Source organism: Frondihabitans sp. GW821-FHT04F02, from assembly GCF_059420045.1.
On sequence record NZ_JBWKSZ010000006.1, the window covers coordinates 1 to 54,944 of the forward strand.

Sequence of the window (54,944 nt, forward strand, 5' to 3'; positions counted from 1 at the left end):
GGAACGCCACACACACCTACAACCTCATCTTCGACCAGGTCGCAAAGGACGGCAAGACCGACAGCGTCACCTACGGCACCTGGACCGCCACCACCCCCACCAAGTAGCACCCGCACCACCCGGGCGGCGGGCCCACCGGCCCGCCGCCCCCTCACACTCTCCTGCCCCGACTCGCCAGAAAGCACGAACGCCATGAAGAAGACCCCGATTCTCACGCTCGCCCTCGGCGCCGGCCTCGTCGCTGTCCTCGCCGGCTGCACCTCGACTGACACCACCGCCGACTCGACCTCGGCCCCCACGCCCACGGCCTCGCTCCCGACGCCGGCCGATCCGGTAGTCAACAAGTGCGTCGACGGCGTCGCCGTCCTCACCCCCACGGCGAAGAAACCGAAGATCGACCTGGCCGGAAGCTGCGACGTCGTCAGCGTCGTCGGCACGAATGGCACCATCACCCTCGACGCCGTGAAGCACCTCGTGTTCGAGGGCAGCGACAACAAGGTCACCGTCGCCAGCGTCGAGAAGGTCGACTTCGGCGGCAACGACAACGCGCTCACTCACGGCGGGGCAGCACCGACCGTCACGACCGGAACGACGGCGGGCAACACCGTCACGGCACGCTGATGCGCCGCCCCACCGCACGACTGTCCGCCGTCGCCCTCCTGATCGGCGCAAGCGCCGCCCTGACCGGCTGCACAGTCGCCAGCGAGGTCACGGAGCCCGAACCGACCGGGCCGACCGCAACGCGAGTGCCGTCGGCAGTCACGCTGAAGTGCATCGACGGCTTCATGCTGATCGACGCCGACGCCCTCAAGGCAGCGAAGAAGCCGAAGACCGTCGACGTGAAGTGCGATCTGACCAGCGTCGTCGGAACCGGCGCCTCTATCGCGCTGAAGGGCACCACCGACCTCGTGGTCGAGGGCAACCGCAACGCCATCACGGTCGACGACGCCACGACTCGTGTCCGCCTGTCAGGCAACGAGAACGCCGTGAAGTACACCGGCGCCTCGAAGCCGGAAGTGGACGACAAGGGAGCCGCGAACACGATCACGGCAGCGACGAAGTAAGCCGAGCACGCGGAATGGGCGCCTTCCTGTGGGAGGCGCCCATTCCGCGTTCCTGCGCCCCTGCCGTGAGCACCCCGGCCGGACGAGCAGGCAGGAGCCGCGTCGGGCAGGATGGCGGCATGATCGATGTCGCTCTCGCCCGAAACCTCCACGACGCCGGACTCCGCTGGCGACCCGCAACCGGAGACCGCTTTCTCATCGACAGCGAGGCCTTCGACCCGGGCGAGGGCGACCCCGAGATCTTCACCATCAGTGAGATGACCATCGAGGCGCACACCTACCCGACCGGCACGGAGCTCGGCTTCAACGGCACCACCGAGTGGGCTCTCGACTCGGTGTCGACCGACGACTCGCTCTGGCTGCCGCGCGAGGACCAGCTTCGAGACCTGCTGGGCCCGACGTTCCATGCGCTGACCCGCACCGAGGCCGGCGACTTCGAGGTGAGCACCACGATCGGCGCTGAGATCCAGGTGTTCGCGGCGCCGGACGCCGAGAACGCGTACGGGAGCGCGCTACTCGCCTACATCGAGGCGTCGCTCACGATCGAGGAACGGCTCGACTAGACGAGTCGCAGGAATTCACGGTCTCTCCTATCGACGATTGCAACGAGGTGCAACCTGTCCTTGGGCAAGCTGGGGTCCGGGCCGACTGTATGAGAACGGCCGATTAATTTCACCTGGGAGCCGGACGCGGACCTCGTGGTCGGGGCAAGACTGATCCCACCTCGATCTGCGGACGACGGGGATAACCGATATACGCCAACGGGAGGTGACCATGTCGGAATCGAGTACAGGCGATCCCCTTCGTCACGAGCGCGAAGAGCAGGAAGTCCGCGAAGCCCTTCTGGGCGACGCAGCCGAACGGAGCACGGCCTGGCTGTTCGAGCAGGTCGGCGACATCGGAACGGCACGGCACCGGGAACCACTGGCTTGACGCGGGTGCCCGTCAGCGTCGGACGGAGGCCGTGACGGTGAACTTCGGGTTGCGCGCGACCTGACGCGTCTGACCCACGACGGACTCCAGGGTGTCTCTGTGCTTGAGGTGCGAGTTGTACACCGTCCACAGCTCTCCGCCCGGCCGCAGCACCCGAGCCGCCGCCTCGAACAGCTTGAGCGCTATGCCGGGCTCGACCGCGGCGTCGACGTGGAAGGGCGGGTTCAGCAGCACCAGATCGCACGACCCTTCGGCCTGCGATGAGAGAGCATCGTCGCGCACGACCGTCACGCGGTCGGCGACGCCATTCAGCTCTGCTGTCGCCCGAGCGGACGCGACAGCCGAGGCGCTCTGGTCGGACGCGATGACGCGGGCCTCGGGCCGCGTCAGGGCGGCTGTGACCGCGAGCACACCCGACCCGCACCCCAGGTCGACGATCACATCGGCCGACGGAAGGGCCTCCGGCAGCACGTCGAGCAGGGCGCGCGTGCCGATGTCGATCTTCGCGCCGGCGAACGTGGCGCCGAACGCGGCGACGGCGAGGCCGAGATCATCGTGCCGTTGAGAGCGTGGCCAGGCCGACTCCACCGGCGGGTCGACCGGCTCGGACGCTGTCAGCACGCGCGACTTCTGCCGCGCCAGACCCGCGTAGAGCACCTCGAAGTGCTCGCGGAGCACGTCGTTCATCGCGGTCGTCATGTGCTTGAGCCTTCCGCCGGCGTAGACGACGACCTCGGGATGGGCGTGGCGCGCGACGAGGCCGGCGATCTCGTCGAGCGCGGCGAGCGAGCGGGGCAGCTGGAGCAGGATGGCCCTGGCCCCGTCGACCAGCGCCCCGTCGAGGGAGTGGTGCGCATACGTGCCCTCGAGACCGACCTCGGCCGCGTTGGCATCGAGTGCGAGCTCGGACACGAGCGGATCTTGGAACACGCGGATGCCGGTCAGCCCGTGCGCCGACGCGGCGCCGAGGGTGAGCGCGCCGTAGTGATCGCCGATGACGGCGAGCTGTCCGGAGCCGAGTGCCGAGAGCGTCGCGGTCGCCTCATCGAGGAGCAGCCGATCGGTGGCATCGACCGCGACCAGGTTCGGCGCCTCGAAGTCGGGACGGCGGCGGAGGGCGGCGAGGTCGAGGGGCATGAGCCAAGCGTAGTGATGTGCACAGCCCGGTCGGTAGATCCCGAACGTAATATGTGCATAAAACATTTGACAAACGGCAACTGTTGCGAAACGCTGTGTCTATGCCCATCCCCGAGACCCAACGCTCGAGTCCACGCACGCTCATGCGCGACCGGATCCGCGAAGAGATCCTCAAGGCGATCCTGTCCGGCATCCTCGAACCAGGAGAGCGCCTGGCCGACGACGACCTCATCTCGTGGCTGGGCTGCTCGCGGACACCTGTGCGGGAGGCGCTGAGCGATCTCGCGCACGCGGGCTTCGTCGAGATCGTGCCGAACAAGCACACCCGCGTCGCCGTCCCCCGGGCGGAGGAGGCCGTCCAGGTCATCCAGACGCTGGGGGTCCTGTTCGGAGGCGCGGTTCGGCTGGCGACGCCGGTCCTGCCCGATCCGGTGAGGAGGCAGATCGTCGCCACCCTCGACACCTGCCTGGCGGATCTCCAGAACGATGACGGCCTGGCCCTCAACGTCCACACGTATGCAGCCTTCGACCTCTTCGTCGACTACTGCGGCAATCCGCATCTGCAGCGAGTCTGCCACGACACCACGGCGGGTCTCGCCTACAAGCTGCGTCTGCCCAACATCACTGAGATCTTCGGCCAGCCGCGGCTCACGCGGTCATACAGCGCTCTGCGGCAGGCCACTCTCGCCTGCGACGCGATCGCAGCAGAACTCGCCGCGGAGACTCTGCACCAGCTCCCCGCTCCCTGCTCCGAGAGCCTCCTCGACGCGCACACCACCTGACGGCTAGGGCACTACCTCGAGAAGACCTCCGACCGACGTCAACCGGAACCGCGGCGCTCCCGCCTCGACTGTCGCCTCCGGGTCAAGAGGCCCAAGCAGACCGAGCGCCGTCAGCAGCCGTCCCTGAATGGTCGAGCCCGCCATGGCCCAGACCTCCCCGTCGTTGCGAGCGATGCGGCCGTTCAGCGTGCCTGCGATCTCGAGCAACCCGCCGGAGTGGATCGCGACCGTCGCGTCGCAGGTGCCGCTGAGGAGCACGTACCCGCCCGGCTCGATCGTCAGCCGGTCGCCGACGACGCCGCGGAGGTCGAGCGAACCACCTTCGCAGACCAGCGCTCCCCTCGGAGCGACCCCGGTGAGCACGATCGGCTCCTCGACGGTGAGCGGATGAGAGATGGTCCCTGACACCTTCTTCATGGCCCGACCCTAGCCCGGTCTCAGGTGCGGTTCCAGAGCGACCGGTAGAACCCGATGCGCGCGGGGTCGTCGTCGACGCCGTACGCCTCGAGAAAAGGTGCGTCCCATCCGGGGCCGTAGTTCCAGGCCAGGCTCATCGTCGCGACCGCGATGTCGGCCCAGCGGTCGGCGGTTCCGAGCGCGTCGAGGTCGACCATGCCCGACCACGAGCCGTCGTCGTTCAGGATCGTGTTGGGCACGCAGGGGTCGCCGTGGCAGACGACGAGCCGGTCGATCGGCGGGGCGTCGCGGGTGTCGAACGTGGAGCCTGCGGCCCGCTCCTCGATCGACCAGTCGAACGGGCAGCCGTCGACGGGCACGGTGTCGTGGAACGCCCTCAGCGCCCGACCGCACGCCGACACAGCCCGCGCAGGATCAGCGAGCCACCGATCGTCCACCGCGCTCCGGCCCGGCAGCCCCGCCGTCACCAGCCACTCGGCGTCAGCGTCGCGCCCCTCGTCGAGCACTCGCGGCACCGGCGCGTGGTCGACGGCCCAGCGCAGTCGCTCCAATTCGCCGGCCAGGTCGAGGCCGCGTCCGTGCGGGGCCCACTTGGCGAACCGCCGGGTGTCGCCCTCGCCGAGCTGGAACGTCAGACCGCCCACCTCGTTCACCCAGACCGGCATGATCGCGTCTCCTGCCGCCAGCTCGACGACCCGAGGGGGCGCAGGAACGGGGCCTCGCGGCACCTGCGCCGGCCGGACGAAGCTCACCGCCGCCTCACCGCCCCTCGGGCCGCCACAGCACCACCTGCGTCGGGCGCTCCGGCCGCCGCCCGGCCCGAAGCGGCACCACGCCGCCGCCGGACGACGCCGCGAACACCCGCGACCCCGGTCGGTTCAGCAGCTCGTCGGCGAGCGCAGACTCGAGCTCGCGTACCCGCGACTGCAGGGCGGTCACGTGGTTCTCCAGCTCGAGGATCCGCTTGATGCCCTCCAGGCTGACGCCCTCGCCGCTGAGGCGGGAGATCTCGCGCAGCTGATTGACGTCGCGCATCGAGTAGCGCCGCGACTTGCCAGCCGTCCGCGTCGGGATGACGAGTCCGAGGCGGTCGTACTGGCGGAGCGTCTGCGGGTGCATCTCAGCGAGCTCGGCAGCGACCGCGATCGCGAAGATCGGCGAGTACTCGTCCATGGTCGGCCTCCTCACCGGCTCGGGATAGTCGTCAGACTACGAGGATCGGGGCTACGAGTTCTGCTTGGCCCGGTCGAGCAGGTCGCCGCGCGGGTTCTCGACGGGCAGCGCCGCGACGAGGGCCTCGACAGCCGCCTTGGCCTTGTCGCTGAGGTGCGAAGGCACGGCCACCTGGACGGTGGCGAGCAGGTCGCCCTTTCCGTCTTTCGCATCGACCCCGCGGCCCTTGACCCGCAGGACGCGGCCGCTGGGCGTCCCGGGCGCGACGCGCAGGCGGACGTTCTCGCCGCTGAGCGTGGGCACCTCGATGGTGGCGCCGAGGGCAGCCTCGGCGAAGGTCACCGGGACATCGAGTCGCAGATTGAGCCCGTCGCGCTCGAACACGGGGTGCGGGCGGACGGCGATCGTCAGGACGATGTCGCCCGACTCGCCACCGTCGAGGCTGGGCTCGCCGCGGCCGCGCAGACGGATCTTCTGGCCGTCGTGGACGCCAGCGGGCACGCGCACCTTGATGGGCTTGCCCTGGGACTGCGTCAGCGTGATGGTGTCGCCGGTGATGGCCGTGCGGAAGTCGAGGGTGGTCGAGGCGACGATGTCGCGACCCTTGCTCGGGCCGCCGTATCCCCGGTAGCCGCCGCTGGTCTGGCCGAAGCCGCCGCCGCCGAACATGCCGGAGAAGATGTCCTCGAAGCCGCCGCCCCGCGCTCCTGAAGGATACTGCCCGGCGCCCGCGCCCTGTCGGCCGCCCTGGCCGAACATGCCGCCGAAGACGTCCTCGAAGCCTCCCCCGCCACCCTGGCCGCCGGCACCCGCCGTGAAGCGCGCGCCCGAGCCCATGGCGCGGATCTGGTCGTACTCCTTGCGCTGCGCGGCGTCGGAGAGCACCGAGTTGGCCTCGGAGATCTCCTTGAACTTGGCCTCGGCCTTGGCATCGCCGGGGTTCGAGTCGGGGTGGTACTGGCGGGCGAGCTTGCGGTAGACCTTCTTGAGCTCCGCGGGGGTCACGTCTTTGGACACGCCGAGCACGGCGTAGAAGTCCTTGTCGAACCAATCCTGGCTGGCCACTCGTGCCGCCCTTCTGTGTGTCACTCGCGCCCCTCGAAGGACGCGGAAGTATCAGTATGGCGGCGGGCCCCTGGAGGGAGCCCGCCGCCGGTGGAGCTGTAGCGCCTAGGCCGGGACCGAGACGGCGACTTTGGCCGCCCGGAGCACTCTCTCGCCGAGCACATAGCCCGGCTCGATGACATCGGCCACGGTGTTGACCGTGACGTCGGCCGTGGGGAGCTGGACGATCGCCTCGTGGAACTTCGGGTCGAACACGTCGCCCTTGGCTCCGATCTGCGTGAGTCCGAAGCGATCGAATCCGCTGCGGAGCTTCTGCGCGATGACCACCATCGGGCCCTCGGTGAGGTCGCCGTGCTGCTCAGCGCGGCTGAGATCGTCGAGAGCCGGGAGGATCGCTCGGATCACCTCGGCCACAACGGCGTCCCGGTTCGCCTCCCGGTCGCGCTCGACGCGCTTTCGGAAGTTGACCAGCTCGGCCTGCGCACGGAGCATGTCCTGGCGCATGTCGGCCACGAGGTCGACGGAGGCCTGATCCAGGATCGCCTCGTCTTCGACCGACAGCTCGACATCGGGGCCCTCGGCCTCGACGAGCTCTTCCGCGCCCTCGACGTCGGCCGTGCCGCCGTCTTCGCTGGGCGACTCCGGGGTCGGCTGGAGCGGCTCTTCTTCGGGGGTGCCGTTCTTGTCGTCGGTCACGGGCTACTTCTTGTCGTCTTCGTCGTCCACGACCTCGGCGTCGACGATGTCCTCGTCGTCGGCCGGGGTCTCGGAGGCGGGCTCGTCGGTCGGAGCCGAAGCGGAGGCCTGGTCGGATGCGTAGAGCGCCTGGCCGATCTTCTGCTGCGACTCGGTCAGCTTGTCGACGGCTGGCTTGATGGCCGCCTCGTCGTCGCCGGCGAGCGCGGTCTTCAGCGCATCGACGTCGCCCTGGACCTCGGTCTTGACGTCGGCGGGGAGCTTCTCGTCGTTCTCCTTCAGGAGCTTCTCGATCGAGTAGACCAGCTGCTCGCCCGAGTTGCGGAGCTCGTTGGCCTCGCGGCGCGCCTTGTCTTCGGCGGCGTGCTCCTCCGCCTCGCGGACCATGCGCTCGATGTCGTCCTTCGAGAGCGACGAGCCGCCCGAGATGACCATCGACTGCTCCTTGCCGGTGCCCTTGTCTTTCGCGGAGACGTGCACGATGCCGTTGGCGTCGATGTCGAAAGTGACCTCGATCTGCGGGATGCCGCGCGGAGCCGGAGCGATGCCGGTCAGCTCGAACGTGCCGAGGTTCTTGTTGTCGCGGGTGAACTCGCGCTCGCCCTGGAAGACCTGGATCGCGACGGACGGCTGGTTGTCGTCGGCCGTCGTGAAGGTCTCGCTGCGCTTGGTCGGGATGGCCGTGTTGCGCTCGATGAGCTTGGTCATCGCGCCGCCCTTGGTCTCGATACCGAGCGACAGGGGGGTGACGTCGATGAGCAGGACGTCCTTGCGCTCGCCCTTGAGGACACCGGCCTGGAGGGCCGCACCCACGGCGACGACCTCGTCGGGGTTCACGCCCTTGTTCGGGTCCTGGCCACCGGTCAGCTGCTTAACGACCTCCCAGACGGCGGGCATGCGGGTCGAGCCGCCGACGAGGACGACGTGCGCGATGTCGCCGACCTTGACACCGGCCTCCTTGATGACGTCGTTGAACGGCTTCTTGGTGCGGTCGAGGAGGTCGGAGGTCCACTGCTCGAACTGCGAACGCGAGATGGTCTCGTCGAGGTTGAGGGGGCCATCGGCGGTGAGCGTGAGGTAGGGGAGCTGGATGCTGGTCGACGACGAGGAGCTGAGCTCCTTCTTAGCCTGCTCGGCGGCCTCCTTGAGGCGCTGCTTGGCGATCTTGTCAGTCGAGAGGTCGACGCCGTTGGCATCCTTGAACTTCTTGATGAGGTGCTCGACGATGCGATTGTCCCAGTCGTCGCCGCCGAGGCGGTTGTCGCCCGAGGTGGAGCGCACCTGAATGGTGGAGAAGTCGTCGTCCTTACCCACCTCGAGCAGCGAGACGTCGAACGTGCCGCCACCGAGGTCGAAGACCAGGATGAGCTCGTCCTCCTTGCCCTTGTCGAGGCCGTAGGCCAGAGCGGCCGCGGTCGGCTCGTTGATGATGCGGAGCACGTTGAGGCCCGCGATCTCGCCGGCCTCCTTGGTGGCCTGGCGCTCGGAGTCGTTGAAGTAGGCCGGAACGGTGATGACCGCGTCAGTCACGTCTTCGCCGAGGTACTGCTCGGCGTCGCGCTTGAGCTTGCCCAGGATGCGGGCCGAGATCTCCTGCGGCGTGTACTTCTTGTCGTCGATCTCGACCTTCCAGTCGGTGCCGATGTGACGCTTCACCGACGCGATGGTGCGGTCGACGTTGGTGACGGCCTGGCGCTTCGCGGTCTCGCCGACGAGCACCTCGCCGTCTTTCGTGAACGCGACGACCGACGGGGTCGTTCGAAGACCCTCGGCGTTGGCGATGACGGTGGGCTCGCCGCCTTCGAGGACGGCGACCACCGAGTTGGTGGTTCCGAGGTCGATTCCTACTGCACGTGCCATGTGGCTGTTCTCCTTCGTCGTGCTTGGTGTACCTAAAACCTGTGAGTCGGAGTTGAGTCCGACGCGCTCAAGTTTACTCGACCTTCGACTCGAGTCAAGTCTTCCCCCGGAAGACTTGAGCGCCCGAGGCTCAACTTCGAATGCCAATCATCTCGTAAGGACTTTGACCAGGACAATAGATGCATGTGACATATCATGTGAATAATCCCATTGATGAAAGCAGCTTCATGAAGTCATTCCGTACCCTGGGCCTCGCCTCGACCTGCCTCCTGGCCGTCGGTGTCAGCGCCATCGCCGCCACCCCGGCAGTAGCCGCAACCACCCGCATCGCCGGCCCGTTCGTCCTCGCCGACGGCGCCGGCTCCTTCGTGCCCATCACCACACCCACGACCGGGCCTCGAGGGATCGCCGCGGGCGCGCCTTCGGCATCCGTCTCGGAGGCTACGGCCGCGGCGGCGCGATTCTCCCTGCCCAGGGTCGGCGAGACAGGCCTGGTCCGGGCGGCCGACAGGTGCCTCACCCACGTCCCGGATGTTCGGTTCGTCTCGTGCAACGCAGATGACCCGCGACAGGCTTACGAGACGTTCCAGACGGGTGGCGAGCTGAACATCCGGCTGGCCGGCTTCCCCGACGCCGTCCTGGGAGCCTCCTCGCAGGGGCTCTCCTTCGTCGAGAAGGGCACCGCCGGTTTCGCCCAGGCCGGCGTCGCCGACAACTTCCAGCCCGACGAGGCCATCGAGCCTCCGGAGGCTGGACCGCGGCTCGAGGACGTCTTCGCCTTCGATACAGCGGGCGCCGCCATCGTCGGCGGCAAGGCCGGTGCCGGCACCACGGTCACGGTGCAGCTCGACGGCACGACCGTCGCGACGACGACGATCGGCTCGCGAGACACCCGCGGTCTCTTCGGCCTGATCGCACGAGGAGTCGCGCCCCTCGACGAGCTCGTCGTGACAGCCACGTCGAAAGACGGACGGGTGTCGTCTACGAAGACCGTGGTGCAGCGGCACGACTCAGGACCCGTCTCCACCGAGAGCGCGAAGCTCGACGACGGATCTGTCGCAATCACCGGCCGGGGCACCCCGGGGGCCGAGATCGTCGTCTCGGGGCTCATCGAGCCCGAAGCGGTGAAGGGCGACGCGGTCGTCGCGCCGGACGGAACCTACTCCGTCAAGGCGACCCTCTCGACCCGGACTGCCCGCGCGATGGCCGAGGTGCTCGTGAAGGTCACGGAGACCAGTGCCTCCGGCACCTTCGACGCGTACGTGCAGGTCGCGGGGTCGGACGACCTCGTCTACGCGGTGCCCTCGGTCTTCGCCGCGCCGTCTCTCGACGGCGACGACCGACTGCTCGGCTTCGTCGCCGACGCCGACGGCTACCTCTCGGCGACGCCCTCCGGCGACTACGACGATGCCGCACGCGGAGCGACGACTCTCGTCTACTCGTTCGGCACGCCCAACGCGGCGATCACCGACGAAGCCGGCGAGAAGTGCCTCACCCTGCCCCTGCGCTCGGCGGCGGATCAGCGCCCCCGTCTCCTCGACTGCACCGGTGAGTCCGACCAGGAGTGGACGATGACGGAGGACGGCACCATCCAGGACGTCAATGCGGATCGTGGCCTCGTACCGGTCGCCGGCGCGACGCCGGGCTCCTGGACGTTGCAGGTCTCCGGAGCCGCGGGGCGCTGGATGACCATCGTCGCCCCTCAGGTCTTCTCCGAGCCGCTCCGAGCGACAGCCGATCTCTCCGACGGCTCACTCCACCTCTCCGGCACCGCGACGCCGTTGAGCGAGATCGTCGTGACGGCCACGATCAACGGGCTCACGCAAGAGCTCACCGGGCGGAGCGTCGACGAGACGGGCGCATGGAGCGCAGTCGTCCCGGGCGCCGTCCTGCGCCAGGTACCCGACGCCCGGGTCACCGTGACCGATCGCTACCTCTCGCAGACCCAGGTCCTCGAGTTCGATCTCGATGCCAAGAACGTCGTCACCATCGCGGACCTCGCCGACGGCGACGTCATCGTCGGCGGGTCCACCTCCATCTCGGGTACTGCTCTCAAGGGCCTGGAAGTACGCGTTCTCGAGGGCGACGAGGTTCTCGGCGAGGTCGAAGCCGAGCCTGCCGCGGCACGCGCCGCAGGCGATGAGGGCACCTTCGCGGTCCCCGTGTCGGGCCTCACCCCCGGCGAGCACACGCTGACCGTCGAACAGCGTCAGAACGACAACGCCACGACCCGGTCCAGCGTGACCGTCGAAGTCCAGGACGGTATCGCCCCTCCCGTCGTCGACTCCCCCGCCGCGGATTCCACCGTCACCGTCTCGCGTCCTGTCTTCACGGGCACGGGCGAGCCGAAATCGACCGTCGCCATCAGCTACGGCCCCAAGTCGAAGATCGGCAGCGCGACGGTGAAGGAGGACGGCACCTGGTCCGCCAGCCTGACTGCCGGACTCAGCCTCGGCACGTCGACTCTGACCGTCACGCAGACCGCTGGCGCGGACAAGCAGACCGTCACCCACGCGGTGACCCGCGTGCTCCAAGCGGCTGATCTCGCAGTCACCAGCCACACCACCGGCGACACGTACGCCGACGGGATCGCCACATTCTCCGGCACCGGCGCGGAAGGCGCGACGGTGACGGCGAAGAACCAGTGGGGGACGCCGATGGGCTCGGCCACGGTGAAGAACGGGATCTGGACGTTCGCGCGCAACCTCGGGTCGACCTCTGCGGGCTACGACATCGTCTTCACCCAGACGCTGAAGGGAACCGAGGCGAAGACCGTCTCGTTGCACCTCGACTATGAGAAGCCGGCGAACGTTCCCGTCACGGTGACGAGCATCGCCGACGGTGCCACCTACACGCCCGGCACGAACATCCTCCGCGGCACCGGCACCCCCGGCGCCACGGTCGCGGCCGTCAACGCCACCAACAACTGGAACGTTCCGATGGGTACCGCGAAGGTCGCTGCCGACGGCAGCTGGGCGCTTCCCGAGCGCAACTGGGGCCCCTCGAACGACTACCAGATCAAGGTCACCCAAACCAACCCCGACAAGACCACCAGCACGGCGACGGTCATCGTCGAGGCCCCGTCGGCGAACTAGGTCCGGTCTCTCACTCTGAGCGGCGGAGCCCAGCGCCGCATACTGCGCTGGGCTCCGCCGCCTCCATCGCACCAGCATCGCCCTCGGGCCCGTACAAAAGGAACACACATGAAGTCATCCTCCCGCCAGCGCCGCCGAGCGATCGCTGCGACATCGGCACTCAGCCTCGGGGCGCTTCTGGCCGCCGGACTGCAGACCGCAGCCTTCGCCGAGAGCCCCGCATCGTCGCAGTCGCAGACGCGCGCGAGCACCATCACCGACAACCCGCTCGTCTTCCGGTGGAGCGACGGAGGAGGCGGCTACCGCTTCGGGGGCTTCTCCGTCGACGGAACCGGCTCGCTCACGAGCTCCAACGCGGTCGCGACGTCGTTCGCCGCTGCGGCCCCCGAGGCGAGCACTCTCTCATTCACCCTCGGCGGTTTCCAGCAGATCCGCGATGCCGCCGACGGCACCTGTCTGGCGCTCGCTCCGGGCTGGGGAAGCCAGGGCGAGTGGGGTGTCGGGATGACGGAGTGCACCGGCGAGACGGATCAGAACTGGGCCGTGCTCTCCGACGGCTCGGTCATCCACGCTCTCACCGGCACCGCCCTCGCCCCGGCGGTCACGGGATCCACAGCGGCACTGACCGCCCGGTTCACCCCGAGCGCACCAGCTCTCCTGAGCGCACCCGAGGGCGTCGGGGCCGGTGAGTTCACGGTGCACGCCGACCTCACTCCCAAGCAGGTCACATTCTCCGGCTCGGCCCACCCCGACTCGTACGTGAAGGTGTCGGGCGGCGTCAACGACGAGAACACGGTCTTCGCCTCGCGTCGAGCCGATCCCGAGGGCAACTGGTCGGTCTCGATCCCGACCAGCATCCTCGATCGCTTCCCGGACATCACTCTCACAGGCGTCTCGAGCTTCCTCGGTCAGGATGTCGAATTCGAGACGCCGCTCGATGCGAAGAACGTCGTCACGATCGACCCCATCGACGGGACGGTCGACTCAGATGCCCTCACCCTCTCGGGCGCGGCCCAGGCGGGCGCCAGGGTTGTCGTCAAGAATGGCGAGACCGTCGTCGGAGAAGCGGAGGCGAAGCCCGCCCCGACCCGCGCGGCATCCGATGCCGGCACCTATTCCATCCCCGTGCGAGGCCTGACGGCGGGCCAGCACACTCTGACAGTCGAGCAGGCGCAACGAGACGCCCCGACCGTCGTCACGCGCGACACGATCGCCGTAGACGTCACCGCCGACGCGGCGGAAGCAGACACCTACCCTGCCGTGTTCCGCTACGCGGGACTTCCTGGCAAGGCCTTCAACGCCGGCTTCACGACGACGGACGACGGCCACCTCGTCAGTTCCAACGGAAAAGAGCAGTCCTCCGACGAGGCCGGGGTCGGTGCCATGCCGCTTACTGTGAAGCGCGGCGTCGACGTACCGATCACGGACGCCTCGGGTGAGCTCTGCCTGACCGACGCGAAGCCTGACGTGCAGGATCGTCGACTCACCCTCCAGGACTGCACCAACGAACTCGACCAGCAGTGGTTCGTCGCCGCAGACGGCGAGATCCGCAATCCCGCGTCGCGACAGAACGTCAGCCTCGCGCCGTCGTCGACCGAGGAACGACTCGACCTCATCTCGGTCCGAGGCGCCAGCATCGCGAAGTTCACCGCCCCGGCCGACACCGAGGCTGTCCCGTTCAGCCTGGACGTCGCGATCGACGGCGACGATCTGGAGGTGTCGGGCATCGGCGCTGACGGGCGAATCGTCGAGGTCCTGGCCGACGTGCCGTTCGGTCCGGCGCCCCTCGTGATCTACGCCGACGACGTCGACGCCGACGGCAAGTGGACCTCGAAAGTGCACTCGAGCGTCCTCCGCGCGTTCGAGAACATTCCGTTCAGCGCGGTCCAGCGGCTCTTCGGCAACGAGCAGTCGATCGAGATCGACGTCGACGCGAAGAACGTCGTCACGATCGAGGGGCTCGATGACGGCGACGAGATCGTCGGCGACTCGACGGAGCTCCGGGGCAGCGCCCTTCGCGACACCACCGTCGTCGTGAAGGAAGGCGACGAGGTCCTCGGCGAGACGATGGCGAAGGCCAGCAAGCGCGGCGCGGGCGACGAGGGGACCTACGCGGTGCCCCTCGCAGACCTGACCCCGGGCGAGCACACCTTCACGGTCGAGCAGAGTCAGAACGCCCACGTGACGACGCGCTCCCGCGTCACGGTCGACGTCGTCCCGACGGCCGACGCTCCGTTCGCGGTGACGTCGCACAGCGACGGCGACACCTACGTCGACGGCATCTCGACGTTCGCGGGCACCGGCACCGACGGCGCCACGGTGACGGCGACGAACCAGTGGGGCACCCTGATGGGGCGCGCCACCGTCAAGGATGGCGCGTGGACCTTCGCTCGCAACCTCGGACCGACGACGACCGGATACGACATCACGTTCACGCAGACGAGCCCTGCCGGTTCGTCTTCGTCCACCGTGCACCTCGACTACGCGGGTTCGCGTCCGCTCGTCGTGTCGTCGCCCGCCGACGGCTCGACCTACGACGTCGGCGTGGCCGAGTTCCGCGGAACTGCGACGGCCGGCGCCCGGATCACGGCCGTCAACCAGTGGGGTACCCCGATGGGAAGCCACACTGCTGATTCGAAGGGCGACTGGACGTTCAGCCGCAACCTCGGACCCACGACGGCCGGCTACGACATCACCGTCACGGCTACCAAGGGCGCCGATGTGAAGACCACCGTGATCCACCTCAAGCCCAAGGAGGCGAACGTGCCGGTCGCCGTCACGAGCATCCCCGACGGCGCGACGTACCGACCGGGACTGAACATCCTGCGCGGCAAGGGGACCCCCGGCGCCGGCATCACCGCCGTCAACGCCACCAACGGCTGGAACGTGCCGATGGGCAGCGCCAAGGTCACCGCCGACGGCACCTGGGCACTCCCCGAGCGCAACTGGGGCCCGTCGAACGACTACCAGGTCACGGTCACGCAGACCAACCCCGACAAGACCACCAGCACGACGACCATCGGCATCAAGGCACCGGTCTTCACTCCGCTGCAGGTCTCGGGTGTTGCTCTGGGCGCCGCCCAGGGGGCCGGGGTCCACGCGACGTTCCGCGGGACCGCCACGCCGTTCGCGACCATCGCCGTCAAGTCGGCCACGACCGCGACGACGTACCAGTCCGTCACGGCGGACGCGAAGGGCGCGTGGACTGCCACGCGCGTCTGGAACCCGGAGCACACATACACGCTGAGCTTCGACCAGACCGCGAGGGACGGCAAGACGTCATCTGTCGCGTACGGCAAGTGGACGCCGAAGGACCCTAAGTAGCACCCACGTGACGAAGAGGGCGACTGGTCGACGGCCGGTCGCCCTCTTTCGCGCTTCCCCTGGAGCAGAGGCGGGCTGCCGCGTCAGCGGACGACACGACCGTGGCCCCCCACCGGCGTGTCGTCCCCCGCTGATTCTCGCGGCAGCCCCTCTGGTGCATCTCGATGATTCGGGCATCGAGGCCGGCGTCTCTTCCGACGCCATCAGAATCCCACCGACCGAACCAGTTCGACAGAATCACTAGTGATGGCACCCGAATGGGGGGCAGACAGTCGATTCGCGCTACCGTGGTGGAAATTCGACGAACCCTAGACTTCACGAGTGGAAGACGCGATGCCCGACCCGACCCCAGGCCCCGAGACCGCGGCGTTGACCGTCCTGCGAGTCGCCCTCGTGGAAGACCACGAGATCGTCGCCGTCGGCTTCGCCGAGCTCCTCCGCCAGTACCCCGACATCGACGTGACCACCGTCGCCGCGACCGTCCGTGAACTCGACCTGGCGAAGAACCCCGTCGACCTCGTCGTCCTCGACCTGCGTCTCGGCGACGGCTCCAGCGCCACCGACAACATCCGCTCGCTGCTGTCTGCGGGCGTCGACGTGCTGATCCTCACCGCAGCCGAAGATCCACAGGCGATCCGCGATGCGGCGAAGGCGGGCGCGCTCGGCATCGTCCGCAAGTCGCAGCCGGTCGACGAGCTCGTCGACGCGATCCGCTCGGCAGCGAGCGGCGAGACCGTCCCGGGCCTCGACTGGGCTGCCGCCATCGACGGCGACGAAGGCCTGGCCGATGCGGGCCTCAGCGCCCGCGAGCGCGAGATCCTCGCTCTCTACGCGTCCGGCGAGAAGGCGCAGTCGGTCGCCTACCTGACCAACCTGTCGAAGTCGACGGTCGCCAACTACGTCTCGCGCATCCGGGCCAAGTACGCCAACGCCGGGCGCCCCGCCCACACGAAGGTCGACCTGCACCGTCGCGCGGCGGAGGACGGCCTGATCGACGAGGACCGACCGCGACGATGACCGAGACGCAGAGCGTCGAGGCGAGCGGCGACGCCGAGCGCCGGGTGCTGCGGATCCTCTACGTCTCGATCGGGATCGGCGGCATCGTCTACCTCGCCGTCGGCTTCAGCAAGGCGATGGCGCAGTTCGGGGCGATGGGCGGCGTCGCAGGACTCGTTCTGTACTGCGTGGCGGCGGCCGGTCCGTTCCTGCTGCTGGCGCTCGCCCCCTGGGCCTCGCTGACTGCACTCCGGCGGGTGGCCCTGGCCCACGCGCTGACCTTCTGGGGCGTGATGCTCGCGTTCCCGCTCGTGATGACGCAGAAGTCTCTGCCCGGGAGCGACTCGCCCTGGACGAACGACCTGATGACGGTACCCGCCGTGGCGATGGCAATCGGCGCGCGTCGACCGGTCATCGCCGCCTACGTGCTCGCGACCTCGATCACGTCAGGCGTCATCCGCTACCTCACGGCGCCCGAGGTGGGCCTGACGCTGTCGGCTCTGGACCTCGCCTACAACTTCCTGTTCGACTGCGCCTTCGTCGCGCTCACGCTGGTCACCCGGTCGAGTGCGGCCCGCCTCGACGCCGCAGCCGAGGCCGCTCGGGTCAAGACATCGCACGAGGCCGAGGCATCGGCGCGCGTGCAGCAGCGGATCCGCATCGATGCCCTGGTGCACGACCACGTGCTGTCAGCGCTGCTGATCGCGTCGCGGGCCGCCGCGGTGCCGACGCCGGCGCTGCGGGAGCTCGCGGCGAGCACGCTGAGGACCCTGAACGAGGAGGCGCTGCCGCCGCACCAGGTGCTGTCGGGGGAGGAGTTCGTCGGACGCCTCCGCTCGACGGTGTCGTCGCAGGGGGCCGGGATCGCGTTCGACGGGGAGCTCGGGGCGGCCGTGCGAGTTCCTGCCGACATCGCCCAGGCTCTCATCGAGGCGACGAGCGAGGCCGTCCGCAACTCGCTGCTCCACGCGGCGGCCGGCGACGCCGGGGGCGACGTCACCCGGCTCGTCCGAGTCGCGTCGCTCCATGGGGGGCTCGCCATCGTGGTGCGCGACGACGGCCGCGGGTTCAACAGCCGTCGGATCCCGCCCGAGCGGCTCGGCGTGCGCGTCAGCATCCTGAACCGGATGGCGACGCTGCCGGGCGGCCACGCCGACATCGAGTCGGGCCGCGGACTGGGAACGCGCGTGACACTCGCCTGGTCGCCCGAGGAGGTCGCGTGACGACGTCGACGCCGTCCTTCCTCCGGCTGACCGGCCGCGGCACGACCGCGCTCTTCGTGCTCTTCGCGGCAGTGCACACGGCCGTGACCGTCTACGGGCTCCCCCAGGACCGGGTGCCACTTCTCGCCCTGGGCGCTCTCGGGGCCGTCCTGGTCGCCGGCTACCTGGTCACGCTGCCTCACGAGGAGCCGTACCCGCTCCGGCTCACCGTCTGCGTGGTCGCGCTGACCACCCTCGCCTCGCTCAACGTGTGGAACCTCCCCGACCGCGGCTGGCCGGGGTGGGCGACCTGGATGTGGGGCGCGGTCTCGTTCGTGATGTTCCTGCTGACGCTGCGCGGCCGCGCCGGCTGGGCGTGGTCGGGGTTCGCGATCATGGCCGGGATGACGGTCCTCTGGAGCGCCGTGGTCGGTCGGGGTGTCGCCGCGGGAGTCGGCTTCGTGATCCGGTCGGCAGCGCTGGTGCTCGTCGTCTGGCTGTTCTCGATCCTGCTCGGCCGGACGCGCGCGTCGATCCGCACCCTCCAGCGGTCGGAGCTCACGCGCCTGCGCTCGGAAGCGGCCGCCGCCGCCGCGCTCGAGGAGCAGAACACGCGCCTCGACCAGTTGCGCTCGCTCGCGACGCCGGCGCTCCAGCGGATCCTGACGGCCGAGCTCATCACCGAGGACGACCGCCGCGCGTTCACCCTCGCCGAGGCGGGACTCCGGGACCAGCTCCGAGCCAGCAACCTCGCGACGGCGCCGGTCACCGACGCGGCGAGCCGAGCCCGAGCCCGCGGGGTCGACGTGTCGCTGCTCGACGACCGTGCCGGCGCCGACGTGCCGATCGAGGTGCGCGAGCGGATCGAGACGGCGCTCGTCGCCCAGCTCGACGCCGCCGAGAGTGGGCGCGTGGTCGCTCGGCTCCTGCCCGACGGGCGCGACGCCGTGGCGACGGTGCTCGCCACCGACGGCGACGACACCACCCGGGTCTCGATTCCGCCGAGCTCCTGACGGGACGGCGCTACCCTCCGTTCACAGGTTCGCGGTAGCGTCCAGTCATGACCGAGGCGACGCTGGCCGACACGACTCCCATCCCCCGTCGCCGGATCGTCTCGTGGGCGCTCTGGGACTGCGGCTCCGCCGGCTTCAACACCATCGTCGTCACCTTCGTGTTCTCGACCTACCTGGCGTCGAACTCGTTCGTCGCGCCCGCCGTCGTCGCGGCCGCCGGAGACGACATGACCAACGCCGCGCTCGTGGCCGCGAAGGCCCACAACGCCTCGGTCGTCTCGACCGCCCTCACGATCGCGGGCCTCCTGATCGCCCTGCTCGCGCCGCTGCTCGGCCAGCGCTCCGACGGCACCGGCAAGCGGAAGCTCTGGCTCGGCATCAACACCGGCATCGTCATCGCGGCGATGCTCGGCATGTTCTTCGTGGCGCCGGGGCAGTCGTACCTGATCATCGGCGCGATGCTCCTGGCCCTCGGCAGCGTAGTGATGGAGTTCGCGAACGTGAACTACAACGCGATGCTCGTGCAGGTCTCGACTCCGAAGAACGTCGGCCGAGTCTCGAGCTGGGGCTGGGGAGCCGGGTACTTCGGCGGAATCGTCCTGCTCGTGATCCTGCTCGTGCTCTTCATCCAGAGCTTCGGCGTCGACGGACACGCCGGCGTTCTCGGCCTCGACTCCTCGATCGCCGGCGGGGTGCTCAACGTCCGGTTCGCGATCGTCGCGTCGGCCCTGTGGTTCGCACTCCTGGCGATCCCGCTGTTCGTGAACGTCCCCGAGATCCCCGCGACCGGGCCGACGACGGCGCGACTGAGCTTCCTCGCCTCGTACAAGCGGATCGGCCGCACGATCGCCCAGCTGTACCGCAAGAACCCGCAGGTGCTGCTCTTCCTCGGAGCGTCCGCCGTCTACCGCGACGGAATCGCGGCGGTCTTCACATTCGGCGCGATCATCGCCTCGCAGGTGTTCGGCTTCACGCAGAGCGAGGTGCTCTACTTCGCCGTGGCGGCCAACCTGGTCGCCGGCACCGGCGCCTTCCTGGCCGGCCGCTACGACGACCGTCTCGGGCCGAAGCTCATCATCGTGGTGTGCCTCGCCGGTCTCGTCATCGCGGCCGTCGCGATCCTGTTCGTCGGCGACGCCAAGGCGGGCTTCTGGGCGTGCGGGCTGTTCCTGTCGCTGTTCGTCGGTCCGGCCCAGTCGTCGAGCCGCTCCTTCCTCGCGCGGGTCACGCCTCCCGGCCGCGAGGGCGAGATCTTCGGCCTCTACGCGACGACCGGCCGCGCCGTGAGCTTCCTCGCGCCGCTCCTGTTCACCGTGTTCGTGGCGATCTCGGGCAACACCCGCTTCGGCGCCATCGGCATCGCGATCGTGCTGGCCGTGGGTCTGGCGATGATGGTGCGGGTCAACCCGAGGCAGAAGGCGATCGACTGACGAGGGCTACTCGGCGGCCGTGCGGGTGGCGGTCGCCGAGGCGACGGCGGCTCTGAAGGTCTGAGCCCCGGCCTCCCACTGTCGGCCGTCGATGATCACCGTGGGCGTACCGCGGAACTCGGCGACGTCGCTCCCCGCCGTGGCGTTGTCGGCGACCCGCTTCGTGACGGCGGCGACCGTGGGGGCGAACCGCTGGTCTCGCACGCACTCCGCGACGGCGGCGGGATTCTTCAGGCCTCGCGTGCCGGAGATCTGGGAGACCAGCTGCTCGTTCGTCAGGCCGGCGGTGTTCTCGGCGGGCTGGTCGGCGAGCAGCTTCGCGTTCACGGCGAAGAACGAGTCGGGGGCCAGATCGGCTGCGCACAGGGCGGCGGCCGTCGCCCGTGTCGAGTACTTCGACCCCTGGCTGAGGCGATCGAGGATCGCGTTCGGGTGGTACTCGACCACCGCGGCGCCCGACTTCACCAGGCCCTCGATGTAGTCGCCGTTCTCGGCCTCGAATGCACCGCAGTTGGGGCAGAGGTAGTCGATGTAGACGCGGATCGTGACGGCGTCGGCGTCGTGAGCCGCGGGCGGGGTGGCCTCGGCACCCGGCTGCAGGGCCACGCTGCGCTCCGCCACGAAGCCCTCGCCGATGCGGACGCCGTCGCCGGCGAGGTTGCGGGGGCCCGGGCCCGGCGGCGTGATGCCAGAGACGACCACCAGAGCGACGACGGCCAGCACGGCGATCACGCCGGCGACGATGCCCGACCGGATGGCGAGAGCGCGGCGGGCGGCGCTGCGCCTCTGGGCCGCCATGGCCTGCCTCGCGCGTTCTCGGGCGGCGCGGCGGCGGTCGTTCTTCGTTTCGGGGGCGGGCATGCGGACTCCTGACGATCGGGACAAGTCGTCGGCCATCATACGATATTTCACATCCATAGTCCAGGGCGCAGGAACTTCCTGACGGGGGTGGGCCTCGCCGGCAGTTCCTGCGCCCGCGGTCTAGGCCGCCGTCAGGCCGTTGGCCTTCGCCACCGAGCCGTACCAGCGCGCACTCGGCTTGGGGGTCCGCTCGAACGTCTGCTTGTCCCACGCGATGAGGCCGAACGTGGGGCGGAAGCCGGAGGCCCACTCGTAGTTGTCGAGGGCGCTCCAGTGCTGGTAGCCGAGCACGTCGACACCCTCGTCGATGGTGGCGTGGATGTGCTCGAGCGCGCCCTGCGTGTAGGCGATGCGGCGGGTGTCGTCGGCGGTCGCGATGCCGTTCTCGGTGACCATGACCGGTACGTGGCCGCTGAGCTCCCACGCACTGCGGATGCCCTCGGCGGCGGCCGGCGGGTAGAACTCCCAGCCGGTGAGGGTGGTCTCGAGCCCGTCGGCGACAGGGCGCGGGCCCTCCGGCCCGATGAAGGTCTGCGTGTAGGCCTGGACGCCGACGAAGTCGTTGCCGCGCGCGGCCTCGAGGTACCAGTCGTCGCGCGGGTGGCCGTACTCGCGGAGCTTCTCGGCGGCGCCCGGCTCGTCGACGGCCTTGAACGCCTGGGTGGCGACGGTCCAGCCCGTTCGGAGCCCGGCGACCTGCGAGAGCACCTCGCGCGACCGGTCGTGCGAGGCGAGGAGGGCGTCGGCGACCTGGAGATCGGGGTTCGGCAGGCCGTAGGCCACGAGGTTCGAGGCGTCTTCGCCGCCCGCGAGCATGGCGGCGATGTTCGGCTCGTTGATCGTGCAGACGTAGCGGACGCCCTCTGCGACGACCGGGAGGGCCGCCTCCGTGTAGCGGGCAAAGAGGTCGGCGGCGTCGGACGCGCGCCAGAAGCCGTCGCGCTCGAACCAGCGCGGCACCGTGAAGTGCATGAGCGTGACGATCGGCTCGACGCCGAACTCGTGGCAGGCGTCGACCATGCGGCGGTAGTGGTCGAGCTCGGCGCGCGAGACGTAGCCGCGCTCGGGCTCGATGCGAGACCACTCGATGCTGAACCGGTAGCTGTTGAGGCCGAGACCGGCCAGCGTCTCGATGTCGTCGCGGAAGCGGTGGTAGCTGTCGGCCGCGTCGCCCGAGGGCTCGACGATGCTCGTACCCGGAGTGTGCTCGTGCACCCACCAGTTGCTGTTCACGTTGTTGCCCTCGATCTGGTGGGCGGCGGTGGCCGCACCCCAGAGGAAGCCGTCGGGGAAGGTGAGCACGGTGGCTCCTTTCGGTGGAGTGTCGGAGGTCAGCGGCGCGTGCGCTGCGGGTTCGGCACGGCGTCGAGCAGCGCGACGGTGTAGTCGTCGGTCGGCCGCTGCAGCACCTCGGCCGTCTCGCCGCGCTCGACCACGGCGCCGTCGTGCAGCACCATGATGTTGTCGGTGATGAGCCGCGCCGAGAGCAGGTCGTGCGTGATGTAGAGCAGGCTCACGCCCCACTTCTCCCTCAGGTCCTCGAGCAGCGCGAGCACGCCGGCTCGGAGCGACACGTCGAGCATCGACACCGGCTCGTCGGCGATGATCACCTGCGGGTCGCAGGCGAGCGCCCGGGCGATGACGACGCGCTGGCGCTGTCCGCCGGACAGCTCGTGCGGCAGCTTGGCGGCGAACTGCTCGACCGGCGCGAGGCCGACCGTCTCGAGCAGCTCGAGCACTCGCTGACGGGCGTCGCGGCCCTTCAGCCCGGTGAAGTTCACCACGGGCCGGGTCAGCGTGTACTCGACGGTGTGCAGCGGGTTGAGCGCGGCGTACGGGTCTTGGAAGACCATCTGCACGTTGCGGTGCAGGTCGCGGAGCTGGCCGCGCCGGAGCTTCGCGACGTCGAGGCCGCCGAAGCGGATCGACCCCTCGCTCGGCTTCTCGACACCGGTGATCATCTTCGCGATCGTCGACTTGCCCGAGCCGGACTGACCGACGAGAGCGAGGGACTGCCCGGGCTCGAGCGTGAACGACACGTCGCGGACGGCGCGGACCGGCTGCTCGCCGCGTCGGGGCGGCGGGTAGGTCTTCGAGACGTGCTCGACGACGATCGACTCCTGCGCCGTGCTGATCGAGCGGGTGACGACGGTCGGCGCGTGCTCGGGCGAGGCCACGGCGCTCCGGGAGGCCCCGGCCTGGCGTCGGATCGCGCGGTCCTCGAAGCCGGGCAGCGAGACGACCTCGGCGCGCGGGTCGGCGTAGTGGCTCAGCAGCATCCGGGTGTAGTCGGCGGTCGGCGCGTTCAGGATCTCGGACGACGGGCCGTCCTCGACGATGACGCCTTCGTGCATGACCAGCACGCGTTCCGTCGCCTCGAGCACGATTCCGAGGTCGTGGCTGATCAGCACTGCGGTGAAGCCCTCGCTGGCCTGCAGGTCGCGGATCGTGTTCATCACGGCGTGCTGCACGAGCACGTCGAGCGCCGTCGTCGGCTCGTCGAACACCATCAGCTGCGGCTCGAGCGACAGCGCGAGCGCGATCGAGACGCGTTGGCGCATGCCGCCCGACAGCTCGCCCGGAAAGCGGTCGAGGGTCGCGGCCGGCAGCTCGACCTTGCCGATCAGCTCGCGCGCCCGCTCCTCGCGACGCTCGCGCGACACGTGGCCGTGCGCCGTGAAGACGTCGAAGAAGTGGTTGCGGATGGTGCGAACCGGGTTGAGCGCGTTCATGCCCGACTGCAGCACCATGGCGAAGCCGCCCTGGCGCTGCTCGCGCAGGTGCTCCGCGTCGATCGAGGCGATGTCGGTGCCGTCGAACAGGATCTTGCCGTGGCTGATGCGGGCCGGCGGCTTGGAGAGGCGGGTCAGGGCGAAGCCGAGGGTCGACTTGCCCGAACCCGACTCGCCGACCAGCCCGACGAACTCGCCGCGGCGGAGCTCGAACGAGACGTTCTCGACCGCGAAGGTCGGCTCGGCCCCGTCGGGCTCGTAGACGACGCTGAGGTCTTCTACCGTCAGGAGGATGTCGTCGGAGCTCATTTGCGGACCTTCCGTCGTTCGCGGAGTCTCGGGTTGCTGAGACCGTCGACGCCGAAGTTGATGAGGGTGAGGCTCGTCGCGAGCAGGGCGATGCAGAGACCCGGCGCGAAGAGCAGCGCCCACTGGCCGGTGAGCAGCGCGTTGGAGTTCTGAGCCCAGAAGAGCATCGTGCCCCAGCTGACCGTCGACGGGTCGCCGAGCCCGAGGAACTCCAGGCCCGCCTCGGCGAGGATCGCGCTCGTGGCCGCTCCGAAGAAGTTGCCCACGATCAGCGAGGTCATGTTCGGCAGGATCTCGCGGAAGACGATCCGAGCCGGCCGTTCGCCGCTGAACACCGCGGCGGTCACGAAGTCGCGCCCGCGGAGCGACTGCGTCTGGCTGCGCAGCACTCGCGCACCCCAGGCCCAGCCGGTGATCACGACCACCAGGATGATCATCCCGATGCCGCCGTTCTGCAGGTACGCCGCGATCACGATCATCAGCGGCAGGCCCGGCACGACGAGGAAGAGGTTCACCACGAAGTTGATCACGTCGCCCACCCAGCCGCGGACGTAGCCCCAGCTGAGGCCGATGAGCACGGCGACCAGCGTGGAGAGGAGGCCCGCCACGAAGCCGACGAACACGCTGATGCGCGCGCCCTGGATGAGCTGGCTCAGGACGTCCTCGCCGGCGGCCGTCGTGCCCAGCCAGTGCCCGGCGGAGGCGTCCTGACTGCGAGCGAACTCGGTCGACGAGGGATCGTACGGAGCGAGCAGGGGCGCGAAGATCGCCGCCAGCACGAAGAGGAGGAGGATCACCACGCCGATGCGCGCCTTGGTGTTCGACCAGACGGTGGCCGCCACGCGGGCGAGGACCTGGAAGGGGGAGGCGGCCGCGGCGACGGAGGTGTCGGGCGGGGGTGCCGGAGTTCCTGCGGTGATAGGGGTCGTCGTCATCGTTCGGCCCTCACTTTCTCGTTCGCGGGTCGAGGACGCCGTACAGGATGTCGACGATGAAGTTGGCGAGGAGCACGCTGACGGTGATCATCAGGAAGAGCGCCTGCATGAGCGGGTAGTCCTGGTTGGTGACGGCCTTGAGCAGCAGGTAGCCGATGCCGGGGTAGCCGAACACCGTCTCGACCAGCACGGAGCCGCCCACCACGCCGCCGAGCGCCAGGCCGAAGCTGGTGAGGTTCGGGAGGATCGCGTTGCGCGCCGCGTACCGGATGGCCACGGTGTGCGGCTTGAGACCGTTCGCCTCGGCGAAGGTGACGTAGTCGTCGCCGAGCGTCGAGATCATGGTGTTGCGCATGCCGAGGATCCAGCCGCCGAGCGAGGTGATCAGGATCGTCACCGCCGGAAGCACCGCGTGGTTCAGGGCCGACCCGATGAACGCCCCCGAGAAGCCGGGCACGTTGGTGACGCCGTAGGCGCCCGACGTCGGGAAGATCTTGAACACGTAGCCGAGGAAGAACAGCAGGAGGAGCGCCGTCCAGAAGTACGGGAAGGCGCTCGCGAACGATCCGCCGAGGGTCGGCAGCGCGTCGAGCCAGGTGCCGCGCTTCCAGGCCGCCAGCACGCCGAGCAGGGTGCCGAGCACGAATGCCACGATCGTGACGAGCCCCACCAGAATCAGGGTGTACGGCAGCGCCTGGCCGACGAGGTCGGCGACGGGCTGCGGATAGAACGTGTAGCTCACGCCGAAGTCCAGCGTCAGGACCTGCTTGAGGTACTGGCCGTACTGCGACAGCAGGTTGCCGTCGGGCACGCCGAGCTGGATCTCGATGGCCTTGCGCGTGGCGGCCGTGACCGGGCCGTTCTGCGAGAGCTTCGCGATCGCGGCGTCGGTGGGCGAGCCGGGCATGAGCCGCGGCAGGAAGAAGTTCAGCGTGATGGCGGCCCAGAGGGTCAGGATCAGCAGGCCGACCTTGCGGAGTGCGTATGTCACTTCGCGGCCTCCGATTTCTTCAGGTGGGTCAGGATCAGCAGGGCTGTCGAGACGTAGGTCTTCGGGCTCGTGTACGGATCGTCGGCACTCGGCCACCCGGTGAACTTCTGCGTCGAGAAGAGGCCCCATGAGCCGCCGTAGTAGAGGCCGATCGAGGGCAGCTCGTCGTAGTAGATCTGCTGCAGCCGGTAGCCGAGCTGCTTCTGCTTCTGCTCGTCGGTCGTCGTCGTGAACTCGTTCAGGATGGCGTCGACCTCGGCGCTCCTGTAGCGGCCGAAGTTGTTCGCCGCCTGCTTGCCGATGGGCGTGTAGAACTCGCTCGAGAGGTTGTTGGCGAAGTCCTGGTACACCGACCCGGTACCGCCGACAGAGCCCATCGCGAGCTGGAAGTCGCCGTTGCGGAGAGCGAGCTGGTAGGCCGCGGGCTGCGGCTGGGCGACCTTGACGGTGATGCCGACGGCGGCCCACTGCTTGGTGATGGCCTGGACTGCGCGCAGCCAGTCGGAGTAGCCGTTGGCCGTCGTGATGGTGATGGTCAGCGCCTTGCCCGTCGTGTCGACGAGCTTGCCGTCTTTCATCGTGTAGCCCGCCTTGGCGAAGTACGACTTCGCCTGCGAGTCGCTCTGCGCGATGAGGCCCTTGTCGGGAATGGCCGGGTCGAGCAGGTCTTCCTGGTTGGGCAGCAGCATGCCGGTCTGGCCGGCCTGCTGCATGTAGCCCTCGGCTGCGGCGTCGCCGACGGCCTTGCGGTCGAGCGCGTAGCTGAGCCCCTTGCGGAAGTCGAGGTCGTTGAACGGCGCCTCGGTGAGGTTCGGGAACAGGCTGATCGTGCCTCCCGGCGGGAACCAGTACGTGTTCGACGGGTTCGCCGCGTTCCAGGTGCCCTTGACGTCGCTGATGAACGAGAACGCCCAGTCGTAGCCCTTGGTGACGACGTCGAGCTGCGTGTTCGACGCGGGGAGCACGAGGTGCTGCACCTTCACCTTGTCGGCCTGCCAGTAGAGCGGGTTCTTGTCCATCGCGTACTCCTGCGGCGTGAAGTTGCCGAGGTTGTACGGGCCGGTGCCGACCGGGTCGGGGTTCGTGAAGGTCGAGGGGTCTTTCACCTTCGACCAGATGTGCTCGGGCACGATCTGCGTCTGCTCGATGATCTGGGCTGCGGGCACGTCGTCGCCCTTGAGGTGCACGACGACGGTGTCGCCCTTCACCTCGACGCTCTTCATGTACTGCCACGCGCCCTTGAGGTCGAGGCTCGGGAACTTCTTCAGCATGTCGAACGTGAACTTGACGTCGTCGGGGCCGAACGCCTTTCCGTCAGACCACTTGACGCCCTGGCGGATCGTGAAGACGACCGTCTGCGGGTCCGGGATCTCGGTCTTCGACGCGAGCCACGGCTCCTCGTCGCCGTTGAGGTCGTTGAGGATCACGAGGGGCTCGAACATGTACCAGCTCGCTACGCGCGTGTTCGGCAGGTACGGGTTGAAGACCCGCTGCAGCGAGGGGCTGCCGTTGTCGGCCGCGATCAGCATCGTGTCGGCGCCGAGGGACGGATCGGGCGCGCTCTTGATGTCGATGCTGCAGCCCGTGAGGACGAGGGCGGCCGCGAGCAGGGAGCTCAGGGCCGCAGCCGCTCTGCGAGTTCTCGTGCGAGGTGTCGTGTGCATCGTTGCCACGTCTTTCTGTGCTGTCGATCCGCCCCGCAGGCTTCCGCCCGGGCGCGTGCCGCGTCGATGCGGCGTGACCATGGTCAGTGTAAGCGCATACATAGCTCGGAGACAAGCCTCGATCGCAGCGCAGGAACTCGGGGTCCTCTCGCGCTCTACGCCCTGAGCCCCGCCAGGAGCACGTCCAGGTACGCGTCGAGCACCGCCGCACGGCCCCGCTCGGGCGCGAGGCGCACGGCGACCTCGACCCCTCGGGCGAGCCGCTCGACGTCGGCCGGCTCGACGTCGGGCCGGACCGCCTCCGCCTTCTGCGCAGCCTCCAGCACCGCGCGGCCGAGGCTCCGCAGCTCCGCCTTCGCCGCGACCACGTCCGGGTCGACGGCATCCTGAGCCGTCACCACCTCGCCGAGCCCGACCTCGCGCACCTGGAGAGCGACGGACCCGCGGACGGCGCGCTCGAACGCCTCGCCGGGGTCGCCCACCGCCGCGGCGTCGCGCACGACGGCCACCAGGCGCAGCAAGGGCTCCACCGCCAGCCCCTCCTCCAGCGCCCGCTGGGTCGGGAAGTGCCGGTACACCGTTCCGACGCCCACGCCGACGTCGCGCGCGAGCTCGTTGAGGCCGGGCACGCGGCCGTCGGCCCGGTGCCGGGTGCGGGCCGCGGCGAGCAGCCGCACGCGGTTGCGGTGCGCGTCGGCGCGCGTCGGACGGGGCATGAAAAGAGGATAGACGATCCGTTTGACTGCGCGGCGACCGGCTCGGGCCCCGCCGGGACCGGTCAGCGACGCTCCCCTACTCTGGAGGCATGGCCTCCTTCGATGACGACTACGTCGTCCGCACGTTCTCGCCCGCCCTCGTCGACGGCAAGCCCGACGAGGCGACGGCCGCCTGGCTCGGAGCGACCCGCATCGGGTTCCACGAGAAGGCCGACGCCGACGCCGTGCGCGAGTCGGCCATCGGCTCGATCGACGACGGCCGCGTCTTCACGGGCGTGTACCCGAGGCGCCCGGTCGCCGGCGGCCTCGACGAGACCTGGCCGGTCGGCACCTTCACCGGCTACACCAAGACGATCAATGTCGGCGGCGGCCGCCTCGTCGACGCGTACCTGGTGTCAGACGTCACCGTGCGCCCGACCCACCGTCGCCGCGGCATGCTCCGCAGCCTGATGACCGAGCGCCTCGCCGCCGCCGCCGCGTCGGGGCACGCCCTGGCCGCGCTGACGGCCAGCGAGTCGACCATCTACCGCCGCTTCGGCTACGGCCCGGCGACCCGCAAGCGCACCGTCGTGCTCGAGCGCGACGTTCCCGTCACCCTGCTCGCACAGCCCACCGGCCGCGTCGAGATGGCCAGCCCCACCTCGCTCGCCGCCATCGCACCGCGCGTCTTCGCCCGCTTCCACGAGACCACGCCCGGCTCGGTCGACCGGCAGGGCCAGTACTCGAACCTCTACAACGGCCTCACCTACGGCACCGCCAAGCCCGATGACGAGCTGCGCGCCGCCATCCACGTGCCCGACTCCGGCGAGGCCGACGGGTACGTGCTCTACTCGATGCGGGAGGAGGCGGGAGCGTCGGTGCTCGAGATCGCGGATCTCGTGAGTGCGACGGCGGACGCCTTCCTCGGGCTGTGGGACTTCCTCGGCTCGGTCGATCTCGTGCAGCGGATCCGCTGGTCGAAGGCCCCCGTCGAGACACCGCTGCTGCACGCCCTCACCGCGAGCCGCTCGCTTCAGACCGAGCGCGAGAGCGACCACGTCTGGCTCCGCGTGCTCGACGTGCAGAAGGCCCTCTCAGCCCGGCCCTACGCCCGCGACGGCGAGATCACCCTGCGCGTGCACGACAAGCTCGGGCACGCCGAGGGCACCTTCCGCCTCGAGGTCGTCGACGGCGTCGGACACGCGACGCGCATCGCCGACTCCGCGCCCGCGTCGCTCGAGCTCGACGCCGCGACCCTCGCCACGCTCTACCTCGGCGGCGTTCCGGTGTCGGTGCTCGGCGAGGCCGGTCTCGTGGTCGAGCACACCCGAGGCGCAATCCGTCTGGCGACGCAGATGTTCGCCGCCGACCGGCCGGTGTACGGGGTCACGGACTTCTAGCGGACGGCTGGTCGCGGCGCCCGGCATTCGACCCTAGGGCGCCGGCGGGCAGCTCTCGCGGAGCAGGATCTGCACCGGCAGCGTCAGTCGACGCGCCGGAAGCGTGCTGTCGGCGAGACGGTCGACGATGGCGCGGACGGCGACGCGGCCAAGCTCCGCCATCGGCTGCCGGACGGTCGTGAGGCGCGGCGTCGAGAACCGACCGGCGTCGATGCCGTCGAATCCGGTGACGAGCACGCGCCCGGGCACATCGACCCCGCGCGCCGCGAGCACGTCGAGCACACCGAGAGCCGACTGGTCGTTGGCGCACACGATCGCGCTCGGGAGGGCGCTCTCAGCGAGGAGCTGCTCGGCGACGGCGCGGCCGCGCTCGCGCCCGAAGGTTCCTGGGACGACCCGCAGCCCGGCCGGGTCGAACGCACCGTCGGCCAGCCCCTGGTCGAGGCCCTCGCGGCGGCCGGCCTCATCGGGCGAGTCGCTGGGACCGGCGACGTACACGACGGACGTGACGCCGTGGCCGTCGACCAGGTGGTGGGCCAGGGCGCGCATTCCGCCGGCGTTGTCGACCCCGACGTGATCGAGGTCGTCGCCGGGGTCGGTGTCGGCGACGACGACGACGGGGATCCGTCGAGACACGTGCGCGACGAGATCGGAGGGAACCGTCTGCGAGAGCACGGCCAAGCCGTCGACCCGGCCAGCGATGTCGTTGACCATGACGTCGCGGCTCTGACCGCGTCCCGCGGCGACCATCAGGGCGAAGCCGTGGCGCCACGCCTCGACCTCGGCGCCGCGAAGCACCTCGTCGAAGTAGAGGCTCGTCGACGGCGGGGCGGCCATCGGCTCGCGGTCGTCGATGAGCGGCACGCCGGAGGGCCCGTCGACGGTGTCGGCCACCGAGACGTCGATGCCGTCGTACCCGGGCAGGAACAGCCCCAGCACTCCGGTGCGGCGACCGGCGAGGCCCCTCGCCGAGCCGCTCGGCACGTAGCCGAGGTCTCGCACCGACTCCAGCACGCGGGCCCGCGTCTCGGGCCGCACCTCGTCGGGGCGGCGAAGGACGCGCGAGACCGTCGCGATCGAGACGCCGGCGTGATCGGCCACGTCGTAGACGGTGGGTGCCTTGGCCAACTCGCCTCCCGTGATCCGTGGGCCGTTCCGCGCGGCCGATGTCGGCCGGCGGTGTCGGCAAGTCTAGGCGTCGCCCTCTGACCGGCCCGTGCGTAGCCGAGCCGAGCTGTGGATAACCCGGCGCGGGGTGTGGAGAACGCTGGCGGCGATCCGCCGGGGCTGATTTGCTTGACCCATGTCGATCCAGTCCACGGCCGAGAAGGCCGAATTGCTCCGTTCCCTGCACGTTCCCGGCGATCCCCTGATCGTCACCAACGTCTGGGACAGCATCACGGCGCGCATCGTCGCGTCCGCTCCCGGGGTCAAGGCGCTGGCCACCGCGAGCCACTCGATCAGCGAGGCGCACGGCGTCGAAGACGGCGAGGGGCTCGACGTCGACGAGGCCCTGGCGGCGGCCCAGCTGATCATCCGCTCGGTCGACCTGCCCGTCTCGGTCGACTTCGAGAAGGCCTACGCCACGGATGCCGCAGGAACGCGCGACAACGTCTGGCGGCTCATCGAAGCGGGCGCGGCCGGCCTCAACATCGAGGACAGCGTCGGTCGCGACAAGGCCGAGCTGTACGACATCGACACCCAGGTCTCGAAGATCGCCGCGGCCCGCGCCGCCGGCGACCGCGCGGGTGTGCCCATCGTCATCAACGCTCGCGTCGACGCTCTCGCCGGCGACCCGTCGCTCTGGGACGACGCGGTCACCCGCGCCAACGCCTACCTCGACGCCGGCGCCGACGTCGCGTTCGTGCTCGGCCTCACGACCGAGCAGATGGTGGCCGACGCGCTCTCGCAGATCCACGGCAAGGTCAGCGTCATCTCGGGTGCCGACAGCGTGCCGCTCGCGAAGCTCGCCGAGCTCGGGGTATCACGCGTGAGCTTCGGGCCGCGCGCCATGGGCCTCACGCTCTCGCACCTCCGCGACGCGGCGGCCACTCTCACGGCACGCGGCGAGTATCCCGCCGAGCTCGGATTCTCGTTCTGACCCTCCCGCTTCTGTCCACCTCGCGAACGGAGCACCATCCCATGCCCGCACCCTCCGGCTTCCCCACAGGAGCACCTCTCTGGATGGACCTCTCGACGCGCGACGTCGCCGGGGCCCGCGCCTTCTACTCGGGACTGTTCGGCTGGACGATGGGCGACACCCCGCCCGAGTTCGGCGGCTACGTCACGATCAGCCTCGGCGGCCGCCAGATCGGCGGGCTCATCGGCAATCGCGATCCCGACGCCGTCGATGACGCCTGGCTCGTCTACCTCGAGACCGACGACGCCGAGACGACTGCGGAGGCCATCACGGGTGCGAGCGGCGTCGTGCACGTGGGACCACACCCGGTGGGCGACCTCGGCTCGATGGTCGTCGCCGAGGACACCGGCCGCGCGGCGATCGCCGCCTGGCAGCGCGGCACCAACGGCGGGTTCCAGGTGCTCGCCGAACCCGGCGCACCCGCCTGGTTCGAGCTGCACACCGTCGACTACGACGACTCGCTGACCTTCTACCAGCAGGCCTTCGGCTGGCAGACGAACTCGATGGCCGATACCCCCGAGTTCCGGTACTCGCAGCTGATGGTCGACGAGCAGCCGTACGCCGGCGTCATGGACGCGAAGCTGTACTGGGAGCCGGGCGCTCCGGCGAAGTGGTTCGTCTACATCAACGTCGCCGACGCCGACGCGACGATGGCCGACGCCGTCGAGCTCGGCGGCCGCGTCGTCGACGCGCCCGAAGACACGCCGTACGGCCGCATGGGCATGCTCGCCGACCCGACCGGCGCGCTCATCAAGATCATCACCTGATCTGCGGGACCAGCCCCTGCCAGAAGATCAGACGAAGTCGGCGGGGTTGTCGACGGGGTTCTTGGGCGTGGACTCGGAGCCGGCGCGCTCGCGCTCCTTCTCGGCCGTCTCGAGTTCCTGCTGCTGCTCTGCCGCCTCGCGGACCTCGATCGCCTCTTGGACGTCCTTCTCGTGCTTGAGCGCCTTCTTCTCGATCTGGCGGTCGTCGCGGAGGGGCAGCTGGATGTCCTCCTCGGCTTTGATGCCCGCCTGGAGCTCGCGGCCGCGCTCGGCCTCGGCGTCGAACTCGGCGCCGAAGAGCAGGGCGTTGTTCGTGATCCACAGCCAGAGCAGGAAGACGATGACGCCGCCGAGAGCGCCGTACGTCTTGTTGTAGTTCGAGAAGTTCGCGACGTAGAACGCGAAGCCGATCGAAGCGATCAGCCAGATGCCGATCGCGAGCAGCGCGCCCATGCTCATCCAGCGGAACTTCGGCTGCTTCACGTTCGGCGAGAAGTAGTACAGCACCGCGACCACGACGACGATGATGATGGCGAGCACGGGCCACTTGACGATGAGCCAGACGGTCACTGCGGCGTCGCCGAGGCCGACGAAGTCGCCGATCGTGCGGGCGATGTCACCGCTCAGCACGAGGATCAACCCGGCCATCACGATCAATACGACAGCGATGATCGTGACGAGGAGGTTGGTCGGGCGGAGCTTCCAGATCGGGCGCCCCTCCTGGCGGTCGTAGATCCGGTTCATGGCGCGGCCGAAGGCTCCGACGTAGCCGGAGGCCGACCAGATGGCGCCCACCACGCCGACGACGAAGGTGATGCCGGCGGCGGGTGACTTCGAGAGCGCCTCGACCGGGCCGCTGATCGTCTGGATGATCTGGTCGGAGGCGCCGAGCTGGCCGAGCAGGGCGAGGACCTGCTTGGTCGTCTGGTCCGCCTGGCCGAACAGGCCGAGGATCGACACGATCGCCAGGAGGGCCGGGAAGAGAGCCTGGACCGCGAAGTAGGTGAGCGACGCGGCGAGATCCGTGCAGCTGTCGCTCGAGAACTCGCGCAGGGTCTTCTTGAGCGTGTAGATCCAGGTGCGCTTGGTCAGGTCGAGCGGCGAATCGGGGCCCTCGTCACGGACGTCGTCGCCGGTCTCGCGGGCAGGTGCAGCAGCAGTTCGGGCCACGGGGTCCTCCGGGGGTCAACGTCTCGCGTGGGTGGGTCTCGTGTGGGCGGGGTCTCGCGTGGGCAGGTCTCGCGTGGCTGAGCGCCAGATGAGGGGTCCGCGCCGGGGAGGGATCAGCGGCGAGCGCGCGACACGAGACGTGCGACGCCGGTGACTGCCGCCGCCAGCCCGGCAGCGCCGACGGCCGCGGCGGCAAGGACCTTAGGGTCGTTGCTCACGCGCGACCGGGCTCGGCGCAGCTGGGTCTTCGGGTTCAGGCGGTCTTCGATCGCGTCGAGCGTGGCCGCGAACTCGTCACGGGTCTTCGCGACCTCGTCGGCGAGCCCGTCGGCAGGCTTCTTCGGGTCGTCGCGCTCGCTCATCTCGCGTCGCCTTCCGCCGCTTCTGACTTCGCGGCCGACTCCTTCGCGGCGTCGCCCTTGAGGGCGTGCACGTCGCTCCGGACGTTCTTGATCGTCTCGGTCGGCACCGGCGGAACGCCCCGTTTGAGCGAGCGGTAGCCGACGAAGGCCAGCGCGGCCGTGATGACGAGCAGAGCCGCCGCTACGAGAAGCGCCGCGAGCCAGGCTGGGAACACCGTCGCGGTGCCCAGGATCGCCGCGGCGATCAGCACCTCGAGCAGGATGAAGCCGAACACGGCGGCGCCGACCAGCAGGCCGATCCCGCGACCGGCGACCTTGAGCTTGGCGATCAGCTCAGCACGCGCGAGAGCGATCTCACCCCGGATCAGCCGCGAGATGAGATCGGGGAGCGAAGCCAGCATGCTGCCGAGCGACTTGCGCTCGCCCGCTTCGGGCTTCGTGTCGAAGACGTCGAAGAGACCCACGGTCAGGGAGTGTCTTTCGAGGTGGCCGACTTGACCTTCTCCGTAGCGGCGTGGGCGGCGTCGGACGCAGCCTCCTGCACCTTCTTGCCGACGATCGGCGCCTTCTCGGCAACGAAGTCCTCGGCCTTGGTGACGCCACGCTGAACCGACGGGTCGTGCCAGACCTGGTCGGCACGGCGCTTGATCTTCTCGTACGACTGGCGACCCGCGCGGGCACCCACGACGTATCCGGTTGCGAGTCCGGCGACGAACAGGATCTTGCCTCTCATGCGATTCTCCTTGGGTTGAGATGAACAGACCTTAAGGCTGGCACTGCGGAGCCGTTCCCGGCCAAATCGATGGGCGACTGTCGGAAAACGACGATCAGCGGCCCAGAGCCACCCACCAGATCAGCAGCATCGTGGTGAGGAATCCGCACGCGAAGTTGATGGCCAGGAACCGGCGCCACCCGCGGTTGGCCGACTCGGCCTCGGCGTCGGCCACGCTCCAGAACGGTGCGACCGCCACGAGGTACGGCACCACCAGCAGAGCCCCCAGCGGGCCGGGCCACGCGGTGAACAGCATCAGCACGCCGGCGAGCGCGTACGCGGCGAACGCGAATCGGACGGTCCAGGCCGCGCCCATGACGGTGGCGATCGAGGCGATGTCGCCCTCGCGGTCGGCGACGACGTCCTGGACCGCGCCGAACGCGTGGCTCGCCATCCCCCAGAGGAAGAAGGCGCCGAGCAGCGCCCAGAGCTGCGGGGTGAACGTGGCGCCGGCGAGCACGAGTCCGTAGACAGCGGGACTCGTGAAGTGCGTGCTGCTCGTGATCGAGTCGAGGAAGGGCCGCTCTTTGAACCGAAGCCCCTTCAACGAGTAGGCGATGACGGCGAAGACGCTGACCGCCAGCACCGCCCAGCTCGGCGGATGCCCGACCAGCACGAGGAAAACCAAGAAGGGCACATTCGTCACGACCACGGCCCGCAGGATCGTGGCGTGGAAGCTGCGGTCGACCATCGCGCCCTCGACGCCGCCCTTGCGCGGGTTGCGGAGGTCGCTCTCGTAGTCGAAGACGTCGTTGATGCCGTACATCGCCAGGTTGTAGGGCCCGAGGAAGTAGGCGATGCCGACGATCGCGATGATCCAGTTCACGCCGTCCGAGCCGAGCCCGGTGAGGATGTACGCGGCCGCGAAGGGGAACGCCGTGTTCACCCAGCTCAGCGGGCGCGACACGGGGAAGAGCGCCTTCACCTCGGCCTCCTCTCGAGCAGCACCCACAGCGACGGCAGCAGGACGAGCGCCGCGACGGCGTACGCGAAGTCTTCCAGAGGTGCGATGCCGACGAACACACCGCTGATCTTCGCGGAGTCGTAGCCGACGAGGCCGATGCCGATCATGACGTTGTCGAAGACGGCGGTCATCACGAGGAGCACGCCGACAGTGAGCGCCGCGCTGACAACGCAGGAGCCGTGCACGCGAGCCCGACGCGCTCGGAGCGTCATCGCGGCCGCGATCCCCGCCAGGGCGACGGCGCCGAGGAAGAACGCGTTGAGCGCCCAGTAGCTCACGAGCGCCGCCCCCGCGTGCGTCGACCCTGAGTTGCCGACAGCACGAGCGGCATGCCGGCGGCGAGGTTCATCGTCAGGTAGCAGAGCAGCGCGAGGAAGAAGACCTCCTCCACCGGGAGCTCCCGTGCGATCTGGAGGCCCGTCATGAACGACGTCTCGCCGCGGAAGAAGATGCCGCTCCGGATCCCGAGGAGGTCCCAGACCAGGAAGAACGCGATGCCGACCGGGAGCACCACGGCGGCCCGGCGGGCGTCGCGCCAGAAGAACAGGCCGAAGCGACGGTCGAGCACGACCATTCCCGTCAGGGCGACGAGGAGGCCGACGAGGTAGAGCACGCCCATCAGGGCTCCGGAAGCGGCTCGGTCGAGGTGTCGCCCCGGAGGTTCTTGAGGAGCACCTCGGCGCTGATGAGGCACATCGGCAGCCCGATCCCGGGCCGCACCGATCCGCCGACGTAGTGCAGGCCGCGGACCCGCTTCGAGGCGTTGCCCGCGCGGAACATCGCGCTCTGCCGGAGCGTGTGCGCCGGGCCGAGCATGCTGCCCGACCACGAGTTGTAGTCGTCGACGAAGTCCTGCGGGCCGCGGGTGCGACGGAGGACGATTCGAGAACTCAGGTCCGGTGCGCCAGCCCAGGCGCCGATCTGCTCGATGACAGCGTCGCCGAGGCGCTCGAGCTGCACCGAGCCTGAGTTGTCGACGACAGAGGTGCCCCCGGCGGCATCGAGCCCGACGCCGCCGCGCCCGAGCTCCGGCTGAGCCGGCAGCGGCACGAGCACGAAGAGGTTCGTCTGTCCCGTGGGCGCCGTGGCCGGGTCGACGATCGACGGCTTGCAGACGTAGAGCGAGGGCGGCGCCGGGATGCTCTTCGGCTCGTGGAAGATGCGGCCGAAGTTGTCGTGCCAGTCGCTCGAGAAGAACAGCGTGTGGTGCTCGAGCTCGGGCAGCTCGCCCTCGACGCCGAGGTACATCAGAAGGGCGCTCGGGCCGGGGTTGCGGTCGGCCCAGTAGCTCTCGCCGTACGTCTGCAGCTCGCTCGGCAGCAGCGCCGTCTCGGTGTGGTGCAGGTCGGCCGCCGAGACGACGACGTCGGCGAAGGTGGATCGCGCGGTGCCAGACGAGTCGACCCAGTCGACGCCGGTGGCTCGCGGACGCCGGCCGGCCGTGGTGCGGATCCGGGTGACCTCGGCTTCCGTCACGATGGTCACACCGGCCTCGCGGGCCAGCTTCTCGATGCTCGCGATGACCGCCGCGATGCCGCCCATCGGGTACTGCACGCCGTCGTCGAGGTCGAGCGTCGACATGAGGTGGTACATGCTCGGCGTCTCGTACGGCGACGAGCCCAGGAACACCGCCGGATACCCGAGGATCTGCCGCAGCCGCGGCTCCTTCACCGTCTTCCCGACCAGCGAGTCGAGGTTCTGCAGCAGCAGGCGCGCGAGCTTCGGCAGGCGGGTCAGGACGTCGCGGCGCAGCAGCGGCAGCAGGCTGCCGAAGCTCGTGTAGAGGAAGCGCTCCTTCGCGATGTCGTACGTCTCGCGGGACGAAGCGAGGTACCGGCGCATCCGCTCTCCGGCGCCCGGCTCGAGACGGTCGAACAGCTCGAGGTTCTCGGCCAGCCCCTGCGGGATGTCGATCGGCTCGCCGTCTTCGAAGTACACCCGGTAGCCGGGGTCGAGCGGCACCAGGTCGAGCTCGGCCTCGGCCGTCGTGCCCATCAGCCGGAAGAAGTGGTCGAACACCTCCGGCATCAGATACCAGCTCGGCCCCATGTCGAAGCGGAACCCGTCGGACTCCCACGTCGACGCCCGGCCGCCCACCGCGCCCGCCTTCTCGAGCACGGTCACCGCGTACCCCTCGCGCGCCAGCAGCCCGGCCGAGGCGAGACCCGAGATGCCGCCGCCGATGACGACGGCCGTCTTGCCGCTCACAGTCCGGCCGCCGCTCGCGCCGCGATGCGCAGCTTCACGGGGTTCGGCACGCGGATCCGGGTGCGCATCAGCTCGACCGCCGGCGTCACGGCCAGGCGGCGGTTCAGCTCGGCGAAGAGGCCCAGCGCCAGCGCGACCGCACGCCGGGATGACGACGGCAGGAACTCGAGGCACTCGCGTGCCACCGCGAGGTCCGCGTCGATGTCGGCGACGAGTCGGTCGCGCTCGCTGTCGCTGAAGCTCGCCGGGTCGACCCCCGGGAAGTAGCTGCGGCCCAGTGTCTCGAAGTCGTCGCTGAGGTCGCGCAAGAAGTTCACCTTCTGGAACGCCGCGCCCAGAGCGCGCGCCCCGTTCTCGAGCTTCACGAGGGTGCGGGCGTCGTAGGTGCGGCCCTGGAGGAACGCCCGGAGGCACATGAGGCCGACGACCTCGGCAGACCCGTAGACGTACAGGTCGAACGACGCCTGGTCGTGCTCGGCGGCGTGGAGGTCACGTCGCATGGAGGCGAAGAACGGGGCGGTGAGTTCCTGCGCGAAGCCGGTCTCTCGGGCGGTGGCCGCGAAAGCGTGGACCACGAGGTTGGCGCTGAATCCGATGGCGATGGCCTGCTCGGTCTCGCGCTCGAACTCGTCGAGGATGCGCTCGCACTCGGCCGGGTCGGCCCCCGCCTCGGCCGCGGGGCCGTCGACGATCTCGTCGGCGACCCGCACGAGGGCGTAGATGTTCTCGACGTGGGCGCGGACGTCGGCGCCGAGGAGCCGCGAGGCGAGCCCGAACGAGGTCGAGTAGCGGCGGATGACGTCGGCCGAGGCCTCGTGGGCGACCCGGTCGTAGAGGGCGAGACGGGTCATCGGGTCCGCTCGAGAACCGTGTCGACGACGGGGTGGAGAACCGATCGGAGGTCGGCGGTGATCAGCTCGGAGTCGAGGATCGCCAGCGCTCGGCGGGCGTGCTCGTCGACGAGGCGCTCGGCGGCGGCCTTGGCCCCGCACGACTCCAGCCGCGCCCGGACGTGCTCGGCCTCGTCGAGGGTCAGGTCGGACTTGCCGATGAAGGGCCGGATCGCGAACCAGTCGTCGGTCGTCGCCGCGTGCGCGATCAGGACGGTTCGCTTGCCCTCGCGGAGGTCGCCGAGCGTGGTCTTGCCGGTCTCCGTCTCGACGCCGTAGACGCCGAGGAGGTCGTCGACGATCTGGTAGGCGATGCCGATCTCGCGACCGAACGACTGCAGGGCGACGACCACGTCGGGTGCCGCGCCGGCGAGCAGAGCGCCCGCCATGAGGGGAGCCTCGAAGGAGTAGACGGCGGTCTTCGCGCGCTCCATCTCGAGCACCTCGTCGACCGACGGGACCTCGGGCGAGAGGCTGAGCTCGACGTCGAGCAGCTCGCCGCCGGCGCTGGCGAAGACGGCCTCGTCGAGCACGTCGAGCAGCTGCGCGCGGACCCCGGCGGAGCAGGAGACCTCGAGCATGAGACGCGACGCTCCGGTGAGGGCGAGGTCGCCGGCGATCACGCCGACCGACATTCCGCGGTGCTCGGCCGCGGGCGTGCTGATGCCGGCGGTCGTCGCCGTGTCGCGGTAGCTGCCGGAGACGTTGGGGATCCCGCGGCGCGAGAAGTCGCGGTCGATGACGTCGTCGTGCACGATGAGCGCCGTGTGGAGCAGCTCGAACGCCGCGCCCACCGAGGCGCACGCGTCGGCGTCCGTGCCGCCGAGGCCCTCGTAGGCGGCGACGACCATGCGCGGGCGGAACCGCTTGCCGCCGGCCGAGTTGCGCTCGAGCACGTTCCAGAGGTCGACGTAGCGGGGCCCGAGTCGGGCGGCCCGGCGCTTTGCGCCCTGGAAGAACCCGGCGAGAACCTCGTCGACCCGCTCGGTAGTGTCGGAGGCGCGACCCCCGCCCACCGCTTGCAGCTCTGCGAGCGCGTGATCACCTTCCATTAGGGCAGACTACAGCGCAATGAGACCCGAATCCGAGGCACTTCCTCAGCCGACCACGGCCTCCGTGGCACACGACCTCGATGAGCTGGTGGTATTGGTCGACGAGGCCGGAAACTCCGTCGGCACGTACCCCAAATCCCTCGTCCACACGACGGAAACCCCTCTTCACCTGGCTTTTAGCTGCCACGTGACGAACCCGGAGACGGGGGACATCCTCGTCACCCGTCGTGCGCTGACGAAGGCGACCTGGCCGGGCGTCTGGACCAACTCCTTCTGCGGCCACCCCGCGCCCGGCGAGACGCCTGCCGAGGCGGTCCGCCGCCGCGCAAGCCAGGAGCTCGGGATGGAGGTCGCCGAGGTCGAGGCCATCCTGCCCGACTTCCGCTACCGCGCCGTGGACGCCTCGGGCGTCGTGGAGCACGAGATCTGCCCGGTGTTCACCGCCGTGGCCGTCGGGGTCCCGGCGCCGTCGCCCGACGAGGTCGCCGAGTGGGCGTGGATCTCGCCCGCCGACCTGCAGGCCTCCGTCGAGGCCGCGCCGTTCGCGTGGTCGCCGTGGCTGGGGTGGCAGCTGGAGCAGTGGCCGCACTCGGCCTAAGCCTGTGCGTCCTTCGCCGCTGACGGTGCCGCACCCGTGTCGGTGCGGACGAAGTTCTGGAAGGACCGCGACGCCGTGGGGCCCCGCTGTCCCTGGTAGCGCGAGCCGTAGATCGACGAGCCGTAGGGGTTCTCGGCCGGCGAGGACAGCCGGAAATAGCAGATCTGCCCGATCTTCATGCCCGGCCACAGCTTGATCGGCAGGGTGGCGACGTTCGAGAGCTCGAGGGTGACGTGGCCCGAGAACCCCGGGTCGACGAAGCCGGCGGTCGAGTGGGTCAGGAGGCCGAGGCGGCCGAGCGACGACTTGCCCTCGAGGCGCGCCGCGATGTCGTCGGGCAGGGTCACCAGCTCGTACGTCGAGCCGAGCACGAACTCGCCCGGGTGCAGGATGAACGGCTCGTCGGGGTCGACCTCGACGAGGTGCGTCAGCTCCGGCTGGTCTTCGGCCGGGTCGATGAACGGGTACTTGTGGTTGTCGAACAGCCGGAAGAAGCGGTCGAGCCGCACGTCGATGCTCGACGGCTGGATCAGGCTCGGGTCGTACGGGTCGAGCCCGATGCGCCCGAGGTCGAGTTCGGCCTTGATGTCGCGGTCGGAGAGCAGCACCCGGCCAGCCTAGCGGGGCGGCGGTCGGCAACTCAGGGGCGGTGCGGGCCGGGCGGCCGTTGGCAGCTCAGGGGCGGTGCGGGCCGGGCGGGGCTTGGCACGTGCCCCGCCGGCGGCGCCGCGCACCGAACCTGAGTTCTCGACGGCGAGCACGGGGCAGGATCATCCCATGCGAGCGATCTTGATCTCCGAGCCCGGCGACCCCGACGTCCTCACGCCCGGCGAGGCACCCGACCCGACCGCGGGCCCCGGCGAGGTCGTCCTCGACGTGGTCGCGGCCGGCGTCAACCGCGCCGATGTCAACCAGCGCCAGGGCCACTACCCGCCGCCGCCCGGCGCGCCGGAGTGGCCCGGCCTCGAGGTGTCGGGCACCGTCGCCGACCCCGGCGACACCGCCTTCGCCCGTGGCGACCGCGTCTGCGCGCTCCTTGCCGGCGGCGGATACGCCGAGCGGGTCGCCGTCGACGCGCGCCTCGTGCTGCCGGTGCCCGACGGGGTCGACCTCGTTGAGGCGGCCGGCCTCCCGGAGGCCGCGGCGACGGTCTGGTCGAACGTGTTCCAGAGCGCGCAGCTCCAGCCTGGCGAGACGCTGCTCGTGCACGGCGGCTCGAGCGGCATCGGCACGATGGCGATTCAGATCGCCACGGCGCTGGGCTCCCAGGTGCTGGCGACGGCGGGCTCGGCGGCGAAGGTCGCCTTCTGCGAGTCGCTCGGTGCGACCGCCGTCGACTACCACGAGGCCGACTTCGTCGAGAAGGCGCAGGAACTCGGCGGCGCCGACGTCGTCCTCGACCTGGTGGGCGGCGACTACCTCGAGCGCAACATCGCAGCTCTCCGCACCGGCGGCCGGATCATGGTCATCGCCAATCAGAGCAACGCCGCGTCGACGTTCCAGCTCGGCGCGCTCATGGCCAAGCGCGGTCGCGTCTGGGGCACCACTCTGCGGTCGCGCCCCATCGCCGAGAAGGCCGAGGTGATCCGCGGCCTGCGCGAGCACGTCTGGCCCATGGTCGAGCAGGGCGTCGTGCGTCCGATCATCGACACGGTGTTCTCACTCGACGAAGCCGCCCTCGCCCATCGGAGGATGGAGGAGGGCGGCCACGTCGGCAAGCTGCTGCTGCGCGTCTGACGCGAGCGGATCTAGCTGACGCGCGAGTCCGCGCCGGGTCGCACGGGCGACGCCCCGACGACCTCGACGAGCACAGGCAGGGGCGGGCCGCCGAGCACGGCGTCCAGCCCGGTGACGGCCTCGGAGGCCGCCCGCACGGCAGGGACCGGCGACGACCCGGCCGTCAGGCGCAGGCGCAGCTTGAGGGCCGGCGCTCCTTTGAGCTGATACGACGCGACCGAGACGGCTGCGATGTCGCGGCGCGGCTGGAGCGCGTCGACGAGCGCGGTCTCAGCGAACTGCGACGAGACGACGATCCGCCCGGCGGGCTCGTCGACCTCGACGACGCGGTCGGTGCGTCCGCCGCCGCGGGCGATCGCCGCGATGACGGCGACGAGCACGACGACGAGGCAGACGACTGCGAGTCCCCACGGCAGGTAGCTGCCGTCGAAGGGCGCGGGCTGGCCGATGGCCGACGACTTCAGCGCGGTGTCCTGGGCGTCGCGTGCGCGGCCGATCCAGTCCCGGACGACCGACCGGCCGGGGAGGGCCGCCGCGACGAGGAAGGCCCCGACCGCGAGGAAGACGAGCCCGACGAGCCCGAGGAAGAGCCGGTTGAGAGGACGATTGGTGGAGGTCATGCGCCGAGCTTTCCTGTTCGGGTAACGCGGACGTCGGCGGTGACGGCCGGCCGGTAGCCGATGGCCGCGAGCTCGTCGGACGCCGCGGCCTGCACGGCCTCGACATCGGCCAGCGCACCCGACGCGGGCGTGATCGTGACGCGGGCTTCACGACGCGAGACCCAGGCGCTGACCTGGCCGGGCGCCAAGGCGGCGGCGACACGGGTGGTGCGGGCGAGCGACGCGGCGACGACCTGGTCGTCGACGACCACAGCGAGGCGCGGGTCGTCGAGGGTGTGGCGGCCACGGCGGCCGGGCGTGAGCGCGATGACGAGCAGCACGAGGCCGAGGAGGCCGGTGACGATGCCGGCTGCGATCACGAGGCCGCCCTGGGTGGTCGCCGCAGTCAGGAGCGAGCCGAGCACGTCCAGCGGCGAGAACAGCAGAGGCTTCCGGCCGAGGGCGGCGTAGACGGCCTCGACGCCGACGTAGGCGGCGACGAGCGCGAGAACGACGAGGACGACGACGGTCGCTCCGGAGCGCGATGAATGGGTCTCGCGGCGCAGGATCCGCCGGTTGAGGGAGCTCATGAAAGTCGTCCGTTCGTGAGGGGGAGGCGGCTGCCGGTCACGGTGACATCGACGCGCGAGACGGAGCGCCCCGTGATCTCGGCCATGCGACGGGTCAGAGTCTCCTGGAGCGCTGTGATCGTGGCGACCACGCCGACCTGATCGGCGGGTACGGCTGTCAGCGGGGGGATCGTCATCGGCGTCGAGACGCGGAGAGCGAGGCTGCCGTCGTCGTCGCGTGCGTCGACCCGGACGTCGCGCCGCTCGACGAGCAGCTGCTCGGCCACGACGGCACCGCCGACGCGCTGGAGGGCGCGGGAGGCGATGCTGACGTGACCCGGGATCACGGGCCCCCGCCCGGGGACGTCGCGCGAGCCGACCGGGTGGTCGATGCCACCGGGGTGCACAGAGGTGGCCGCCGGGGAATCAGGACCCGACGACCACCCGCTCGAAGCCGCCCCGTCGCCATCGACGGGAGCGGCGGCCTGGGGGTCTGTCATTGGGACGAGCGCCGTCCGCGGAGCACGTCGGCGAGGCTGGAGACGTCGAGCTCGCCCGCCGCCACGCGGCCGACGAGGGCGCCGACGGCGATGAACACGGCCACCAGCACGAGCGCCCAGAAGCCGAAGGCCACCGCGACGACGCCGAGGACGGCGCCGATCACGATGCCCGTGGTCGTCGCGCTCACTGCACGCGGCTCTCGGCGGGCACGCTCTCGTCGTCGTCGTCCTCGCCGGGGATGTGCACGTCGTTGATCGCGACGTTGACCTCGGCGACCTGCATTCCGACGAGGTCGGTGATGGCAAGGGCGACCGCGGAACGGACCTGCTCGGCGACGGCGTTCATCGGCGTCGGGTACTCGACGACGATGGTGACGTCGGCGGCGACCTGGGTCTCCCCGACCTCGACGCGCACGCCCTGCGACAGGTCGGTCGAGCCGATCACGTCGCGGATGGCGCCGAACGCGCGGGCGGCGCCGCCACCCAGAGCGAACACACCGGGAACCTCGCGGGCTGCGATGCCGGCGACCTTCGAGATGACGCTGTCGGCGATGACGGTCTTGCCTGAGGTGGCCGCACCCGTGGCGGTCGTCGTGGTCGTCACCGGCGTGGCGAACTTGTCGACGCGGCCGGCCGCCGGAGTGGCGGTGGGCGTCGGGGTGGCGGTAGCGGTCGGGACGGTGGGCTTGTCGGCCATGATGGTGCTCCTCTGGGATGAGAGTCCGGGGCGGCTTGAGGCCGCGTAACGATGAGACGCATCCACTCCCGAAAACGTCACGCACTTTCTTCGAAAAACTTCTTTTGCAGGAACCGGGGTGTTGTCTGAGGGGGTGAACTTCGCTCCGTCGACCTCGCCGTCGCTGGCCGAGGCCTCCGACGGGCTGCTCGCTCGCCGGGCGGCCGACGGAGACGCGCGCGCCTTCGAGGTGCTCCTGCGGCGGCACCTCGGCCTCATGACCGCCTACGCCGTGCGCCTCACGAGCTCGAAGCACGATGCGTCCGACGCCGTGCAGGAGGCCTCGGTGGCGATCTGGCGCGAGCTGCCCAACCTGACCACGCCGGATGCCGTCCGGGGATGGATGATGCGGATCGTCTCGCGGAAGGCATTCGACCTGATGCGGGCCAGGAAGCCGTCCGACGACATCGACGACGAGGCGGTCTCGGCGCGGCTGCCGGTCGACGACCACGGCGACCCGGCCCGCATCGCCCAGACCGACGACGCGATGGCCGGCCTGCGCCGCGCGCTCGACCGCCTGCCCCCGCTCCAGCGGCAGAGCTGGATCCTCCGCGAGGTGGGTGGCGAGTCGTACGGCGAGATCGCGGAGCACCTCGGCATCACGACCACCGCCGCCCGAGGCCAGCTGGCCCGGGCGAGAGAGACACTGACCACAGAGATGGAGGCCTGGCGATGAGCGACGAGACCGTCACCCTCGAGCGCCTGGCCGACTACCTGGACTCCGGCCGGATCCCCTACGACCCCTCGATCGAGGAGGTTCCCGAGAACGCCGGGCAGCTCGCTGTGCTGCAGCGCCTCCGGGCCCTGTCGAGCCGGCTGGTCGCCGACGAGGGCACCCAGGAGAGCCTCGCCGACCCGAGCTGGTTCGGCGGCGTCATGGAACGCGTCAGACGCGAGGCGCGGAGCGGCCGCGACATCCCTCTCGTCTCCTCCGACCTGCAGAGCACGCTGCATCTGACGGAGGGGGCTGTCCGCGGCCTCATCCGCGAGGCCGGCGACTCGGTGCCCGGAGCCGTGGTCATCTCCTGCGGTCTCGACGGTCCGCTCGCCGAGCCCGGCGCGCCGATTCACGTCGAAGTCACCATCAGCGCCCTCCGCGGGATCTTCGTGCCGGCGATGGCCGACGAGGTCCGCGAAGCGGTGGCCACCCGCCTGCTCGCGCAGACCGAGCTCGTCGTCGACAGCGTCGACGTGATCGTCGGCGACGTGCACCAGCTCGGCGGAGGTGCCGCATGACCGACACGCTCGCCGACGACCTCGCCGCGGTCGTCCGCTCCGTTCCCGGCGTCGCCGCGATCTACCCGCGGCCCGGCTTCGCCCAGCTCGCCCGGAGCGTCATCGGCACGGTCACGAAGACGACACCGCAGGTCGCCGTCGCCCTATCCGCGACGCAGACGAGGGTCGAGCTCGACGTCGCAGTGGGGCCCGAGCACTCGGGGCCCGCAGTGGCGCGCACGGTCGCGGCGGCGGTGCTCGACCATCTGGCCGCGCGAGGGGCGCCCGGGCCGGGCGTCGACGTCAGGATCGTCGCGCTGGGCTAGGGGCCTGGCGGCGGTGGGGCGCGAGTTCCTGCGCCCCTGGCATTCTGCGAGGTCAGACGGCGATGAGCCGTCGGAAGCGCGTGCCGTGGTAGACGAGCGGCTCCGTCTGGTCGCCGACGCGCAGCGACGTGACCTCGAGCACGACGACGTGGTGGTCGCCCGCCGGGATCTCGGAGCGCACCACGCACTCGAGCCACACGGTGGCGTCGTGCACGAAGATCGCACCGGACTCGGGCTCGTGGAGGTCGAGGCCGGCGAAGCGGTCGCGGCTGCGGCTCGACAGCTGGTAGCAGGCCTCGTCGTGCGCCGAGCCCAGGATCGAGACGCCGATCCTGCCCGCCTGCTTGAGGATCGGCCAGGTCGTCGAGGAGTTCTGCACCGAGAACATCACCATCGGCGGGTCGAACGAGACGCCGACGCTGAACGACGACGAGACCATTCCGACCCTGACTCCGTCGACCTCGGCCGCGAGCGCCGCGACACCGGAGGGGAACGAGCCGAATGCGAGCTTGACCGCTGCTGCGGCATCGGGCGTGCCGACCTCGACGAGGTCGTGGATCGTGGTGGTGGTCATGGCTACTCCTTGCCCGAGGCAGACGAAGCGAGGGTGGCGGATGCGGATGCCAGGACGATATCTCTCCAGTTGTCGAGCCAGCCGCCGTACGCGCCCTCGTCGGCGTAGGCCCTCTCGTTCAGGTACAGGCCCTGCGCGGGAGCGGTGGCGCCCAGCTCGACCAGGATCGGCTTGAGCAGCAGCTCGGGAGCGAGGGCGTGAGTCGGCCCCGCGCCGAGCATGAGCGGCACGACCGTGACGCCCTTCAGCCCGGTGGCCCCGTCGATCTGGTCGAGGAAGCACTTGAGCACACCCGTGTAGCTCGCCTTGTACGTCGGCGAGGCCACGATCACGAGGTCGCTGCCGGCCACGAGCTCGACCGCTGCCTTCACGGTGTCGTCGCCCCAGCCGAGCAGAGAGGGACCGAGGGTGACGACGTCGACCTCGCTGTCGGCGGCTCGGCCGGTGATCGACTCGGCCACATGGCGGGCGGCCTCGAGCGTGCGGGAGGCCGGCTTGGGGTTTCCGGCGACGACTGTGACGATCATGGATGCTCCTTGACTGGGATGCGCTCAGTCTTCGCCCGGCGCATTTCGCCTGCGTGGCTCGCGAATTACGCCTGCATTACGCCGTGGGTTCTCGGGGGTCGCGCGCCGTTCGGTATGCTTGACGGGCTGCGTCTCGGCGTAGTCTTGCTCCGCATCGGCGGTGCGCGAGTGTAGTTCAATGGTAGAACTTCAGCTTCCCAAGCTGATAGCGCGGGTTCGATTCCCGTCACTCGCTCTCTCTGGTCGTTCGGCGTCCCTGTGTCGGCGGGTCCTCAGGCAGCGAGCTCGACGGCCTCCGGATGCGGGATCGTGACCCAGAGGTCGACCTCGTCGTCGGCGTCGAGGCCGAGGGCGGCGGCCGTCTCGTCGGGGGTCGAGGCGACGATGGTGATGGCGGTGTCGGATTCGGGGCGGCCGGTCCGGATGATGATGCGGCTCGACCGGACGGGCTCGAGGTGCCGAGCCACGTCGTCCAAGAGCAGGTCGAGGGCGGCAGGATCGAGGCCGTCGAGACCGCCGTCGTCGAGGATCTGCACGAGCGCGCCACGGCGGCGATGGGCCGAGACCACCTGGCGGACGGCCTCGTTGAGCAGGCTGCGGCCGCGGATCTCGTCGCGAAGAGCCTGCTCCAGCACGCGGCATTCGGTACGGGCGTCCTCGCCCAGTCGGCCGACCACGGCGATGATGTGGCGGAGGATCGGCGCGGCAGTGTTCCCGGCGTGCTGAAGTCGCTGCTGGCGCTCGGTGTCGAACGCGTCCAGCTCGGCCTGCTGGATCGTCAGCTCCACGTGCTGCCTGGCTGCGACCTCGGCCGCGGCCGTGACCCTGCGGATGGCGTGGTGGATGAGCAGCCCGGCTACGACGATCACGATCTCGCCGGCGAGGCCCAGCCGGATGACACCGGACGGGCCCGCCCACAGGGTGATCTGCGTCACGAGGGCGCCCAGGGTGATGAGGGGCGGGAGCCTGCGGCCAGCCATCCACCCCATGGCCGCCCCCGCGAGGACCCCGCAGGTGAATCGGGCGATGGACGCCGAGTCGAAGTCGGCGGCATCGAGCCCGATCGTCGCGATGCAGCACAGGAGGACCCCGACTCCCGTGGTCACCCACGCGGCGCGGTTCGACATCGTTCCGCGCCGTGCTCCCCGGACGAGGGCGGGCAGGATGCTCAGGCCGAGGACGGATGCCGCGACCGAGGCGTACGCGTGGGTGACGAGAAGGGCGTCGAGTGTCGCGATGAGGGATGCCACGACGATCAGGCCGCCGAGGATCCGATAGAGGACGCGCCGCGGGATGACGGTGAACAACGACTCGCCCGGTCGACGGGTGAGCGGCGACGGGGCGCTATCGGGGTGCCACTCCAGGACGACGGTGGTGCCTTCTCCCGGTGACGAGTGGATGCTCGCCGACCCTCCGACGTGGCGCACGCGCTCCAGGATCGACACCCGGACGCCGAGTCGCTCCTGTGGGATGGATCCGAGATCGAAGCCGGATCCGTCGTCCGAGACGGTGATCCGGAGGCCGCCGTCGTCGAGTCGGGAGCCTGCGGCGGTCCGCCGGGCGGACGGCCCGGCATGGGTCACGCTGTTGCAGAGAGCCTGCACGGTCGCGGAGATGAGAGCCTCCGCCACCTCGGGCGGCAGCTCCAGGGCGTCCAGGCGGGTCAGGTCGAGGGTGGCGACACCACGGAAGCGGGCGAGATCGGCCTCGGCGTTCGACAGTGCCGTGCCGAGGGAGGCGATCCGCGGTGGCGTCTGCGGGCGAGCGCCGGTGGCAGACACGATATCGAGAGCCGCCCGGGCCATGCCGGCAGCACGGTCCGGCGCGTCGTTGCCGGCCGCAGCCAGGAGTGCCGCGAGAACAGTGTCGTGCAGCAGCGCGTCCGTGCGGACACGCTCGGCTTCGAGCGCGCCCTGGCGCTGGTGGTCTTCGAAGAGCATTTGCGCCCGCTCCTCGGCCTGGTCCGCCCGATCCGCCCGCGCGCGCAGCGCCCGGACTCCCGCGATCAGGCCCGCCGCCAGCAGGAGGAGTCCGAAGCCGGTGATCAGGGTGTGGGCGATGGGAAGCCTGTCGGCGTAGACGACGGCCAGAGCCGCGTCGATCCCGAGGCAGATGACGCCAGCGCGGAACGGGTTCGGCTCGGCCAGCGCAGTGCAGCTGAAGGCGATCAGAGACAGGCCGAGGAGCCACGGCGTCGATCCCAGCGGCAGCGGGTCGTGGAGCGTGAAGGGCTCTACGACGAGGAGCGCGACGTAGGAGGCCACCGGCAGCCAGAGCCCCGTTCGCAGCAGGCCCTTGCTCCGCGCGAGCGCGAGGGGCAGCGGCGCCACCATCGACCCCGCCAGGCACAGAGCCACGACGAGGAGAGGGAAGCGGTCGGGCCTGTGATCCCCGGCGAACTCGGGCAGGGCGAGGAGCACCAGCAGGCCGGCGACGATGGCCAGCGTCGCGGCCATGCCTCGCTCGACCCCGAGCCGGAGCGGCGCCGTGCTGCTGACAGGTCGTGTACTCGTCGCGGCGGGGCGCGACGGCGGGATCCTGCGAAGGGACGATGACAGATCGGCCGACTGATCTGGGTGAGGCTCGGGCACCTCGGTACGCTACGTCGACCCGAGCCCGGAGGCGACACCCCAGAACGGGTCTGGGCTGCGTTCACGCTGCGCAGAGCGCCTGATTCCTGGCCGGCCACGCGGTCAGGATGAGGTGACGGCCTGCATTCCGAGTGCCGATCCGAGCATCGTCTCCATGGCCGCATCGACGAGGCGGTCCCCCTGCGCGCGTTCGATGCGCCCGGACGCGACGAGTGCTGCGATCCCCTGCATCGTCGCCGCGAAGAGCATCTTGAAGACGTCTCGTGACTCGTCGTCCCCCTCGGCCGACCGCGCCCCGAGGGCACCGTCGAGCGTGCTGAAGAGGGCGCCGGCGGCCTCCTCGATCCGTCCGGGTCTGCCAGTCGCCTTGGCCTGGAACATCAGCTCCATCAGCGCGGCGTCGTCGATGGCGAAGTCGACGTAGGCGCGGGCGACGCGGCCGAAGCGGGCCGGCAGGGCTCCCCCGCCACCCAGCGCCGTTCGGACGGCGACGGTGAGGCGGTCGAAACCGAGTTCCGCGAGCGCATCGAGCAGCGACTGCCGGTCGACGAAGTGGCTCCGCGGCGCACCGTGGCTGACGCCGGCGCGGCGAGCGAGATCGCGGAGGGAGAGACCGTCGACCCCCGACTCGCGAAGGACCATCGTGGCCTCGTCGAGGAGGGCCGCGCGCAGGTTCCCGTGATGGAAGGGCTTCTGCGTCATGCCGCAATCGTAACCCTGATCCTGTCATTGCCTATTTTCTAGACACCGCCTAGATTGATCACATGACAACTCATCCCTCGCTCCTCGTGCTCGGTGGCACCGGGCAGACCGGACAGCACTTCACGCGACTCGCCCTCGAGGCGGGGCACCGGGTCCGGGTGCTCGCGAGAACACCCGGAAAGCTCAGGAGCACCCACCCGGAGCTCGAGGTGGTTCAGGGCTCTGTAGACGGAGACCTCGACCTCGACGCCCTGCTCGACGGCATCGACGCTGTCGTGATCATGCTCGGCAATGCCGCCGCGCAGCGCGAGCGACAGGTGAACACGACGTTCGTGCGCCTGCTCGTCCCCGCCATGCGCCGCGCCGGCACACGGCGACTCCTGTACCAGGCCGGGGGTCTCAGCGCGGCTCCAGGCACGCGACTCCCCCTGGTGCTCCGGCTCGTGCGGAACACGATAGCTCGGAGCTACATCGGTCAGCACGAAGACAACGAGGCCGTGATGCGCTACCTCGACCAGGACGCCCGCGACATCGAGTGGATGGTTCACCGCGCCGGCATCGGCTCGGACGGACCATCGAAGGGCGAGCTCCGCCGATCGAGCTCCCGGATCAGCATCGGCACGTTCGTCGACTGCGCTTCTTACAACCTGCGGACGCTCCTGGACGACTCGGCCGTGCACACCGCAGACGGCAGCACCTACCGGCGGCGCTGACCGGGGTGACGGATCCTGGGGCGCCCTAGCGGCCAGGGGCCGCGAGCACCGCGGCCGCCACGCGGCGGGCGAGCTCGAACGGCCGACTGAACGTCTCCATCCCGATGGTCACGATGGCACCCTCGTAGAGCAGCATCATCGTCTTCGCCGTCTGCAGGGGGTCGGCACTACCGGCCTCCTCGAGGAGCTCGGCGAAGACTCCGAGCAGCCACGCCTTCTGCCGGGCGACCTCGGGGAAGACCGGATGGCCGTCGTGGCCGTCGCCGATCTCGGCTCGGGCATTGATAGCGCTGCAGCCTTTCGGGGTGTTCGCACCGGACCACGAGATCGACGCGTCGAAGACCGCGAGCACCCGCTCGACGCCGGGCTGCGGGACGCGCTCGAGCGCGTCAGCGAGGTGCACTCGCCAGCGCGCGTCGCGATGCTGCAGGTACGCGACGACGAGCTCCTCCTTGGAGCCGAATCGGTCGTAGAGGGTCTTCTTCGTGACGCCGGCCTCCGCTGCGATCGTGTCGACCCCCACCGCATGGATACCCCGCTCATAGAACAGCGATGACGCAGCGTCGAGGACGCGGCGCGCGCCCGGAGTCAGAGGCAGAAGATCAGGAACGGTGACGGGCATGCGCTGATTATACCGACCTGTATAGTCACACCCATGAGTAAACAGATCGGTGTACTCGGTGGCCTCGTGTCGACCCTCGCCGCCATAGCGTTCGTCGCCTCGTGGAGCTCCGGCTTCGTCATCGCGGCGGTCGCGACCGTCGACGTCCCGTGGACGACGCTCCTCGTCTGGCGGTTCGCGCCGCTGGCGGTCGTCCTGCTCACGATCGGCATCGCGCGAGGCTCGATCAGGCGCGCGCCACTCAAGGACCTCGGACGTCAGGCCCTGATCGGCCTGTTCGCCCAGTTCGGCTACTGCGGATTCGTGTACGCGGCAATCGCCGCAGGGGTCGCCACCGGGACGACGGCACTCATCGATGCCGTGCAGCCCCTTGTCGTCGCCACGCTCGTGGGGCCGCTCCTCGGCCTCCGCGTGCGGGGCCTCCAGTGGGTGGGCCTGGTCGTCGGCGCCGGCGGGGTCGCGCTCGTGGTCAGCTCACAGGTGGGCGGGTCGAGCGCCCCCGCTCACGCCTATCTGCTTCCCGCCGGGGCCATGGCCTGCCTCATCGTGGGCACCTTCATGGATCGCCGGCGACAGTCCCCGCTTCCTGTGCTGACGACCTTGACGGTCCACGTGTCGGTGACAGCCGGCGCACTGACGGTCCTCGCGGCGCTCACTGGCACTCTCCTGCCCCCGGCATCGCTGACATTCTGGTCAGCGGCGGCGCTCTCGGCACTCGTTTCGACGATGATGGCCTACGGCCTCTACTGGTGGCTGCTGCGCCGACTCGGCATCACTGCCGTCAACGCTCTGCTCTTCCTGGTCGCTCCCGTCACCGCGGTCTCGGGAGCGGTGCTCCTAGGCGAGCCGCTCACGCTCGCGACCGTGCTGGCATTCGCCCTCTGCGCCGCCGGTGTGACGGCGGTCCTGATCGCTGACGGCCGCGGGGAGCTGCGCGCCTCGCGGCGAACCGGGCCGATCTCCGAACCCGAAAGCAGCAGACCCGTCGCCAGACTCACCGCTTCACCCTCCAGACGGACGCGCGCCATCGCCGCGACGCGGAACGATCGACTGTGATCGAGCACCGTGACGCAGCCCCTGTCCGCTGGTACAGGCCGGCACCGGGAGACGACAGGGCATCCGGCCCGACCCTGCTCTGGCTGCATGGCGGCGGGTTCTTCCGAGGGAGCCCGGATCAACCGGAGGCGCACGACGTCGCGCTCTCTCTCGCGGAGCATGGCGTCACGGTTGCGACCGCGGGATACCGCCTCACGCCGACCCCGGGTCCTGCCCGGATGAAGTCGAGTGCACGGCCTCTGCGGGGGCGCTTCCCGGATGCTCTCGACGACGTGTTCGCCGCCTACCGGGACGTCCTCTCCGCGTCTCCGTCAGGGGTGATGATCGGAGGAGCGAGCGCGGGCGCGTGCCTCGCGGCCGCCGCGACTCTCCGAGCCATCGACGAAGACCTTCGTCCGGCAGGCGCCGTCTTCGCGTACGGCTTCTTCCACTCGACGCATCCGCGAACACGGGAGGGGCGGCAGAGATCCCGTGGGCACCGACGGATCACGCATTCCAGATGGGCCCTGAACTGGATGAACCGCAACTACGCCGGGTCGGCCGAAGCTCTCTCCGATCGCCTGGCGTTCCCCGGCGGCCACGACCTCGACGCCTTTCCGCGGACTCTCGTCATCAACGCGGAGCATGACAACATGCGCGCGTCAGGAGACATGTTCGCGGTAGAACTGGGGGCTGCGGGAGTCGACGTCCGGCATCACATCCTCGCGGGCTCGCGCCATGCGTTCCTGAATCGACCGAGCCTCGACGCCTTCGCCTCCGCGATCTCGCTGGTCGCCGCGTGGACTCTCCTGGATGAGCACGCGCGCTAGGGGCACCGCTCCGCAGACCGGGCCCGGCACCGAACGCAATCGACGTGAACTCGACCGCGTCGCGCCGGCCCCGCCGACATACTGAAGCCATGACCCGCGCACTCCTCCTCATCGACATCCAGCTCGACTACTTTCCGGGCGGAGCCTTCCCGCTCGTCGAACCGGAGGCTGCCGCAGACGCGGCCCGCACCGTGCTGGAGTCGTTCCGGGCCTCCGGCGAGAAGATCGTGCACATCTTCCACGTCTCGACCGACGCCGACGCCACGTTCTTCCGGCCCGGCACCACGGGCCTCGACTTCCACCCCTCGGTCGCACCCGTCGACGGCGAGCTCGTCATCGAGAAGCACGAGCCGAACAGCTTCATCCAGACCGGGCTGCAGGAACTCCTCACCGCCGCCGACATCACCGAGCTCGTGATCGTCGGCATGATGAGCAGCATGTGCGTCGACTCGACCACGCGGGCCGCTCACGAGCTCGGCTTCACCGCGACCGTGGTGTCGGACGCCTGCGCGGCGCCCGACCTGGCGCTGGGCGACTTTGTCGTGCCGGGCGCGAGCGTCCACGCGGCCTTCATGGCGGCTCTCGACGGGAGCTTCGCGACGGTGGTGCCGAGCGCCGCGCTGCTCGCGGCCTGAGCCGCCCCGCGCGGCGAATACAGCCCCGGCGCTGCGAATACAGCCCCGGCGCTGCGAATCTAGGCTGACCACATGGACCTCCTCGCCCCCACGCGCATCCGCTCCGAGCTCGACCAGGTGACCAGGCACTGGACGCCCCGCGTGGTCGGCCAGGTCAACGACCAGTTCGTGAAGGTCGCGAAGCTGCTCGGGGAGTTCGTGTGGCACGCCCACGACGAGCAGGACGAGATGTTCCTCATCGTCTACGGCCGCCTGCGCATCCAGCTCGAGGGCGATCGCGAGGTCGTGCTCGAGCCCGGCGAGTTCTACGTCGTCCCCAAGGGCACGCGACACAAC

59 protein-coding genes and 1 tRNA gene (1 of these 60 running past the window's edge) are annotated in these 54,944 nt (G+C 69.9%); 24 read left to right on the forward strand and 36 right to left on the reverse strand.

Going from position 1 to position 54,944, the window contains the following annotated elements:
* Positions 1–192: 192 nt before the first annotated feature.
* The 3 genes from AC07TY_RS15570 to AC07TY_RS15580 all read left to right on the forward strand — a co-directional run bounded on the left by AC07TY_RS15570 (position 193) and on the right by AC07TY_RS15580 (position 1,627).
* Complete coding sequence (locus AC07TY_RS15570) at positions 193–621, forward strand: DUF3060 domain-containing protein (protein ID WP_494785919.1); 429 nt, start codon at positions 193–195, stop codon at positions 619–621.
* Positions 621–1,064 (forward strand): DUF3060 domain-containing protein, encoded by a 444-nt coding sequence (locus AC07TY_RS15575; RefSeq protein ID WP_494785920.1) that lies wholly within the window; start codon positions 621–623, stop codon positions 1,062–1,064. Before AC07TY_RS15570 ends, AC07TY_RS15575 begins: the two co-directional genes overlap by 1 nt.
* A 119-nt stretch (positions 1,065–1,183) precedes the next feature.
* A complete protein-coding gene (locus AC07TY_RS15580; RefSeq protein ID WP_123505707.1) occupies positions 1,184–1,627 on the forward strand; it encodes a pilus assembly protein CpaE in 444 nt (147 codons plus the stop codon).
* Between the two features lie 382 nt (positions 1,628–2,009).
* Here AC07TY_RS15580 and AC07TY_RS15585 read toward each other — a convergent pair whose 3' ends face one another.
* A complete protein-coding gene (locus AC07TY_RS15585) occupies positions 2,010–3,134 on the reverse strand; it encodes a class I SAM-dependent methyltransferase (RefSeq protein WP_494785921.1) in 1,125 nt (374 codons plus the stop codon).
* A gap of 101 nt (positions 3,135–3,235) precedes the next feature.
* On the opposite strand from AC07TY_RS15585, the gene AC07TY_RS15590 reads away from it, so the two are divergent.
* Positions 3,236–3,916, forward strand: coding sequence for a GntR family transcriptional regulator (locus AC07TY_RS15590; RefSeq protein WP_494785922.1), 681 nt, complete (start codon positions 3,236–3,238; stop codon positions 3,914–3,916).
* 3 nt (positions 3,917–3,919) lie between these two features.
* Here the strand turns inward: AC07TY_RS15590 and AC07TY_RS15595 are convergent, their stop codons facing one another.
* The 6 genes from AC07TY_RS15595 to dnaK form a co-directional block, all read right to left on the reverse strand.
* The gene (locus AC07TY_RS15595) at positions 3,920–4,333 is read right to left on the reverse strand and encodes a hypothetical protein (protein WP_494785923.1); all 414 of its coding nucleotides are present in this window, start codon (positions 4,331–4,333) and stop codon (positions 3,920–3,922) included.
* Positions 4,334–4,353: 20 nt separating this feature from the next.
* Positions 4,354–5,085 (reverse strand): phosphotransferase, encoded by a 732-nt coding sequence (locus tag AC07TY_RS15600; RefSeq protein WP_494785924.1) that lies wholly within the window; start codon positions 5,083–5,085, stop codon positions 4,354–4,356.
* 7 nt (positions 5,086–5,092) lie between these two features.
* Positions 5,093–5,506 (reverse strand): heat shock protein transcriptional repressor HspR, encoded by a 414-nt coding sequence (locus AC07TY_RS15605; protein ID WP_123505711.1) that lies wholly within the window; start codon positions 5,504–5,506, stop codon positions 5,093–5,095.
* A 51-nt stretch (positions 5,507–5,557) separates the two neighbouring features.
* Positions 5,558–6,571: a DnaJ C-terminal domain-containing protein gene (locus tag AC07TY_RS15610; protein WP_494785925.1), complete on the reverse strand. Its 1,014-nt coding sequence runs from the start codon at positions 6,569–6,571 to the stop codon at positions 5,558–5,560.
* Between the two features lie 105 nt (positions 6,572–6,676).
* Positions 6,677–7,267, reverse strand: coding sequence for a nucleotide exchange factor GrpE (locus AC07TY_RS15615; RefSeq protein ID WP_123505713.1), 591 nt, complete (start codon positions 7,265–7,267; stop codon positions 6,677–6,679).
* A 3-nt stretch (positions 7,268–7,270) separates the two neighbouring features.
* Entirely contained in the window at positions 7,271–9,127 is a 1,857-nt protein-coding gene (dnaK, locus tag AC07TY_RS15620) for a molecular chaperone DnaK (protein WP_123505714.1), read from the reverse strand.
* Positions 9,128–9,354: 227 nt separating this feature from the next.
* Between dnaK and AC07TY_RS15625 the strand changes: the two genes are divergently transcribed.
* The 6 genes from AC07TY_RS15625 (at position 9,355) to AC07TY_RS15650 (ending at position 20,187) form a co-directional block, all read left to right on the forward strand.
* The gene (locus AC07TY_RS15625; RefSeq protein WP_494785926.1) at positions 9,355–12,222 is read left to right on the forward strand and encodes a ricin-type beta-trefoil lectin domain protein; all 2,868 of its coding nucleotides are present in this window, start codon (positions 9,355–9,357) and stop codon (positions 12,220–12,222) included.
* Between the two features lie 108 nt (positions 12,223–12,330).
* On the forward strand, positions 12,331–15,546 hold the full coding sequence (locus AC07TY_RS15630; protein ID WP_494785927.1) for a ricin-type beta-trefoil lectin domain protein: 3,216 nt from the start codon (positions 12,331–12,333) through the stop codon (positions 15,544–15,546).
* Positions 15,547–15,879: 333 nt separating this feature from the next.
* Positions 15,880–16,563, forward strand: a complete 684-nt coding sequence (locus tag AC07TY_RS15635) for a response regulator transcription factor (RefSeq protein ID WP_123505932.1) — start codon at positions 15,880–15,882, stop codon at positions 16,561–16,563.
* Positions 16,560–17,765, forward strand: coding sequence for a sensor histidine kinase (locus AC07TY_RS15640; RefSeq protein ID WP_494785928.1), 1,206 nt, complete (start codon positions 16,560–16,562; stop codon positions 17,763–17,765). The genes AC07TY_RS15635 and AC07TY_RS15640 overlap by 4 nt, the downstream gene beginning before the upstream one ends.
* Positions 17,762–18,757, forward strand: coding sequence for a DUF8320 family protein (locus AC07TY_RS15645; RefSeq protein ID WP_494785929.1), 996 nt, complete (start codon positions 17,762–17,764; stop codon positions 18,755–18,757). Before AC07TY_RS15640 ends, AC07TY_RS15645 begins: the two co-directional genes overlap by 4 nt.
* Before the next feature lie 47 nt (positions 18,758–18,804).
* Complete coding sequence (locus tag AC07TY_RS15650) at positions 18,805–20,187, forward strand: MFS transporter (RefSeq protein ID WP_488624983.1); 1,383 nt, start codon at positions 18,805–18,807, stop codon at positions 20,185–20,187.
* A 6-nt stretch (positions 20,188–20,193) separates the two neighbouring features.
* Here the strand turns inward: AC07TY_RS15650 and AC07TY_RS15655 are convergent, their stop codons facing one another.
* From AC07TY_RS15655 to AC07TY_RS15685, 7 genes are all read right to left on the reverse strand, one after another.
* Positions 20,194–21,048: a DsbA family protein gene (locus AC07TY_RS15655; RefSeq protein ID WP_494785930.1), complete on the reverse strand. Its 855-nt coding sequence runs from the start codon at positions 21,046–21,048 to the stop codon at positions 20,194–20,196.
* A 120-nt stretch (positions 21,049–21,168) separates the two neighbouring features.
* Positions 21,169–22,350: a glycoside hydrolase family 1 protein gene (locus tag AC07TY_RS15660; RefSeq protein WP_488624985.1), complete on the reverse strand. Its 1,182-nt coding sequence runs from the start codon at positions 22,348–22,350 to the stop codon at positions 21,169–21,171.
* 29 nt (positions 22,351–22,379) lie between these two features.
* Complete coding sequence (locus AC07TY_RS15665) at positions 22,380–24,089, reverse strand: ABC transporter ATP-binding protein (protein ID WP_494785931.1); 1,710 nt, start codon at positions 24,087–24,089, stop codon at positions 22,380–22,382.
* A complete protein-coding gene (locus AC07TY_RS15670) occupies positions 24,086–25,024 on the reverse strand; it encodes an ABC transporter permease (RefSeq protein ID WP_494785932.1) in 939 nt (312 codons plus the stop codon). Before AC07TY_RS15670 ends, AC07TY_RS15665 begins: the two co-directional genes overlap by 4 nt.
* A 10-nt stretch (positions 25,025–25,034) precedes the next feature.
* Entirely contained in the window at positions 25,035–26,015 is a 981-nt protein-coding gene (locus AC07TY_RS15675; protein WP_488624987.1) for an ABC transporter permease, read from the reverse strand.
* Positions 26,012–27,679 (reverse strand): ABC transporter substrate-binding protein, encoded by a 1,668-nt coding sequence (locus AC07TY_RS15680; RefSeq protein WP_494785933.1) that lies wholly within the window; start codon positions 27,677–27,679, stop codon positions 26,012–26,014. Before AC07TY_RS15680 ends, AC07TY_RS15675 begins: the two co-directional genes overlap by 4 nt.
* Before the next feature lie 155 nt (positions 27,680–27,834).
* Complete coding sequence (locus tag AC07TY_RS15685) at positions 27,835–28,395, reverse strand: TetR/AcrR family transcriptional regulator (protein WP_494785934.1); 561 nt, start codon at positions 28,393–28,395, stop codon at positions 27,835–27,837.
* A gap of 89 nt (positions 28,396–28,484) precedes the next feature.
* On the opposite strand from AC07TY_RS15685, the gene AC07TY_RS15690 reads away from it, so the two are divergent.
* Positions 28,485–29,774 (forward strand): GNAT family N-acetyltransferase, encoded by a 1,290-nt coding sequence (locus AC07TY_RS15690; RefSeq protein ID WP_494785935.1) that lies wholly within the window; start codon positions 28,485–28,487, stop codon positions 29,772–29,774.
* A 33-nt stretch (positions 29,775–29,807) separates the two neighbouring features.
* Here the strand turns inward: AC07TY_RS15690 and AC07TY_RS15695 are convergent, their stop codons facing one another.
* Positions 29,808–30,902 carry a LacI family DNA-binding transcriptional regulator gene (locus tag AC07TY_RS15695; protein WP_494785936.1) on the reverse strand — a complete coding sequence of 365 codons (1,095 nt, stop codon included), beginning with the start codon at positions 30,900–30,902 and terminating at the stop codon, positions 29,808–29,810.
* 175 nt (positions 30,903–31,077) lie between these two features.
* Here AC07TY_RS15695 and AC07TY_RS15700 point away from each other — a divergent pair, with 175 nt between their 5' ends.
* Together AC07TY_RS15700 and AC07TY_RS15705 are read left to right on the forward strand one after the other, a co-directional pair.
* Positions 31,078–31,875 (forward strand): isocitrate lyase/PEP mutase family protein, encoded by a 798-nt coding sequence (locus AC07TY_RS15700; protein WP_494785937.1) that lies wholly within the window; start codon positions 31,078–31,080, stop codon positions 31,873–31,875.
* Between the two features lie 41 nt (positions 31,876–31,916).
* Positions 31,917–32,681, forward strand: a complete 765-nt coding sequence (locus tag AC07TY_RS15705) for a VOC family protein (protein WP_494785938.1) — start codon at positions 31,917–31,919, stop codon at positions 32,679–32,681.
* A gap of 27 nt (positions 32,682–32,708) precedes the next feature.
* Here the strand turns inward: AC07TY_RS15705 and AC07TY_RS15710 are convergent, their stop codons facing one another.
* The 10 genes from AC07TY_RS15710 to AC07TY_RS15755 form a co-directional block, all read right to left on the reverse strand.
* Complete coding sequence (locus tag AC07TY_RS15710; RefSeq protein WP_199738231.1) at positions 32,709–33,851, reverse strand: YihY/virulence factor BrkB family protein; 1,143 nt, start codon at positions 33,849–33,851, stop codon at positions 32,709–32,711.
* A 113-nt stretch (positions 33,852–33,964) separates the two neighbouring features.
* Positions 33,965–34,213, reverse strand: coding sequence for a DUF3618 domain-containing protein (locus AC07TY_RS15715; protein ID WP_488624995.1), 249 nt, complete (start codon positions 34,211–34,213; stop codon positions 33,965–33,967).
* Positions 34,210–34,677, reverse strand: a complete 468-nt coding sequence (locus AC07TY_RS15720; RefSeq protein WP_488624996.1) for a phage holin family protein — start codon at positions 34,675–34,677, stop codon at positions 34,210–34,212. Before AC07TY_RS15720 ends, AC07TY_RS15715 begins: the two co-directional genes overlap by 4 nt.
* Positions 34,678–34,679: 2 nt before the next feature.
* Entirely contained in the window at positions 34,680–34,946 is a 267-nt protein-coding gene (locus AC07TY_RS15725; RefSeq protein WP_199738232.1) for a hypothetical protein, read from the reverse strand.
* A 94-nt stretch (positions 34,947–35,040) separates the two neighbouring features.
* Positions 35,041–35,910, reverse strand: coding sequence for a prenyltransferase (locus AC07TY_RS15730; protein ID WP_488624997.1), 870 nt, complete (start codon positions 35,908–35,910; stop codon positions 35,041–35,043).
* Positions 35,907–36,227, reverse strand: a complete 321-nt coding sequence (locus AC07TY_RS15735; protein WP_488624998.1) for a lycopene cyclase domain-containing protein — start codon at positions 36,225–36,227, stop codon at positions 35,907–35,909. Before AC07TY_RS15735 ends, AC07TY_RS15730 begins: the two co-directional genes overlap by 4 nt.
* The gene (locus AC07TY_RS15740) at positions 36,224–36,568 is read right to left on the reverse strand and encodes a lycopene cyclase domain-containing protein (RefSeq protein ID WP_123505733.1); all 345 of its coding nucleotides are present in this window, start codon (positions 36,566–36,568) and stop codon (positions 36,224–36,226) included. Before AC07TY_RS15740 ends, AC07TY_RS15735 begins: the two co-directional genes overlap by 4 nt.
* Positions 36,568–38,157, reverse strand: a complete 1,590-nt coding sequence (crtI, locus tag AC07TY_RS15745) for a phytoene desaturase family protein (RefSeq protein WP_494785939.1) — start codon at positions 38,155–38,157, stop codon at positions 36,568–36,570. The genes AC07TY_RS15740 and crtI overlap by 1 nt, the downstream gene beginning before the upstream one ends.
* Positions 38,154–39,008, reverse strand: coding sequence for a phytoene/squalene synthase family protein (locus tag AC07TY_RS15750; protein ID WP_123505735.1), 855 nt, complete (start codon positions 39,006–39,008; stop codon positions 38,154–38,156). Before AC07TY_RS15750 ends, crtI begins: the two co-directional genes overlap by 4 nt.
* Positions 39,005–40,099, reverse strand: a complete 1,095-nt coding sequence (locus AC07TY_RS15755) for a polyprenyl synthetase family protein (protein ID WP_488625000.1) — start codon at positions 40,097–40,099, stop codon at positions 39,005–39,007. The genes AC07TY_RS15750 and AC07TY_RS15755 overlap by 4 nt, the downstream gene beginning before the upstream one ends.
* A gap of 64 nt (positions 40,100–40,163) precedes the next feature.
* On the opposite strand from AC07TY_RS15755, the gene idi reads away from it, so the two are divergent.
* On the forward strand, positions 40,164–40,697 hold the full coding sequence (idi, locus tag AC07TY_RS15760) for an isopentenyl-diphosphate Delta-isomerase (protein WP_233579936.1): 534 nt from the start codon (positions 40,164–40,166) through the stop codon (positions 40,695–40,697).
* Here idi and dcd read toward each other — a convergent pair.
* Positions 40,694–41,305, reverse strand: a complete 612-nt coding sequence (dcd, locus tag AC07TY_RS15765; protein ID WP_123505738.1) for a dCTP deaminase — start codon at positions 41,303–41,305, stop codon at positions 40,694–40,696. The genes idi and dcd overlap by 4 nt on opposite strands.
* A 169-nt stretch (positions 41,306–41,474) precedes the next feature.
* On the opposite strand from dcd, the gene AC07TY_RS15770 reads away from it, so the two are divergent.
* A complete protein-coding gene (locus AC07TY_RS15770; protein WP_488625001.1) occupies positions 41,475–42,434 on the forward strand; it encodes an NAD(P)H-quinone oxidoreductase in 960 nt (319 codons plus the stop codon).
* A gap of 11 nt (positions 42,435–42,445) precedes the next feature.
* On the opposite strand, the gene AC07TY_RS15775 is transcribed toward AC07TY_RS15770, so the two are convergent.
* From AC07TY_RS15775 to AC07TY_RS15795, 5 genes are read right to left on the reverse strand one after another with little or no spacing between them, the layout of a single operon-like run.
* On the reverse strand, positions 42,446–43,054 hold the full coding sequence (locus AC07TY_RS15775) for a hypothetical protein (RefSeq protein ID WP_488625002.1): 609 nt from the start codon (positions 43,052–43,054) through the stop codon (positions 42,446–42,448).
* Positions 43,051–43,623 (reverse strand): DUF6286 domain-containing protein, encoded by a 573-nt coding sequence (locus AC07TY_RS15780; protein WP_488625003.1) that lies wholly within the window; start codon positions 43,621–43,623, stop codon positions 43,051–43,053. Before AC07TY_RS15780 ends, AC07TY_RS15775 begins: the two co-directional genes overlap by 4 nt.
* A complete protein-coding gene (locus tag AC07TY_RS15785; RefSeq protein ID WP_488625004.1) occupies positions 43,620–44,102 on the reverse strand; it encodes a hypothetical protein in 483 nt (160 codons plus the stop codon). The genes AC07TY_RS15780 and AC07TY_RS15785 overlap by 4 nt, the downstream gene beginning before the upstream one ends.
* Positions 44,099–44,290: a DUF2273 domain-containing protein gene (locus tag AC07TY_RS15790; protein ID WP_123505743.1), complete on the reverse strand. Its 192-nt coding sequence runs from the start codon at positions 44,288–44,290 to the stop codon at positions 44,099–44,101. Before AC07TY_RS15790 ends, AC07TY_RS15785 begins: the two co-directional genes overlap by 4 nt.
* The gene (locus AC07TY_RS15795) at positions 44,287–44,799 is read right to left on the reverse strand and encodes an Asp23/Gls24 family envelope stress response protein (protein WP_488625005.1); all 513 of its coding nucleotides are present in this window, start codon (positions 44,797–44,799) and stop codon (positions 44,287–44,289) included. Before AC07TY_RS15795 ends, AC07TY_RS15790 begins: the two co-directional genes overlap by 4 nt.
* Before the next feature lie 133 nt (positions 44,800–44,932).
* On the opposite strand from AC07TY_RS15795, the gene AC07TY_RS15800 reads away from it, so the two are divergent.
* The 3 genes from AC07TY_RS15800 to AC07TY_RS15810 are packed head-to-tail and all read left to right on the forward strand — an operon-like array spanning position 44,933 to position 46,379.
* A complete protein-coding gene (locus AC07TY_RS15800; protein ID WP_494785940.1) occupies positions 44,933–45,514 on the forward strand; it encodes an RNA polymerase sigma factor in 582 nt (193 codons plus the stop codon).
* A complete protein-coding gene (locus tag AC07TY_RS15805) occupies positions 45,511–46,074 on the forward strand; it encodes an Asp23/Gls24 family envelope stress response protein (protein WP_123505746.1) in 564 nt (187 codons plus the stop codon). The genes AC07TY_RS15800 and AC07TY_RS15805 overlap by 4 nt, the downstream gene beginning before the upstream one ends.
* Positions 46,071–46,379 (forward strand): hypothetical protein, encoded by a 309-nt coding sequence (locus AC07TY_RS15810; protein ID WP_123505747.1) that lies wholly within the window; start codon positions 46,071–46,073, stop codon positions 46,377–46,379. The genes AC07TY_RS15805 and AC07TY_RS15810 overlap by 4 nt, the downstream gene beginning before the upstream one ends.
* 52 nt (positions 46,380–46,431) lie before the next feature.
* Here AC07TY_RS15810 and AC07TY_RS15815 read toward each other — a convergent pair whose 3' ends face one another.
* The gene (locus AC07TY_RS15815) at positions 46,432–46,953 is read right to left on the reverse strand and encodes a flavin reductase family protein (RefSeq protein WP_494785941.1); all 522 of its coding nucleotides are present in this window, start codon (positions 46,951–46,953) and stop codon (positions 46,432–46,434) included.
* 2 nt (positions 46,954–46,955) lie between these two features.
* Positions 46,956–47,480: an NADPH-dependent FMN reductase gene (locus AC07TY_RS15820; protein ID WP_494785942.1), complete on the reverse strand. Its 525-nt coding sequence runs from the start codon at positions 47,478–47,480 to the stop codon at positions 46,956–46,958.
* 164 nt (positions 47,481–47,644) lie between these two features.
* Here AC07TY_RS15820 and AC07TY_RS15825 point away from each other — a divergent pair.
* Positions 47,645–47,715 (forward strand) — tRNA-Gly (locus AC07TY_RS15825).
* A 37-nt stretch (positions 47,716–47,752) separates the two neighbouring features.
* On the opposite strand, the gene AC07TY_RS15830 is transcribed toward AC07TY_RS15825, so the two are convergent.
* Entirely contained in the window at positions 47,753–49,936 is a 2,184-nt protein-coding gene (locus AC07TY_RS15830) for a sensor histidine kinase (RefSeq protein WP_494785943.1), read from the reverse strand.
* 237 nt (positions 49,937–50,173) lie between these two features.
* Complete coding sequence (locus AC07TY_RS15835) at positions 50,174–50,773, reverse strand: TetR/AcrR family transcriptional regulator (protein ID WP_494785944.1); 600 nt, start codon at positions 50,771–50,773, stop codon at positions 50,174–50,176.
* 62 nt (positions 50,774–50,835) lie between these two features.
* Here AC07TY_RS15835 and AC07TY_RS15840 point away from each other — a divergent pair, with 62 nt between their 5' ends.
* A complete protein-coding gene (locus AC07TY_RS15840; RefSeq protein ID WP_123505752.1) occupies positions 50,836–51,486 on the forward strand; it encodes an NAD(P)-dependent oxidoreductase in 651 nt (216 codons plus the stop codon).
* Positions 51,487–51,511: 25 nt separating this feature from the next.
* Here the strand turns inward: AC07TY_RS15840 and AC07TY_RS15845 are convergent, their stop codons facing one another.
* Positions 51,512–52,108, reverse strand: coding sequence for a TetR/AcrR family transcriptional regulator (locus AC07TY_RS15845; RefSeq protein ID WP_494785945.1), 597 nt, complete (start codon positions 52,106–52,108; stop codon positions 51,512–51,514).
* A 33-nt stretch (positions 52,109–52,141) separates the two neighbouring features.
* Here AC07TY_RS15845 and AC07TY_RS15850 point away from each other — a divergent pair, with 33 nt between their 5' ends.
* From AC07TY_RS15850 to AC07TY_RS15865, 4 genes are all read left to right on the forward strand, one after another.
* Complete coding sequence (locus AC07TY_RS15850; protein ID WP_494785946.1) at positions 52,142–53,164, forward strand: DMT family transporter; 1,023 nt, start codon at positions 52,142–52,144, stop codon at positions 53,162–53,164.
* Complete coding sequence (locus AC07TY_RS15855; RefSeq protein WP_494785947.1) at positions 53,161–53,973, forward strand: alpha/beta hydrolase; 813 nt, start codon at positions 53,161–53,163, stop codon at positions 53,971–53,973. The genes AC07TY_RS15850 and AC07TY_RS15855 overlap by 4 nt, the downstream gene beginning before the upstream one ends.
* A gap of 89 nt (positions 53,974–54,062) precedes the next feature.
* Complete coding sequence (locus tag AC07TY_RS15860) at positions 54,063–54,608, forward strand: cysteine hydrolase family protein (RefSeq protein WP_494785948.1); 546 nt, start codon at positions 54,063–54,065, stop codon at positions 54,606–54,608.
* A gap of 72 nt (positions 54,609–54,680) precedes the next feature.
* Positions 54,681–54,944, forward strand: partial view of a cupin domain-containing protein gene (locus tag AC07TY_RS15865; protein WP_494785949.1) — the 5' portion only. The gene runs 117 nt beyond the window's last position; the window shows 264 of its 381 coding nt (coding positions 1–264); it begins with the start codon at positions 54,681–54,683; its stop codon lies beyond the right edge, outside the window.

Coding starts and splice junctions, on each gene's coding strand:
- AC07TY_RS15570 (WP_494785919.1), top strand. CDS start 193: ATGAAGAAGACCCCGATTCTCACGCTCGCCCTCGGCGCCGGCCTCGTC.
- AC07TY_RS15575 (WP_494785920.1), top strand. CDS start 621: ATGCGCCGCCCCACCGCACGACTGTCCGCCGTCGCCCTCCTGATCGGC.
- AC07TY_RS15580 (WP_123505707.1), top strand. CDS start 1,184: ATGATCGATGTCGCTCTCGCCCGAAACCTCCACGACGCCGGACTCCGC.
- AC07TY_RS15585 (WP_494785921.1), bottom strand. CDS start 3,134: ATGCCCCTCGACCTCGCCGCCCTCCGCCGCCGTCCCGACTTCGAGGCG.
- AC07TY_RS15590 (WP_494785922.1), top strand. CDS start 3,236: ATGCCCATCCCCGAGACCCAACGCTCGAGTCCACGCACGCTCATGCGC.
- AC07TY_RS15595 (WP_494785923.1), bottom strand. CDS start 4,333: ATGAAGAAGGTGTCAGGGACCATCTCTCATCCGCTCACCGTCGAGGAG.
- AC07TY_RS15605 (WP_123505711.1), bottom strand. CDS start 5,506: ATGGACGAGTACTCGCCGATCTTCGCGATCGCGGTCGCTGCCGAGCTC.
- dnaK (WP_123505714.1), bottom strand. CDS start 9,127: ATGGCACGTGCAGTAGGAATCGACCTCGGAACCACCAACTCGGTGGTC.
- AC07TY_RS15625 (WP_494785926.1), top strand. CDS start 9,355: ATGAAGTCATTCCGTACCCTGGGCCTCGCCTCGACCTGCCTCCTGGCC.
- AC07TY_RS15630 (WP_494785927.1), top strand. CDS start 12,331: ATGAAGTCATCCTCCCGCCAGCGCCGCCGAGCGATCGCTGCGACATCG.
- AC07TY_RS15635 (WP_123505932.1), top strand. CDS start 15,880: ATGCCCGACCCGACCCCAGGCCCCGAGACCGCGGCGTTGACCGTCCTG.
- AC07TY_RS15640 (WP_494785928.1), top strand. CDS start 16,560: ATGACCGAGACGCAGAGCGTCGAGGCGAGCGGCGACGCCGAGCGCCGG.
- AC07TY_RS15650 (WP_488624983.1), top strand. CDS start 18,805: ATGACCGAGGCGACGCTGGCCGACACGACTCCCATCCCCCGTCGCCGG.
- AC07TY_RS15655 (WP_494785930.1), bottom strand. CDS start 21,048: ATGCCCGCCCCCGAAACGAAGAACGACCGCCGCCGCGCCGCCCGAGAA.
- AC07TY_RS15665 (WP_494785931.1), bottom strand. CDS start 24,089: ATGAGCTCCGACGACATCCTCCTGACGGTAGAAGACCTCAGCGTCGTC.
- AC07TY_RS15670 (WP_494785932.1), bottom strand. CDS start 25,024: ATGACGACGACCCCTATCACCGCAGGAACTCCGGCACCCCCGCCCGAC.
- AC07TY_RS15680 (WP_494785933.1), bottom strand. CDS start 27,679: ATGCACACGACACCTCGCACGAGAACTCGCAGAGCGGCTGCGGCCCTG.
- AC07TY_RS15685 (WP_494785934.1), bottom strand. CDS start 28,395: ATGCCCCGTCCGACGCGCGCCGACGCGCACCGCAACCGCGTGCGGCTG.
- AC07TY_RS15690 (WP_494785935.1), top strand. CDS start 28,485: ATGGCCTCCTTCGATGACGACTACGTCGTCCGCACGTTCTCGCCCGCC.
- AC07TY_RS15700 (WP_494785937.1), top strand. CDS start 31,078: ATGTCGATCCAGTCCACGGCCGAGAAGGCCGAATTGCTCCGTTCCCTG.
- AC07TY_RS15705 (WP_494785938.1), top strand. CDS start 31,917: ATGCCCGCACCCTCCGGCTTCCCCACAGGAGCACCTCTCTGGATGGAC.
- AC07TY_RS15715 (WP_488624995.1), bottom strand. CDS start 34,213: ATGAGCGAGCGCGACGACCCGAAGAAGCCTGCCGACGGGCTCGCCGAC.
- AC07TY_RS15725 (WP_199738232.1), bottom strand. CDS start 34,946: ATGAGAGGCAAGATCCTGTTCGTCGCCGGACTCGCAACCGGATACGTC.
- AC07TY_RS15740 (WP_123505733.1), bottom strand. CDS start 36,568: ATGGGCGTGCTCTACCTCGTCGGCCTCCTCGTCGCCCTGACGGGAATG.
- AC07TY_RS15750 (WP_123505735.1), bottom strand. CDS start 39,008: ATGACCCGTCTCGCCCTCTACGACCGGGTCGCCCACGAGGCCTCGGCC.
- AC07TY_RS15755 (WP_488625000.1), bottom strand. CDS start 40,099: ATGGAAGGTGATCACGCGCTCGCAGAGCTGCAAGCGGTGGGCGGGGGT.
- AC07TY_RS15770 (WP_488625001.1), top strand. CDS start 41,475: ATGCGAGCGATCTTGATCTCCGAGCCCGGCGACCCCGACGTCCTCACG.
- AC07TY_RS15775 (WP_488625002.1), bottom strand. CDS start 43,054: ATGACCTCCACCAATCGTCCTCTCAACCGGCTCTTCCTCGGGCTCGTC.
- AC07TY_RS15780 (WP_488625003.1), bottom strand. CDS start 43,623: ATGAGCTCCCTCAACCGGCGGATCCTGCGCCGCGAGACCCATTCATCG.
- AC07TY_RS15785 (WP_488625004.1), bottom strand. CDS start 44,102: ATGACAGACCCCCAGGCCGCCGCTCCCGTCGATGGCGACGGGGCGGCT.
- AC07TY_RS15795 (WP_488625005.1), bottom strand. CDS start 44,799: ATGGCCGACAAGCCCACCGTCCCGACCGCTACCGCCACCCCGACGCCC.
- AC07TY_RS15805 (WP_123505746.1), top strand. CDS start 45,511: ATGAGCGACGAGACCGTCACCCTCGAGCGCCTGGCCGACTACCTGGAC.
- AC07TY_RS15810 (WP_123505747.1), top strand. CDS start 46,071: ATGACCGACACGCTCGCCGACGACCTCGCCGCGGTCGTCCGCTCCGTT.
- AC07TY_RS15815 (WP_494785941.1), bottom strand. CDS start 46,953: ATGACCACCACCACGATCCACGACCTCGTCGAGGTCGGCACGCCCGAT.
- AC07TY_RS15820 (WP_494785942.1), bottom strand. CDS start 47,480: ATGATCGTCACAGTCGTCGCCGGAAACCCCAAGCCGGCCTCCCGCACG.
- AC07TY_RS15830 (WP_494785943.1), bottom strand. CDS start 49,936: ATGGCCGCGACGCTGGCCATCGTCGCCGGCCTGCTGGTGCTCCTCGCC.
- AC07TY_RS15835 (WP_494785944.1), bottom strand. CDS start 50,773: ATGACGCAGAAGCCCTTCCATCACGGGAACCTGCGCGCGGCCCTCCTC.
- AC07TY_RS15840 (WP_123505752.1), top strand. CDS start 50,836: ATGACAACTCATCCCTCGCTCCTCGTGCTCGGTGGCACCGGGCAGACC.
- AC07TY_RS15845 (WP_494785945.1), bottom strand. CDS start 52,108: ATGCCCGTCACCGTTCCTGATCTTCTGCCTCTGACTCCGGGCGCGCGC.
- AC07TY_RS15850 (WP_494785946.1), top strand. CDS start 52,142: ATGAGTAAACAGATCGGTGTACTCGGTGGCCTCGTGTCGACCCTCGCC.
- AC07TY_RS15860 (WP_494785948.1), top strand. CDS start 54,063: ATGACCCGCGCACTCCTCCTCATCGACATCCAGCTCGACTACTTTCCG.